Consider the following 56,830-nt stretch of genomic DNA (forward strand, 5'->3'; position numbering starts at 1 on the left):
TCCCGCGCCACTAACTGGCCGCCGTCGTTGTTGAACTGGCCGGGAGTTTTCGCGCTAAAACGGTCGGCGTTGACCGTGGCGCGAGCGGTACTTATCCCGTGTTGACTGGCATTCAATTGAATCTGACTGGCGGCGGTCTGGCTGTCGCTCAGATCAATTTGCTGACTGTGGACGGCCAGCGTATCGGTTGCCAGATTTTTCCCATTGGCTTGAACGTGTTGCGCGGTCAGGGTCAATGAGCCGGGCCGGGTGGTATTGCCCTTATCATCCAGTCCCGCAGCCCACACGCTGTCATGACTGCTGTGTATCGTGCTCGCGGTGACGGTGGTATCGCCGCGCGCTTCCACCCGGCCCTGATTATTTAGCGCTCCTTTGGCCTGTAAATTCACCGCCGATTGTGACAGCAATTTGCCCGCGTTAGTGACACCGGCAGACGAGGTGAGTTGCAGCGCGTCACGGCTATTGATGGTGCCGCGGTTTTCAATCCAGCCATCGGCGGTGATATGCACTTCCCCGGCTGAGGCCCCGATATTGCCGGCATTATGCACGCCCACCCCCGTTTCGGTGCCTATTAGCCTAATTTTATGGGCATACATGCCGCCCAGTGCCGCCACATCCAACGCAAACTCCGGGGGCTTCTCATTGTCTGCCGATTTTTTCTCAATCTGTTGATGCGCCACATCCACAATATTGCGCCCGGTGGTCACTTTCAGGTCTTGCGCATGTAATTTGGCGTTAATCGCCACCGAACGGGCGATAATATCGGTGTAACTTTGCCGGGTGCTGTCCATGCCGTGCCCGTCAATCCGCACTTCGCCCTGATTGACATCAAACCCTTTCAATCGGCCTCGCTCCATCAGGGCTTGTCCGGTGGTGAGCGTGGTGCGGTGCGCGTTAATAAAACCGCAACCGTTACAGGTGATCCCCGAAGGGTTGGCAATAATCACCTCGGCTTTATGCCCGGCCACTTCAATCCAGCCATTGAGATGACTGGGATCATGGCTGTTGACTTCATTAAGGATAACGCTGGCGTCCCCTTTGGCTAACCACGGATTACCGGCCACCATGCCGCCGAGTTGGGTCTGCGTGGCCTGATGGCTGTTATTGAGGATAACCCCTTGTTTATCCACATCAAACTGACGGTAGCTGTTGTGGGAAACGCCATCGGCGCCGGGTGTCTGAATATTAACCTGCGGTGTGCCGTTGGCGCTGTGAATGATGGTCGGCTGCTGACGCCCCGGCGCCTGTCCGTCGGCCACAATCGCCGCCTGTGCGGTGAGTGAAATCCCGCCAAGCACTAACAAGAGGCTGAATCGTAACGCCGTGAGCCGGCAACGACACGACAGCAGAGATGGCCGACGAGCGCGGCGTCCCGTTCGTCCGCGTCCGGCACACACTATCTCGGCCACTACCATCCACATCTGGCGGGCCTGATTAAAGATAATACGATATAACTGCTTGTTCATGATTTTTGCTCCACACAACACTACCCACTGGCAGTTTTGCTATTTGAATTAATACTGCCAGTACAGGTTGAATCCGGCCGTGACCGGGGAGGTTTGGAAACCGGCGGGTTTGGACAGCGGGACACCAACAAACAGGTCGTAGCTCACTCCTTTCAGGCTGCCTCGCCAGCCCAGGGCACTCCCCGCTAGGTGTTTTCCAAGCAGAATGTCACTGCCCCGTCCGCCCACTTCGCCATAGTCGATCCCCAGATACAGCGATTGCCCACGCAGCGGGGTTTGCCAGTCCAGTTCGTTACGGCTGTACCAGCCCCGATCAGCGGATAAGGTCAACTCGCCATCAAAGCCGCGCACCGTCCAGCGGCCGCCAATTGAAAAGCGATCCTGGGGCGTCAATGGGCTGGCGCTTATCTGCCGCAAATACTGGGTTTGATAAGAAAAGGGCTGATTAAACAGCGTTAACGGTCCGGCCAGCGTCGCCGAGAATTGGGTGATTTTGGGTAAAGCCGTCCCCTCATTGCGGTACTCTTCCGGCGCCGGTTGCGCGCCAAACCAGCGCATGCCCTGTTGGTAAGTCACCTTGGTATCGAGAGTAGCGTTGCCGATAGCGTGATGATGGGACAGCCCCAGCTTCCAGCCTGCGGTTTCCCGGCGCTGAACATCGATTTCAGTGTTGTCAATAAAATTGCGGGACGCCCGGCGATAAATTTCACTGTTGAGCAGGGTTTTTTGGTCGGCGTTGCGGTGTAAAACCCGACTGATCTGGATCGCCAGGTTTTGGCTTTTGCCCCGGTATTGAATCGCCTGATTCAGTCCGGCGATTGTCTGCATATAATCGTAATGACTGGCCGTCACGCTCGCCATCCAGTAGCCGAAGGGCAGCGAATAATAGAGCGTGTCGTTTTGGCTGCCTTTCCCGGCAGACGCGTGAATATCGCGCCCACCGGAGAGATAGAACAGGTCGCTTAACGCCAGCGGGTTATCCAGAAAAAAGGTGAGTCCGCCCTGATAACGGCCGGTGCTTTTGGACCCGGTATCATCCAGATACGTGGCGACTCGCCAGTGCCGTGACTGACGCCAGTCCAGCACAATATCACTCTCCCCCGGCTGCTCTGCCGGGACAATGTTCATATCCGCCTGAACGGTCGGGAAACGTTGCAAGTTTTCCAATCCCTGCTCAATGTCCCGTAAATCCAGTAATTTTCCTTCACGCGCGGGAAAGGGGGTTATCCGCTGGATATATTTTCCGCTGTCAGGGGTATAGCGGATATGCCGGATGTTGCCCGGTATCATCACCAGTTTTAGCGTTTGGGTACGCAGATCCTGACGAGGAACCAGAACCCGGCTAGTGACATAGCCGTGATTAATCAGCTGATCTTGCAATTGGGTCATCAGCCGGTTAATGCCCTGAGCGCCGAGGCAATGGTTTTCGCCCTGTTGGGCGACCCGTCTGAACGGCAACCAGTGCGGGAAATTTTCAGTGCCATCCAACACGACGCGGGTGATCGGAAAACACGGCGTTTCCCGCGGAAATGCGGAAGACACCGCCGGTTCGGGTACCGACAGATGAACCTCCGCAGGGGGTGGAGCCAATTGGGCTTCCAGGGCTTGCTGGCGGGCCTGTTGATGAATGAGTTGTTGTGCTGAGAGGTCTGCGGCCTGACTGCCTGAGGCCACGCTACAAAAAACCGCAAACACTAAAATACTGCTTTTCATTGACTTTCTATTCCACAATGCTGAAACGGTATTAACCATGAATTTGGCTTAGCGATCAACATTTAGGATTGATGATCAACTGGGCATCTAAAATAGGGGGTTGGTTAAGATAGCAGCAAAAACAAGGAGTTATATTGCAAAGCAAAAAACAGGCAATATGATTATTTTGTGACAATATTGTATAAAAAACAGATTAATATTAATCATTTAATAACCAATTCTAATAATTTCAAATTAATTTCATTTTTTGTGTTAATTATGTGATGAACATCACATTTATGATGTTTGATTTCAGGATGAAATCACTGACAAAGTGATACTTGTCGTAAATTGGTGATGAAATATTATCTTTTCTGATGAGGTTAGATGATGACTTTTAGCTCAGTTGGCAGAACTGGTGCTATGCTATTTTGGATTTCTCTATGCCAGTCAACTTTCAACCTGCATTTTGCTCACTTTTTGAAGAACATAAATGATTATTTTATACAGTATGAAAAGCTTTCTTGACGTTGAGATGGACCTTGATTAATTTAAGGAAGTATTTGGTTGTCGCGTAAGCGATCGTTAATGTTCCCGCAGTCTGAGAGGAACGCCTTCGGGTGACTGAATCTCAATGCCATCATAACCTGAGAGATGGCGTCTTCGGACGGTAAATCCGTTTATCCTTTGAAAACGGGTATCGCTAACAACAGTGATGAAGGTGCAATTTCACATATAATTTTCTGACTTGTCAGTATCATCAAAAACAATCTACGGGTTGATTTTGCTTTCTACGATTGGCTTGCTTGGGTGGTTTCGTTCAGCATTCCGGGTGACTGTTGCTAGATTCAACAGGTTATTGGATATTTTACGGATAAAGCATTGGGTCCAGAAGAAACGGGCAGCGTCACTTGTTGGCGTGATAACGAAAACCAAGTGACGCTGCCAGCGTACAACATCCCAAACCACGTAATACAAGCTTTCCCTGTATCTTCTACCTTCTGACCAATACGTAGTACCCCGGTCGGAGGGTTTGAAGATCGCAATCCACCTTAACGTCTTGAGTGAAAAATAATCATGTTGACGTTTTATATTCAGAAGAAGGAGAACAATCGACTCGGTATTGATGGCGACGTCAGTGAAAACTGGCGTTGGAGGTAGTCTGACAACGGTCAGGACGGTGTAAACCGCGAACAGCTCAGAGGGCTGGGGTGCCTCGTAAGAACTCAACAATTTCACCGCCCCGATGCACAGATATCAGTTGAGCCGCAGGAAGCGCAAACCAAACCGTGCCGTTGGGGTTGAGATATGACATTTAAAAACTGTTTAGTATTGCCTGCATCTGTCAGGTTGCAAGCGGTGGTGTCGTGTGTGTTAAAAAGGAAATCGTTTGAATGTCAAAGTTGAGTAAACAGTTAGTAACCTTGGCCCGTCAGGCTGGCGGCAGTTTTAAAACCGTTTCAGACAGAATGAAAATAGCCAAACGTCTGGCGGAAAGCATGGCGATATTAAATATTCAAATCCGTGATATTAAGAATATGAAAATTAATCATATTGAAAAATATATCGATAGCCGAAAGTCAGAGAATATTTCAAAGCGCACGTTACAAAATGAGATGGCGGTTGTTCGGGCGATATTCGCTATGGCGGGAAGATCTCAATTAGCTAACCCTCATCACGAGCGGTTAAGTAATCGTGCGCTCGGATTATCTGGCGCCAGCCGGGAGGGAACTAAAATGGCGATTTCGGATGAGCGTTATCACACGACGCTTGTTTTGGTTCGTGGGAAAGATGAAGGTGTGGCTGCTGCTATGCAACTTTCTCGTTATCTGGGGCTACGAACGGAAGAAGCTGTTCAGGCGGCAAAGTCATTAAGAACGTGGAAAAAAGCTTTATTGCGTGGGGATGAAAGATTGAGGGTGGTGTTTGGTACAAAAGGAGGACGTCCTCGTGACACGACAGTTGTTGATCGGGATAAAGTGCTCCAGGCAGTCAGGGCGGCAATAAAGTATACTAATAAAAATAAGGGGCGTTTGATTGATAAGCCGAATTTACATTCGGCTATTGATCGTTATCGGAATATAACCAGGGAAGCAGGGTTAACCGGAAAGTCTTCACCACACAGTTTGCGTTATGCTTATGCTGTTGAGGCAATAAATTATCATTTGTCGGAAGGATTAAGTCGAAAAGAAGCAGAAGCGATGGTTTCAATGGATTTGGGTCATGGGGATGGACGAGGACATTATGTTGCCCGTGTCTACAATAAACAGTGCAGTGATGATTAATTGGCTTTTGAATTTAGCTTGAATCGAAACAGCCCTGGGCTTAGTTATGCTAGCAAGAGGTTGAGCGGGGATGCACTATCCCGAAAACCTTTCGACCTTCAATTGCTGGATGGAGAACTATCAATCTCTGTGGCTGTTATGGCGATTAAGCCTTTACGCGCTGCTGGTCTGAGGCAGCGGGAAAATCTGGCAGTTGACGGAAAACAAACCGGAATGTCGTGTCGTGCTAATGCGGATGATTACAGCGAATGTGCTGTTTATCCTGCTGTGTGAATATGCCCTGTCAGGCAGCTTGCGTGACGACAAACGGGCAGGTCAGGCAATCCGCCGACATGTTTGGTCAGATGGTGATGTATTAAGATGATGTCAAAAGGGAAGTAGACAAACCGGGGTTTAAAATTTAAGGGATACGCAGTTATCCCTTAAGCATCATGGTTCGAATTTTATGTCAGTTTTATTTTTTTCCGCCTGTTTAGACTGTTTGTCATTGTCCCGATAATTAAAGATTAGATAAATATTATTAATAGTGCAGGTAAATAAATTATTTAATGTAAATGTATTATTGAATTCATTTATTTGTTTTCTTAACTTAGATTGGATTTATATCCATTTTCTGTGTTCCAATATTTCATATTGGAATTGCATTAACTCAATATTTATGATGTATATCACAAAAAAGCAAATGGCTTAATGTCATTTAATTTAAGGTGATTTACACTGAAAACGCTATATTTTTCATGTTTTATTTACATTAGCTTGGTAGTAGACGATTTATAGAAGCCTCAATGGTCGAATCCATCGAGGCTTCGCCATTTATGATAATGAAAATAAACAGAATTGAACCCGATTTACCTATTCCACTATTGAATTAATAGTGAAAACGGTTAGATTGTAAAACCTTTAATATATTCTAAAATGGTTCAGGGAAAGTGATGGCCGATACCGATAAAAATGATAAGAAAAAGAAAAGTCAAAAACAATCCAGTCATTTTATTCCTTACAAAACGACATATGATTTACGTTTAAATACAAGAGAACCTAATTTAATCAACATACTGATGCAGGTCCAGGGCTATGAATATGGCTTTTTTACGGTGTTAGGAGTCCGCCCTTTATCGCAACGGGGTAACCATAAAAACAGTGCTATCTATGTCGTGCGATGCCGATGTGGTAAATATGCTGTCAGGACACTCAAGGCGATCAAAAATCCGGCTAATGTTACTGACATGTGTGAGCATTGCCTTCACCTGTACAACCTGAGGCGCAGAAAAATCTTTCACACTGAAGGAAAAGATGTCGATTTGTCAGAATTAACTGGCATTAAATATAAAAATCCTTTAGAAATTAAAGAATAAAGGAATGATGTTGTGCTTCAGTATGAGATCCCTGGAGTGCGTGAAAGCAGCTGGTTAGATATCATAGCACTGACATTGACCCCGCCTGAGACACACTCTACCATCTGAATGTGATTACCAGTGATCTGATCACCTTTAAGGCTCACCCATTAGATGGCGAAATAAAACCCCTGTAGCCTGCAAGGGAGAGCATCGCAATGCAGTACATCTGCGCACTTTTGGAAGCAGATCTCGTCGGACAACAACCCACCGTCCGGCGATGAAAGTTACCCGGTGTTATTCATAACCGGCTTACCACGTAATACAGGTTTTCCCCGCATTTTCTACCTTCTGACCAATACGTGGTACCCCGGTTGTAGGGTTTGAAGATCGCTATTCATCTTAACGTTTTGAGTGAAAAATAACCATGTTGACGTTTTATATTCAGAAGAAGGAGAACAATCGACTCGGTATTGATGGCGACGTCAGTGAAAACTGGCGTTGGAGGTAGTCTGACAACGGTCAGGACGGTGAAAACCGCGAACAGCTCAGAGAGCTGGGGTGCCTCGTAAGAACTTAACAATTTCACCGCCCCGATGCATAGATATCAGTCGAGCCGCAGGAAGCGCAAACCAAACCGTGCCGTTGGGGTTGAGATATGACATTCAAAATGCCGTTCGGTATTGCCTGCATCCGTTAGGTTGCAAGCGGTTGTGTTGTGTGTGTTAAAAAGGAAATTTTCAAAGCGAACGTTACAAAATGAGATGGCGGCTGTTCGGGCAATATTTGCTATGGCGGGAAGATCTCAATTAGCTAACCCTTATCACGAACGGAAGAAGCTGTTCAGGCGGTAAAATCATTAAGAACGTGGGAAAAAGCCTTATTGCGTGGGGATGAAAGATTGAGGGTGGTGTTTGGTACAAAAGGGGGACGTCCCCGTGATACGACGGTTGTTGATCGGGATAAAGTGATCCCGGCAGTCAGGACGGCAATAAAGTATACCAATAAAAATGAGGGGCATTTGATTGATAAGCCAAATTTACATTCGGCCATTGATCGTTACCGGAATAGAGTCAGGGAAGCGGGGTTAACCGGAAAGTCTTCACCACACAGTTTGCGTTATGCTTATGCTGTTGAGGCAATAAATTATCATTTGTCGAAAGGATTAAGTCGAAAAGAAGCAGAAGCGATGGTTGCAATGGATTTGGGACATGGGGATGGACGAGGACATTATGTTGCCCGTGTCTACAATAAACAGTGCAGTGATGATTAATTGGCTTTTGAATTTAGCTTGAATCGAAACAGCCCTGGGCTTAATATCAATGTGTTAACTTGTTGTTTTCGGACAACGGCCAATGTCAGATGAGTCTGAGACTGACGCCTTTGGGTGACTCGTCATAAAACCATTGTAACCTGAGAGATGGTGCCTTTGGGCGGTACACCCGTTTATCCTTTGAAAACGGGTATCACTGATTACAGTGATGAAGGTGCATTTTTAGTAACACACGGTGGCAGGCTTGCCATTTGATGATCTCACCTCCGAGGGACAGGGTTAGTTCTCTGTTGTCTCTCTCATATCAACCACTTCCTGATGGGGAATGCCTTTCCCTGAGGGATGAGGTTATTCCTCATTTTTTACATTTGAGGAAATATTATGCAAACTTTATCGTGATTAACTGAAATATTGATGAAATCTGTCCGGTCTGAAGCACTGATTGGGCGCAAAGTTAAGTCGGGGAGATTGTCTCGGCTGGCGATACTTATCAGGCATCCTGACAGGGATTGACCTGACGGATTTATTTACTTTGTATGATGTTCGTGATGAACATCTTCCTTACATTTCCCGGGGCTTGTCCCCGTCAAGGGCAGGCTCCCGGTAACAGGAGTGGTTAATGCCTGCTTTTCATCCCCCCACTGATACGACAACCTTGTCAGCTTCAGAGATGTTAACGCCGAAACAACGCTCACTTATCCGCGATTTGATCCGTGATGAGTGTGATTATCGGGATCGTGACGCACTCCTTAAACTTTTGGGCATGATAACGCTGTTCAAAGTTGCGGGGATCCTGACGTTAGGTGTGCTGTTGCTGGTTTTCCAGTTGTTATGGGGATAAAGGAGACGAACGATGTTAATGATCTTTGCGACAGTACTTTGGGGCGTTATTCGTTGGATTTCTCTGTCGTTTTACCATGTGATGTCCTGGTTGTTACGCCGAAGACAGGTGAGACTACCGGTGACTCATATGACCCAGGCTCGGAGACAAACGGTGTATGCGGGTAAATGGCAACTTTCTGATGACGCGAAGTCATGCGGGAGACCGGTTGTGGTCAGAGATAGACACAGCTACAAACCGGGTGTGGAGTTGCTGTATTTCGGTGAGGAGAGTCCGGAGCCGTTTTATGGCGAGCGGTACCTTATCGACGAAACGGAAGCGGTGGATTCGGCACAACAGATGCTAACGCGTTTGTTGAGACAGCGTGGTTTGTCGCATGCTTATGATGAGGCCGCATAATGGTCAATGAGACGTTGACTGCCGTTACCCGGTGGGTGATGCCGGCTGTAGCGATTGAAGAGCCAGTCTGGTTGCGAATGGTGAGTTATCCGTCTGCGCCGGAATATGAAACAGAACGGTTTCATCAACTGATTTACCAGGCATTCAAAGCCTGGTCAGCAGCAAAGCCGGGAATGTGTGAGGTGACGTTTGGTTTTTTCTGTTTGCCGTATGACGGCGACATGAAGGCCCCCTTATGGCAAGCGCTGCGGCTTAAACATGAATCTGATCGGTTGCTGATTGCGTTGGACGCCTAATTTTATTGATTACCCTGACGGGGAAACCCGTGAGGGTTAACTCCGTCAGTCATTTCTTTACGAAAGGAGTTAACCCTATGAGTACAATGACGACTAAAGAACACATTCGGTCACCGTCCCAGTCCCTGTCCGTGCAGGCGCTGGCTGAGCCGGAAATATTCAAAAAAACCCGTAGCCGGTTTAATCAGTGGTTGCAGGCGCAATTCGACAATCACTATCACACCCTGAGAAATCACGGTTACCGTTGTTTTCTTGCTCGTCATCATCCGACAGAGCTTGAGCGTTACGATGAGGCATGTGAAGCCTTACGGCGTGAGGAATTTCACCGGTTCAGTGAGTTGCAGACGCTGGGGCTGTTCCTGTATCAACAGGTTCAGCTAAAGGAGAAGAAACTCAGGCAGCGTCGTCGTTGGCTGTTGACCGGGATAGCATTGACGTCGCTGGTGACGGGAGTATATTTGATTCTTCATGCTTATGAGGTTGATTTGTCAGCGGTTTATCACGGGCTGACTGCGTTACCGGCCAGAATAGCTAATTATTTCATGCGCTAATTATTTATCTCCAGGGGAGAGACGACTCCCTGTGGAATGGTCTCTTCCTTAATTTTAGACAGGAAAGATGATGACCATTTCTTACCTACCGGACGATATCTGCCGGTTAATAACCCGACGTCTTACAGACAGCCTGGAAAGTGGAGGGGTGCTCTGGCAGCAGCCTTGGCAAGCGGCCAGTGAGTACGGTTTGCCGCAGCATGCACTGACCGGACAACCGTTTAGCGGTATCAATGTGCTGTTGCTCTGGCAAACTATGTTGCAGCGGCAGCTGATATCTAATCGCTGGTTAACCGGTGATGATTTAAGAGCGTTAGGCGGATGTGTGGTCAAAGGTGAAAAACCGACAACCATCGTCCGTTACCGGCCTTCAATGTCGCTGATGCGTGTGATTAATCTGGAACAATGTGAAGGACTGCCGGCAGAACTCCAACCAGGTTGCCCTTTACCCCCCCGTCCGGCTCCCGGTTTTGCCGCTGTTCAGCAACTGGTGACGGCCAGTGGGATCCCGGTGGTTCATCGGTCAGGCATTGTGCCCGTTTACCGGTCGTTGCATGACCGTATTGAACTGCCTGGCTGTCAGGACTATGCCGAAAGTACACAATACTGGCATGATTTATTGCATCAACTGGTTCATGCCTCTGGCCATCCGTCCCGGTTAAACCGTTTTGGCCTGACAACCCGAAGTGAGTGGGATGAAAGTCGGGAACAATGGGTGACAGCACTAGGCGCCGCGTTTTTGGCTGCATTGACGGGTGTCCGGGGTAACCTGGTATATCCTGATAATACGATACTCTGGGAACATGCTTTGGGCTCAGATCCGTGGTGGTTATTTCAGGCTGCTAATGATGCCCGCCGTGCAATGGATTATTTGCAAGACCGGCGACAGCAGTTACCAAGCCAGGTGGAATTGTGGCAGCAGATGGCTACCGTATTGCTCAGTGAGCATTATGGTCTGCCGCTGAATGACACCATGCTGGAATATGATGAGGTGGTTCAGCGCCATATTGATGAGGGTATCACACCGCTGATGGCTATCAGTGCTTTAGCCCGAATATATCACTGGGAACGGCGTGACCAGCCAGAAGGCAGGTTGTTTCCGGAAGAATTGGGGCAGGCCAGTGAGGCATTAGCGTTATTCTCCAGCCAGCCATCGTGTCTGAACTATTCTCGGATCCCGGCGACAGAACCGGCTGATACTTGTGAACCGGACAGATCATCACAATCTGAACGGTTGCTGTTACCGCCGGTGGCGTCTGATCGTAGCTGTGAAGATGAAGATAATGATCCGTCTGACGATAATGTTGTGGAACTGCCGTTGGCGGCCACTTACCGGGAACCGAATCCACATAAACAGGCTTTTATCAGACTGTTTAACCAGATTGCGCCGCATGAAAATCGCTGGCAGGTGTTCTGTGATTTTGTGCATATGGCAGCCTGTTCACTGTACAACGCGTTGTTGCAAAATGATGAATTTGAAGCGGACTATATGCAGCGGATTAAACGTTATTCCCGTGAAGATGCATTCCGGCTGAGTCGTTTGCTGAGTGAAGTTATTATGGGGCTGGAGTATGAAGCCGGTGATTTTCTGGGCGCTGTTTTCATGGCGCTGGAATTAGGTAATGGCCAGGTTGGCCAGTATTTTACGCCGTTTCCGGTCAGTCATATGATGGCCAGAATGAAGCTCGCTGAGGGCTTGGCGAGGCTGGGATCCGGAGAGCATGAATATATCACGGTGTCTGATCCGGATTGTGGCGCCGGCGGGATGATTATTGCGATGTATCAGACCATGCTGGAAGCGGGGTTTAATCCTCAGCAACAGATGTTGGCGTTTTGTGTCGATATTGACCCGGTTGCCGCGATGATGACTTATATCCAACTGTCGTTGCTGGGTGTCCCGGCCGTGGTCACGGTGGGCAATTCACTCACTAATGTCATGTCTCAGAAAATGGTGACGCCAATGTACCATTTAGGATTCTGGCAATTTAAACGTCAGCGTCAGGAAGCTGAAGATGAAATAGCGATGCGCAAGGCCAGCTGACACACATCTTTCATTCAAGTCACCATTGGGTGGCATCACATTAACCCGATAGGGGATATCCCCTACAGGGGGAACCCCGTCAATTACGAGATTTCCCTTATGTCTTTATTACGTTTTTATATCCGGCATCAATTCGTAGAACGAATGGGGCTGGAGCTGGATGACGACGCTATTTTCTGTCTGTTTAATGAAAGCCAGGGAGACTACGTCAATACCCATATAAAGTTTACCAAAGAGTTACTTTTGCCTGTCATGACTCATCTTTTGGACAGCTTGTCTGAGGATCCGGCAAACCGGGCTAGATGCAGAAATAGTGAACGTATCCTGACGTTATGGATACGGGGGATGGATGCGATATCTCATGTTTATCAGGATCCGTTGCTGATGCCTTATACCCATCCGGAAAGCAGTGGTCGTGTGGATACCCTTATCCGGCCGGATACAGCCGTGTTACTGAATCTAACGGCAGAGGAATTTTTGCGTCTGACGGCGCAGGATAATCTACCGGAAGATGAACAAATTGGGCTGGAACAGTTCAGCAAAACACAAAAGTACTGGACACGTTTTATGGACTATTTGGATAAGCAGTTGACAGAAACGTGTCTGTATTGTTTTGAACGTCTGGGCCAATTTCTTCGTCACTTACAGGTTGAACCCCGTTTGATACGGCGTTTTTCCTTCTCTGTCGGTTACATTGATGTCTTCATGGGGCCACAGGATTTACACAATATTGACGCAGAGGAATTTGAGTCATGGTATCTCGAAGACTATATCGATGAGGTCTCTGATGGACTCATGACACCAGTCCAGTTCCAGGTTGATGTGGTATACAAAAATGGTTGTGTAATAGAGAGTTTTCGATCAGATGTAGACATTGAAAACGTTAATAACCCAACACTCAAGGATTATCGGGATGTGGTGGATGAGGCAATCACATGGGTAGATGAGCAGTTTGGGCTGAAAACCCGTTCAGTGAGCCTGTCTTCGCCAGTACAGAGGCTGGCGGCATAACTAAACTTTAACCCATTGGGGGACATGTTCCCTCAATGGGAACGTTTCTCCTCAGGAGAATGACGAAGGCTGGTATGAACGTGCCCGGGAGGAAGCGGGCGGCGATGATTTTGCGGAAAAGCTGGGTTTCTCCATATCTACACTCAACCGGTTACTGAATGACAAATGTGATCTGAAGGTGATGCTGACAGCCACACAAATTGTCACACAATTTTACCCCTGATTGCCGGGCTGCCGGCAGTTGTTTTCACCCTGACGGGCGTTATTTCCCCTCAGGGGATAATGCCCGTTTTTATTTCGGAGCATTATTGATGAAAAAGATTCATACCAAAACTTACCTAAAAATCGTTCGTAAGAATAAAACTGCCCGTCGCCACGGCAGGCGTTTCCGGCCTGATTTGTACCGGGTGATGACGGGCAGGATTATCGCGGCGTTTGGAAAGAGAAGGCGCTCTGATGTACAGGCCACAAAATTGTGGAGACCGGCTGTCCGGTTATAAATAACTTGAATGGGTCTGTCCGAAAGCCGGATAGCCTTTTTTCACATTTCTGAACTTATCACTTGCCTGTGGGGGCATTGCCTTCACAAGGTGTGCCCTTTTTCAGGTAAAAAAGAGGATGTTTTACTATGTCGAAGTGGTACGCCAATCGTTTGAATATCACTGGCCAACCTGACCAACTGGATGCCCTGCGACAATGGGGATTGGGAGACAAAATTCCCTATTACGGGCAGGCGATCCATCAAAGTATTAAGCTGTTTGTCGCGGGCTGTGCTGGTCTTCTGCAACCGACTGAAACAATAGATTACCCACTTTATCCAGCGCTGGTAGCGAGTGGAGTGGGTGAAATGTCACCGGAAAATTGGGCATTTGAGCAATGGCTGGCCTTGTTAAAAGAGAATGTTGCGCTTGATGAAGTCACCAGCCAACAGATTGACAGGCTATACCAACAAAGTGGTCTGGCCGAGCGAAAATGGGAGACGTTGCTCCCGGCAGCGCAGAAAACCATCATGGCTTTATTTAACCAAAAGTCCTGTGACTGGTTCGGTTTGGTTGATTGGAGCGGAGAACGTGACACGGAAATGCTGTGGTCTCATCTTGATGATCGGCTGACAGAGACGGTGCCTTGTGACTTGTTTCTGCTGATACCGACCCATCTTGCGAGTGAAATCAATGGATTTTGCGGCGGATTGTTAAGGGATCACGAGACAACTCATGAATTGTATTTCCGATTGTACGATATGGTACGGCCGCGAGGTTATGAAATAGCCTGGAAGCACAATGATGATGGCAGTTTAACCGGGAGTTTTGATGCAGCACCTTGGGAGCCGTGGTATGAAAAAATCATGGTTCCTTTATCCAGACAATATCACTGCCATATCACCCATTATTTTGAGGATGTCTGTGGCTTTTGTGGTTACGACAAATACCGGAATGGGCAGTGGGAAGAAGGTAAAGTTGATGAGCTGGAGTTTGGTGAGGAAGACGGTATCCGTAAGGTGATAGGTCCAGCCTACATTCTCGGTAATATTTCACATGACGGCTGTTAGTGCGCTGACAGTGTTATCCCGCAGGGAAATTCCCTGGGGTGAATTGACATAAAAAAGTTCAGGTTTGCCTGAGCGTCTGATAACGCGACTGCCGGCGGATATTACGCCGGCTATTTACCCACAAGGGGGAATATATCCCTTGGTGGGACATGTTCCCCGTTTTCCAGGAGCATGTTTTGTCTGTCTTGATTGATCATAAAAAAGCGTTTATTACCTTGTTTAATGAAACTGCCCGTTATTATTATCGTAACCGAGTATTCGATGATTTTGTACAATGTGCGGCAATTAGTCTGCATAATGCAGTCTGCCCGGACAGTAAGCTGGAGCAAGGATATCGGCAAATCATCAAACACTATAAGCCGGAAGATGTTAGCCGGTTTTCTCAACTGCTTGAACATGTCATGATGGGATTGGAATTTGAAGCCCATGATTTTCTTGGCGGTGTTTTTATGCAATTGAATCTGGGCAACAAACACCTGAAGCAATTCTTTACTCCCTGGCCCATCAGCTTGGTAATGGCGAAAATGCAGTTGAGTGACGTCGAGCAACGCTTAACGAAGCAGCCCTTTTTCACCTTATATGAGCCAGCTTGTGGTGCGGGTTGTATGGTTATTGCGGCAGCGGAAGTGTTGAAAATGTCAGGTTATAATCCTGCTCAGCATATGTGGGTATCCTGTGTGGATATTGATGTCGTGGCGGCTTCGATGGCCTATATCCAGCTTTCTCTATTGGGGATACCTGGGGAGGTGGTGATAGGTGATGCCCTGACGAATGAACGTCATCGGGTCATGTATACTCCGGTACATTGGCTGGGAAACTGGCCTTGTCGTCTCAGGAAAAATCGTCAGCAGTATGAGGTTTAAACGGTTTGAGACACTTGATTAAGCAAATTCCGGCTCTTGGGCCGGAGTTTTTATCCAACAGGACGGAAAGGCAAAATAAACCGACTGAGGTTATTGGGTTCATCCCTGACGTGTTTTAGTCTGAATCGATAGTGCTTCCCAGATGCACTGGACACATTCTATTTTCCTCTTTAATCCTTTCTTGCATGATCCCTCATTGAATAAAGTTCTTGCCTTTTGTACTTATCGTAGCGGATTCAACGAAATAACCGGATACATGCTTCGTTTACCTGTGACTGAATTGGACACGTTTGAATCATTGCGTGCTGTTTTTATCGATTAATTTTTATTCCCGGAAAAAGAGTTTTGCCTTGTCCCTGTCAGAGGATGTATTAGGGTTTTAGGAAAAATAGGGGAGATTAATCGTGTTGAAAAAAATTAAAATCCTGCTGGCAGGAGCATCCACAGGAAAAAAGCCACTTCCACAATCCGCCGCCATCCCACAAACGGTCAAAGCAGGCTACTTTTTGCCGTCTGAGTCCAGGCTATTGCTGGATACTTCCCGGCGACGACAGTATTTACAGTGTCTGTGGGACAATAGCGCATTATCCAAAACACGCTATCAGACGCTGTGGCTGGCCCCATTACATGAGTGTGTGGCATTGATGCAACAACTTCCGGCGGCACCGCAGGGACCTTATGCTCGTTTGGGAGGATTAATTGATGTGACGTTGCAATGTACTGCATTTGCCGTACGTCTGGCGAAAGGGCAGATGTTACCGCCGGGTGTGGCGCCTGAGACGCAGGCAGCACAAAGTGTGATATGGAACACGGTGGTGTTTTACGCTGCGTTATTTCATTTTTTGCCTGTTTTGGCAAACTTTGACGGTGAACTGGATGAAGGCCAACCCTGGTACCCTGGGCTGGCTGTGCCGCAGGGGGCGTATCGTTTCCGGTTCAAAACTCCCCCAGTGGCGATGAGGGTTGCCTGTCATTTTGGGGTGTTACTCGCCGGGCGATTGCTGCCGGCTAAGGCATTGACCTGGCTGGCGTCGGTACCTAATGCCTTGCCTTCGCTGTTTTGTATTCTATCCGGTGAGATGAAGGAAGATGACGCAATAAATCAGATAATGACAGAAGCTTTGAATAAAGCCGGTGCACCGACAATATCAGAAATATTATCTGTCACGGCTGCATCATTGCAAGTTATTGTTTCAGGAAATCCCGATGTTTCTGCTACGCCTTTATCAACCGCAATGGAAAGTGTTCTGTCCTCTCAGATACAGCAGGAAGATAACACGATGACTAAAATTGTTTCATCAGCCGTGAAGCCTGTTGATGAGCCTCTCTTTACTGCTATGACAGTCACGCCGGAGAAGGGGAGGCAACCGGATGGGAGCACGCAGCAGCTATTGTCATTAATGGGGATGAATGTTGCCACCACAGTCACAGAACAAGTTATGGTGAGTGAAGCGGAGATCGCACTGCCATACACGTCAATGCCTTCACAACACGCTGTTCAGACAACATGGCAGAATCATGAAAATGCTATTGAGACATCTTGTATTGGAGAGCAGTTCTGGGACTGGTTGTCCGTTGGCTTAATGCATGGGGGTATGAGTATTAATACGCCGAAAGCCCGGATACATTTGGTTGGCGGCTTTGTGTTTGTGAGTGCGCCGGCTATTTTCTTTCAGTTTCTTAGTGAGAAAAAACAGGCTGATGGCAAAGAGGTTAGCCAAAAATGGAAGCGGGTACAAACCGCATTTGAGCGGCTGGGACGACATCGAGTAAGTCGTGGAAAGTGTTTTTGTTGTTGTCATCTTTATGATTCTGCCGATCGGATTGGCTCCTATCAACGTGTTCATGGCTACTTAATCAAAAGTACTTTGCTTTACCGTGGTAGTCCTGTACCCGAGGATAGCCCTTTTCTAATGATTTCCTGAGAAAGTATCTTTAATAACAATGTGTTATAATAACCATGCGTTATTTTTCGCGCCCCGCAATGGGTTTTTAAATTGATGAAGTGAGGAAGTAGAGATGGACAGTATGACCTGGGATAACCTGCTGGATGAATATTTTTTTGCCAAAATCTTGCGACCGGCTACTGAGTCGAGTTATCGCAAGGTGGTGAATACATTCCAGGTGTTTGCAGGTGCCGACAATCGGCCTGCTCAGGTAACCCGACAGCAGGTCCTGGCGTGGCGCAGATATGTGTTGCATCAGCGCGGACTGAAAGGGGTGACCTGGAACAGTAAGATTGCGCATATGCGGTCAGTGTTTAATTTGGCGATAGAAGAAAAAATACTGCCCCAAACGGAAAACCCATTTATTGGTGTAGAGGTTAATGAGAACAAAAATAAAAAGAAAACATTGACCAAAAAACAACTGACAACCTTGTATCTCACGATGGGGCAATTTGAAGAGCGGGAACGACGGACAGGGGATAATCATCGTGCCCGCTGTGCATTATATCCGACCTGGTACTGGCTGACGGTATTGGATACGTTGCGTTATACCGGGATGCGGCAAAATCAGTTATTACATATCCGGCTCGGGGATATTGACCTGGATGAGCGCCGGATTATTCTTTGCTCTGAGGGGAGTAAGAACCATTATGAACACCAGGTGCCGGTGGTGAAATGGTTGTATCCGCGGCTGGAGATTTTGCTGGAACGTGCGCAAGCCGCTGGGGCAAAACCCAGTGATCCCCTGTTCTGTGTGAACTATTTTACCGCCAAAACAGACAGAGGAAGTGAAACTGATCAATTACAGACGATAAAGTCATTCTTTCGTCGTTTGTCAAAGGAGTGTGGATTTGATGTGGGTCCCCACCGTTTCCGGCATACTTTGGCAACTGAACTGATGAAAGCGCCTGATCGTAATTTGCAAATGGTGCGTGGATTACTGGGCCATCGCAGTATTGCCACAACGATGGAATATATTGATATCAATCTGGATATTGCCGGGCGCGCGCTGGAGCGTGAGTTGATGCTGTATATTGATGTTGAGCCAGAAAGAGGCGAAATGCTAATCGGATAAAACAGAATATTCTCGCTGTTGTCTGAATTTGCCTTTTTCTACATAAATAATTCCCTGTTGCAAGATGGGGAATTTTTTTGAACTGATGCAGTCTCCCAGAATTAACCTTCTTCTAACCAATCAGGAAATCTGAAGAACCGATTACAACATCGTGTTAATTAATTCGTTGATTTTGGTTTGGGCTGCTTGACAGTTGCAATAGAACTTGTAACTATTGCGTTCCAAAGCAAAAAGGACACCTAAAGTTTTAGGTATCCTAGCTTGGCAACCCTTATGTTCAATTCAATATTGAAGTACTGAAAAGCTAAACTAACTACAGTTATACATTCGGGTTCTTGTATTGGTTGCCCATTGAGTTTTTACTTTCATCTCCCAACAAGCGCACTTTGAATTGGTGCCCGGAGGCGGAATCGAACCACCGACACGAGGATTTTCAATCCTCTGCTCTACCGACTGAGCTATCCGGGCAACGGGGCGCATTAAACCGTATTTGGTAGAGCCCGTCAATAGATTTCTTTGGAAATAGTGATTTGTGCTCTGAAATTATTCGATTGACTAGAAATATAGGTAAAATAATAACGGAGAATAGAAAAATGGCTCTCCGTTATTTTCTTAATATTTTAATGTTTTAATGATGGTAGTTTTTCTGGGCAGTATTGACTTTCATCAGGTAGCGACGCGATTCTGCCGATGGATGTTTGGTTGTCAGGGTTTCATAAACGTCACCCGGTGCCATTTTATTGATAATTTGAGCCGCTTTTTTCTTATCGCTAGAAAATACTCGTAATACACTACCTGCACCACCGTTGTAAGCCGTTATTACTGCGTAACGGCGAGATGTTGCATTAGTGATGTCAACCAGATAACTGTTTTGTAATATTGATAAATATGCTGTACCAGCATCAATGTTATTTTCTGGATCAAATAGATAACTACGACTTGGTTGCCCTGATTTACCTTTTATCTTAAAGACATCACGGCCAGCAGTATGTTGTACAACTTGCATTAACCCAAGTGCATCAGAACGGCTGACCGCATAGGGGTTGAAGCTGGATTCTATTTGCATAATTGCTAAAATCAGGGATTCATCTATGCCATATTTAATAGAAGCTTGACGAATCAGTGGCAGATATTTATGAGCACGTTTGTCCAAATGGTTTGGTACCAGTTGTATAGTGACAGACCAAATAACATGTAAACCGGATTGGCGTTTTTGTAATTTGTTGGTAATCAGATAATCTGCAAAGTGTGTTGCTCGCCATTCCCAACGAATCGGTTGGCCGTTATTGTCCATGACTTGTCCGTAAAGAAAAGGTTCTTTACTGATCTGAATATCGTTAGTATCAGAGTAGAGATCAACGGAACCTGGATCATCACCCATTAATAAGGTCGTGATAATGGCCTTACGTAAATAACTTGTGGGGTCAATTGGAGAAATTGTCTCAATCGTGATCGTTCCAGCTTCAAAATTGATATGGCTGCGGGTCTGGTATTGATCGGTATATTTAACGTAATCTTTTGGGCCTGCGATTAATACTTCATGCAACCCCCAAATGTTCTCAATGTTATGAGCAAACTGGCCCATCAAAATGTCAAAACCATTGGTATCTTTTATATATTCTTCGCGGTATTCACTATTTTTGTTGCTGGTACAGGAAACAAGAATTGGGGCAATAACAAACAGTGCTAACAGTTTTTTCATCTTACATTGCCATCTGGTGTTGAATACAACATCAGAGCCAGTGGCCCTGATGAAAGCTAAATATTATTTTTCTGGTGGGGTATATCCATCAATTTGAATATCATGACCTTCGAACAGGAATTTAGTCATTTCCTGTTCAAGCAATTTACGATCTTCCGGGTTCATGGTGCTGAGTTTTTTCTCATTGATCAGCATGGTTTGTTTGCTCATCCATTGTCCCCACGCTTCTTTGGAAATTTCATTGAAAATGCGTTTGCCCAATTCGCCCGGATAAAGCTGAAAATCCAGCCCTTCGGCTTCGTGCTGTAAAAAAGTACAAAAAACAGTTCTACTCATAATCAATCCTCAAAATAGTGAGTATGGAATTCAACTCAGTTGTTGTAATAGATATTCAACTGGCGCTGCCAGCCCAACAGTCGCGGGTTGCTGTAAGTTATACCAAAGTCCTTTATTTTCATCCATACAGGTAGTAAAGGATAAAATATTTATTTTTATCGGCACAATATCTAGATGAAAATGGCTAAATGTGTGGCGGAATGCGGTAAGTTGTTCGTGTTTACTGTGAGAAATACCTGATTGTTCTAGCCAGCCATTTAATAAATCCATGCTCCCAAACTGAGGAAACGCAAACAAACCACCCCAGATCCCCGTTGGTGGGCGCTGTTCTAGCCAGACAGAATCATTATTCTGCATCAGCAGGAAATAAGCTGTTTTCTCAGGAATGCTCTGTTTAGGTTTTTTACCTGGATATTTTGTCCAGCTATGGTTAGCGTAAGCAATACATCCTTGATTTAATGGGCAGATTTCACATTTCGGCTTGCTGCGAGTGCAAACCATTGCGCCTAAATCCATCATCGCCTGATTAAAATATTCCACCTCTTGTACCGGCGTTACATTGGTGCTGATTTGCCAAAGGCTGCTTTCAACCTCTTTTTTACCAGGCCAACCTTCCACGGCATAACAGCGGGCCAATACCCGTTTAACGTTGCCATCAAGAATTGGGAAATGTTTACCTTGAGAAAGTGAAAGGATTGCACCTGCTGTTGAACGGCCAACGCCAGGTAGAGCAACAACATCTTCAAAAGTTGTCGGGAATTTACCTTGGTGCCGTTCCACAATCTGTTGTGCTGCTTTATGTAAATTACGAGCGCGAGCGTAGTAACCAAGGCCGGTCCATAAATGAAGGACTTCATCAAGTGGGGCTGCGGCAAGTGAAGTCACATCGGGAAAACGTGAAATAAAACGTTGAAAATAGGGAATGACCGTCGCAACCTGAGTTTGTTGCAACATCACTTCTGAAAGCCAGACGTGATAAGAGGTCTTTTCCAGTTGCCAGGGCAGGGTTTTACGACCGTAACGATGGTACCAATCTAGTACCACTGTGGAGAATTGCTTTGCTTCCATCATTGGGATAATTGTCTTTAGGGAAAATCAGTGTTTCGTGAATAGGATTGCAACATAGTGTAACCTCGCTGTAAACCGGAACTTTGTTTTCACAGCGCTACGCAATTTAGTATTAAAATTGTACTTATCACTATCGGACTTGCTAAAATCGCCCATCTTTGGATAATGCGCTCTCTTTAGGTGGTTTGCTGGTGAAGCAGCCATAAACGGCTGAATAAATGCCTTTAAAACTGACAGAAATACCATGATAAATAACGTAATTTCGCCGGAGTTTGATGAAAATGGTAGGGCGTTGCGCCGTATTAAGAGTTTTGTTCGTCGTCAGGGCCGGTTAACTAATCGTCAGCAACAAGCACTTGATGATCTCTGGCCAAAAATAGGTGTTGAGTATCAGGCAGAAAAACTGGAGCTGGGAGCACTTTTTGGGCGAGAAGCCCCTGTGGTGCTGGAAATTGGCTTTGGCATGGGGGCATCACTTGTCACAATGGCAAGTCAGAATCCAGAAAAAGACTTTCTTGGCATTGAAGTTCATGTACCTGGTGTCGGCGCTTGTCTGGCTTCCGCTGAGGATGAAAACATCGGTAACTTGCGGGTGATGTGCCATGATGCGGTTGAAGTGCTGGAAAACATGATCCCGGATAATAGTTTGGAAATGGTACAGCTTTTCTTTCCGGATCCATGGCATAAAGTACGTCATAATAAACGCAGGATTGTACAGCCACCATTTGTGGAACTGATAAAAAGCAAGTTGAAAGTGGGTGGCGTATTCCATATGGCGACTGACTGGCAGCCATATGCTGAGTATATGTTGGAAGTGATGAATGGCGTAGATAATTACCTTAATTTGTCTGAAAATGGTAATTATGTGCCGCGTCCATCTTCACGTCCGATAACGAAATTTGAATTGCGCGGTCAGCGGTTGGGGCATGGCGTATGGGACATAATGTTTAAGAGGATTAAGTAATGGCTAAAAACCGCAGTCGTCGTTTGCGTAAAAAGATGCATATTGATGAATTTAAAGAGTTGGGTTTTTCTGTTAAGTGGAATTTCCCGTCTAATACACCTATAGATGTTATCGATAGCACTGTGGATGCATTTATTGATGAGCTGATTGAATCCAATGGCTTAGCATTGGATGCCAGCGGTTATCTGCATTGGGACGGCCTAATCTGTTTACAAAAAATTGGTATGTGTACAGAAGAACACCGCCAATTGGTTGAAAAATGGTTGAAGGATCGCGGTATGGAAGATGTTATGACCTCTGAATTGTTTGATATTTGGTGGGATTGAGTAACATATCGCTGTAAAATAGCCTGAGTGAATAACAACAGGGGCACCTTTAATAGGTGCCCCTGTCAGGAGTAAAATCAGTGAGTACAACGTTCTCTAATACGTTATTGTCGGATATTTTGCGGCAAGTTCGTCCCCTGATTGGCCAAGGGAAAGTGGCAAATTATATTCCTGCACTAGCGGAAGTTCCTGCTGATAACCTAGCAATAGCTATCTGTACCATCGATGGGCAGATATTTCATGCCGGAGATGCTGAGAAGCGTTTTTCGATTCAATCTATTTCTAAAATATTAAGTCTGACTTTAGCCATGACGCGTTATCAGGAACAAGAGATCTGGCAACGGGTCGGGCAAGAGCCCTCTGGTCAGCCATTCAACTCATTAGTCCAGTTGGAACTGGAAAAAGGCAAGCCCCGTAACCCTTTTATTAACGCGGGGGCATTAATTGTATGTGACATGTTGCAGTCGCGATTGAGTGCACCTAAACAGCGTATGCTGGAAGTGGTGCGTAAACTTGCTGGTTGTCCTGATATTTGTTACGACAGCAAAGTTGCCCGTTCTGAAATGGAACATTCTCACCGCAATGCAGCGATTGCCTATCTGATGAAATCCTTCGGTAATTTCGATAACGATGTGCTCGCAGTACTGCAAACATATTTTCATTATTGTTCTTTGAAAATGAACTGTATTGAGCTTGCCAAATGTTTTATTTATTTGGCTAATCAGGGGAGTACGATAGGTTCTGAGCAGCGAATCCTTAGTCCACGTCAGGCCCGGCAGATTAATGCACTGATGATGACCTGTGGTATGTATGATGGTTCCGGTGAATTTGCATTCAGAATTGGTATGCCAGGAAAATCGGGCGTTGGCGGTGGGATCGTGTGTGTCGTGCCGGGAGAGCTTACTGTTGCTGTTTGGTCACCGGAATTAGATCGATCGGGGAACTCTTTAGCCGGTTGTGCTGCCCTAGAACTGTTAGCCGATCGTGTTGGTCGATCTATTTTTTAACTCTCAGGTGATTTTCTTAGGAGAAAACATGTTACGCAAAATTATTATTGCTGCATCTTTGCTATTTGTTACTCAGGCTCAGGCAGGTTATGAATGCCAGGTAAATCCACAGAATGACATTATTATTACTTCTCAATCAGTTCAGGTTGTGGGGGCAAGTGGCAATCTCCAGATTTCACCTGATGGCTCAGTAATTCGTGATGGTAAGAACTTAAGTTTAAATACAGAACAGCGTCAGAAAGCACAACGTTATCAGCGGGCTTTGCGGCAGGATTTGCCCTGGATTAAACAAGAAACCGGAAAACATCTGATAATGGCCCGTAAATCCTTGGATAAAGTGGTAGTAGATACTATCGGTAAGGATAGCAATGTTCGTAACCGGTTGTCTGATCTTGAATCAGGGCTTAATAAACAGATAAGCCGAATTATTGAAACCCGCTCAGAGGGTATAGCATTTCATCATCAGGCGATTAAGCAGGTTGAAAAAGAGAGCCGTAGCTTAATTGAACAGAGCCTTGGTGGAGTGTTACAAGACAGCATTAATGAGATTGGTAATAAACAATTCAGTTTGAATGGTGATAATAATCAGGCATTGCAATCTTTGTTTGGTAGCTTAGGTGGGTTGCAGAATAATTTGAAAGCTGAATGGAAAACTCAGGAAGAAGATTTCCAGCGTTTTGGCAAAGAGGTTTGTGGTAAGGTCAGCGGCCTTGAGCAACAAAGAATCGAATTACTGAATTCTATTAAATAGTTGCTAATAATCACAAATAAGAATCAATTTGAAATTGATTCTTATTTGGATTGACATATTTTTTTCGCTACCTAGAATGCAAATGCTTACTAAATATTCTTTCTTGGAGTGCGATATATGAAAAAGATAATTCCTGTCGTTCTGGTATCGTTATTTGCTGTTGCAAGCCATTCCGCATTTAGTCAGAAATCTGCTGTATTCACACCAAATGCAGTTACAGCTCAGGTTGATGATAAGGTCACAGTTAAGCACCTTTCCGGTGAAACTGAGGTCAAAAAGAATCCTCAGAAAGTTGTTTCATTTGATTTCGGTACTTATGATTCATTAGTTAAATTAGGTCTGTCAGATCGGGTTGTGGCATTACCTACTGGTAATACGCCTGAATATCTCCGTAATAGCCTGCCTAAAGGGTTAGAAAATGCGGGGGGGATGAAAGAGCCAAATCTGGAAAAACTGGCGCAAATTAAACCTGATTTAATCGTTATTACCGGCCGTCAAGGTTCTTTCTATGAAAATCTGTCAAAAATAGCACCGACAATTAATTTGGGAGCTGATAGCAAAAATTATCTGGTTTCAGTTGAAAGTAACATAACGTTATTAGGTGAATTATTTAGTAAACAGAGTGAAGTGAAAGATCAGATTGTTGAGTTGGAGAAAACCATTGCTAAAGCTCAGGATAAAGCTAAATCTTCTGATGCAAAAGTTTTAGTATTGTTACATAACGCAGATAAACTAATGATGAATAACCAGAGCGTAGTGTATGACGTGGTTAAAGCACGGAAAGCGGAATTACCTATTCCTGCTGGTAAGGGTAAAACCAAACGCGTTGTAGTGACTTCTGACATGATCGCTAAGGCTAATCCAGATGTGATTTTAATTATTGACCGCAGCGAAGCAATTGGTGCCGGTAAGCTAGATAAAGCGAAGTTTGAAGATGATAAAGTGAAATCTACTTCAGCGTATAAGAATGGCAAAATTACTTATCTGAAGTCTGATCTGTGGTATTTGTCTGGCGGTGGTTTGGAGAGCCTATCAGCACAAGTTAATGCGGTGGCTGATGCCCTTTAATCAGGTCATGTGCCATTTTGAATTTGAACAGTGATTGAAGTTCCACAATAGATTGTTTTAGGTTTGGTCTGACAGTTATCGGTTATTTTATGCTGGTGGCTGTCAGGTTTTTGGTTTAAGTGAAGTTACTATCGTACAGCAATGATTTGTCGTTTGGTTATTGTGTTCACATCCTGCCTGGTGGGTGTATTATTCTATAAATAGTGAGTTTATTATTCGTATTTCTAGCATTAATAATTAAAAAGATAGATAAATTTTTCTATTCGAAATAATGTCTTATTTATTCATAAAATAGAACTTTAATTTGTTATAATATATAGTGTGAAAACTAATATCGTTATTAAGAAATGATAAATATATTTCTGTGGCGGATTCGACTAATAAGTGCAATTTTTCAGAAAGGCAATCAGTCGCTACCGTCTAATGGGGAGCCCCTACTAAAGTTCAGTGAGGGGCAATGTATTGTAAATAAACTTGAAACCAATAGCGGTATACGAGTTTATGCACAAGATGATCTTTGTGACGCTGAATTTTCCGAAGGCAATTTTTGTGCTAGAGAAATAGTTCCAATAATGAATTTAGGAACAGTTTACCTTTCTGCGTAATTTGCCAGTGTGTTGCTGTTTCAGAGAGATAACCTGCGGCCAAGGCTTGTTCAATTTGAGTGCGAATTGAGACCTCAGATAACCCGGTGAAATCACTGAGATCTTGTTTTGGCATCATTTCTAGTAGACGGAATCGGTTCATAAAAAATTCAAATGGCCGATCTTCATTTTCTACCTGATTCTGTTTATCTAGATAGCGCCCTTGCATATATCCACGAGGATGTTTGGTTTTCACTGTACGCAGAATACGGCCATCTTCAAATGTGATTTTTCCATGAGCGCCACAGCCAATACCAAGGTAATCTCCAAAGCGCCAGTAGTTGAGATTATGCTGGCATTGATAGCCTGGTTTGGCGTAAGCAGAAGTTTCATATTGCTGATAACCTGCTGCTGTCAGCAATTGGTGACCTTGTGAAAAGATATCCCATAAAGCATCATCGTCGGGCAGAACGGGAGGGCGGGAGCCAAAGCTGGTATTAGGCTCAATAGTCAACTGATACCATGAAAGATGCGGTGGTGATAACGCAATTGCCTGACGTAAATCATCCAGCGCTTCATCAAGGCTTTGGTTCGGCAAACCATGCATCAAATCCAGATTAAAACTGCGTAGCCCCAGACTAGCAGCTAAACGTGCTGCCCGTTTGGCTTCATCCGGTCCGTGAATACGGCCAAGCCGTACCAGTTTATCCGGGCTGAAACTCTGTACGCCAATGGATATTCGGTTAATACCCGCTTGCTGATAACCACTAAAGCGATCGGCTTCCACAGTACCCGGATTGGCTTCCATAGTAATTTCAGCTTGCGGTGATACCGGTAGGCGATCGCGAACGCCATCCAGTAATTGTTGCATGGCCTGTGAACTAAGCAGGCTAGGGGTTCCACCACCAATAAAGATAGTGGTAACTTCCCGTTCATTGGCCATTGGCAGATCTGCGTTCAGATCTGCCAATAAATGGTCAACATATTCCTGGTGCGGAACATTACCTTTCAAGGCGTGAGAGTTGAAATCACAGTAAGGACACTTTTGTACACACCATGGAATATGGATATAAAGACTTAGTGGTGGGAGCTTAAGCATTACGTAGTGTATCCAACATCATCTTTAGTGCCTGACCACGGTGTGAAACGGCATTTTTCTGTTCACTAGTTAATTCAGCCGCAGTACAGCCTAATTCCGGTATGTAGAAGATGGGATCGTAACCAAACCCACCGTTACCGGCAGGTTTACGTGCGATAATTCCCGGCCAGCGACCATGAAATACCAGTGGTGTTGGATCTTCCGCGTGGCGCATATAAACCAGCACACAGTTAAACTGAGCTTGACGTTGATCATCAGGAATATCTTTCATCGCATCTAGCAGTTTTTCTAGATTTTGCTGATCGGTGCTGTTTTCACCTGCATAGCGGGCCGAATAGATACCTGGAGCACCGCCAAGGATGTCTACGGATAGACCAGAGTCATCTGCAATTGCCGGTAGGCCGGTAACTTGTGCGGCGTGGCGAGCTTTAAGAATGGCATTTTCAATAAATGTCAGCCCGGTTTCTTCGGCTGAATCTACGCCTAACTCAGTTTGAGCAACAATATCCAGACCAAAATCAGCCAGTAATTGTGCTAGTTCACGAACTTTTCCGGGGTTGCCGGTTGCCAGAACGACTTTTTGCATTATTTTGAACCCAATTTAATTCTTATTTACTGTATCAGCCATGAGAGAACATCAGCACGAAGATAGTTCAGTGCGTAGAGGATCAAAATGACAATCATTGCTGAAAAATCAAGGCCGCCCATTGTTGGAATAATACGACGGATAGGTGCCATCAATGGTTCTGTCAGTTGCATGAGAACATAGTCAATCGGATTGCGTCCCTGGCTTATCCAGCTTAGTAGAGCTCGTGCCAGCACCAACCAAAATACCAGTTTACCCGCTGCTGTCAGCAATTCGATTAACCCGATAGGGATAAAAAGTGTGAGGAAGGCAACTGCACCGGTACTGAACCAAAGTTGCGTGATTAATTTAAACAATACCAGAATGTAAGCAATAACAATGGAGGCAGTATCGAGCGAGCCAATAGCCGGTATAACTCGGCGTAATGGTCGAACGATCGGTTGAGTTGTTTTCACAATAAATTGGGCAAATGGGTTATAAAAATCACAACGAGCCCATTGCATCCATACACGAAGTAATAAAACAGCGATGTATAAATCCAGAACTGTGAACAGAATAAAGGTTAAAAATTGCATTTAGCAGCCTTGATAAAATTAAAATTGTTTTTCCATTTCCTGTGCCCGGCGAATAGCCGCCTGCATAGCGTTGGATACGGTTTCTGGCAATTTGCCTTCATAAAAAACATGTAATGCTTCCGCAGTAGTACCGCCTTTAGATGTTACCTGTTCACGCAGGGTTGCAAAAGGGAGATCTACATTTGATGCGGCCAGTGCCGCAGAACCTATTGCCGTTTGCAAAACAATTTCACGGGCTGTTTGGCTATCAAAACCTAAACGTTCTGCTTCCTGTTGCATTGATTCCATAAATAGGAAGAAATAAGCGGGCGCACTGCCTGCTAAAGCGATAATGTCATTGATGCCGTTTTCATCTTTTACCCAGTAGGTTTTACCGACACTGTTCATTAATGCTTGAGTGAAGTCACGGTCAGACTGGCTGATTTGTTCAGATGCGAATAATCCACTTAACCCTTGACCAACCAATGCCGGCGTGTTTGGCATGATACGGACAATATTGAGTTTGTCTTGTAATAAAGCATCAAAACGTGCAACGGAAATGCCTGAGGCGATAGATAGAACCAGCTTGTTACTGAAATCTACGTTTTCTTTCAGAGGATGACAAATATCTGCCATCACTTGCGGTTTTACCGCCAGAACAACAACGTTGGCTTCCTGTGCGTAGCGAATATTGTCACTACCGCTGTTAACGCCATACTCTTTTGCTAGTGCATCACGGCGAGTCGTACTTGGTGCGCAGACATTAATCAGTTCAGCAGGGTACCCTCCTTTTACTAATCCAGCTATGATGGCGTGAGCCATATTACCTGCACCAATAAAGGTAATTTTACGTTTCTCCATTGAATACCTCGTAGCATTGAAATGGTTAATTGTGATACTGGCGTGCACCGAAAATTGCTGTTCCAATTCGTACTAATGTGGAACCACAATTAATAGCGGCAACCATATCATCAGTCATCCCCATTGAAAGAGTATCTATTTGAGGATATTTCGTTTTCAGGTTAAGGAAGGCTTGTTCCATTCTCCTGAAAACCACTAATTGATGTTCATAGTTAGGTTCTAGTGCCGGGATTGCCATTAAACCACGGAGCCTTACATTCGGCAGTTTATTCACTTCGGCTGCCAGCATTGATAGTTCATCAAGTTGAATACCTGATTTGCTCTGTTCATCACTGATATTTATTTGAATAAGAATATTCAGCGGTTCCATTCCCTCCGGGCGTTGTTCGTTCAGGCGTTGTGCTATTTTTAAGCGGTCAATGGTGTGGCACCAGTTAAAATTTTCTGCCACCAAACGGCTTTTATTAGACTGTAACGGACCGATAAAGTGCCATATCAAATCATTACGATTTGCAAAATAAGCAATTTTTTCTACACCTTCCTGCACATAATTTTCACCAAACTGTCGTTGCCCGGCAGCGATTGCTTTTTCGATATCTTCCACAGGTTTGGTTTTACTGACTGCAAGCAAGGTAATTTCTTCTGGAACGCGTTCGCATTTCTGTGTGGCAATGGCTATGTGGGTCCTGACATCTTGTAAATTTTGTTCAATATTGTTCATGGTGACTCAGGAGATTAAAAAATGAATATGGGTAAGCTAGTGGCCCTTAGTGTAAAGCATAATGCTTCAGATCTGCATCTTTGTATTGGGCAAGTTCCTGTATTACGTATAAATGGAGTGCTTTGTCCGCAAACTCAACTGCCATCTGTAAATAATCTATTGCTGGAAGAGTGGAGTAGGCAGTTTTTATCAGACAATCAGCGACAACAGCTATTAACTAGTGGACATGTGGATTTTGCGTTGGAGACAGAAAATGGCCAACGATTGAGAGGCAACATCTTTCGTCAGCATTCCGGGTTGTCAGCCGTTTTGCGTTTAATTCACTCTCAGTGTTCAACTCTGGAACAGCTAAAAGCACCTGAAATTATCCGTGAGATGGCTTTGCGGGAAGAGAGTGGGTTGATCCTGATAACAGGTGCTACAGGCAGTGGGAAGTCGACAACGTTAACTGCCATTGTGGATATGCTGAACAGCCACAGTTGTCAGCACATCATTACGTTGGAAGATCCCGTGGAATTTATCCACCACAGCCGCAATTGTCTGATACAACAGCGACAAATTGGATTGGATTCGCCCAGTTATCAGGAAGCGTTAAAAGGGGCTCTCCGGCAAGATCCTGATGTATTGTTGTTGGGTGAGTTGCGGGATAAGGAGACAATATGCTTGGCGTTAACTGCGGCAGAGACTGGGCATTTGGTATTGTCGACTTTGCATACCAGAGGTGCTGTACAGGCAATTGACCGGCTGGTGGATATTTTCTCCGCTGAAGAAAAAGGGTGGGTACGTAGCCAGTTAGCAGGCAGCCTGAAAGCTGTGATAGCACAGCAATTAGTCTCTGCCCAGGGAGGGGGACGAGTTGCTGTATATGAAGTATTGGTAGTTAATCAGGCAGTGAGTCATCTGATACGAGAAGGAAAAAATCATCAAATAACAACGCTTATGCAGACGGGCGCTGCCAGTGGGATGCAAACCTATGAGCAAGGCTGGCAGCAGCGTGAATTACAGGGATTACTGGCAGAGCAGACAGAGAGGAAGATCAAAAAGAATGCTATCGGTTAATCGCGAATCGCGGTTATACGGCTGCTGTTAATTGATCACTGTTACTGTTACTTGATTGCTATTAATAGCGCTGTTCAAACCAGCTTTCCAGTATAATAACAGCGGAAGTAGCATCTACTTTTCCTTTATTTAAGGCTTTATAACCACCTCGGTCAAACAGATGAGCACGGGCCTCAACAGTTGTCAGGCGTTCATCTTGGAGTTGAACTTGTACGCCAAACCGGCCATGCAGCCGGTTTGCAAATTTACGTGCTTGCACTGTGACTAATTGCTCAGTGCCATCCATATTGAGGGGAAGACCAACGATAACCAGATCAGGCTGCCATTCTTTAAGTAATTTTTCGATTTGCCCCCAATTGGGGATACCATCTGTGGCTTTAAACGAGGTTAATGCTCTGGCAGTGCCCGTGATTTCTTGTCCAATGGCTGCGCCGATGCTGCGGGTGCCAAAATCGAAGGCCATTATTGTACGGTTATTCATCTATGCATGTCCCGCCTGTGGAGCAATATTATAGATATTGATTCCGAGTAAAGATGCAGCTTCATGCCAGCGGTCCGCAATGGGTGAGTTGAAAATAATGTGTGGATCAGCGTTTGTTGTTAGCCAGCTATTCTCCATTATCTCTTTTTCAAGTTGACCCTTTTCCCAACTGGCATACCCCAACGTGACCAATATCTGTTTTGGTTGACGTGGTGTACCCAAGGTTTCAAGGACATCTTTGGAGGTGGTGATCATTGTGTCATCGGAAATTTTGATACTTGAACTGAAACCTGGTTTTGGTGTGTGCAATATAAAACCATGATCTTCAGCAAGTGGGCCACCAGTCATGACAGGCTTGTTTAGATTGATACTTTCATCCCGATCTTCTGGTGATATTTTCAGCTTTTGTAAAACTTTCCGAACGGAGATTTGCTCGATAGGTTTATTTATCACCAATCCCATAGCCCCATTTTCATTGTGTTCACATATGTAAATAACTGAACGTTTGAAATAGGGATCAGATAATGAAGGCATGGCGATAAGAAAATGGTGCTGTAGATTCATTTTTTTTCTAGTAATTAACCTAGCTATGTAAGGATTATTTAGCCCAACAGTATGTGGGCTAAAAGTATAAATGACAAACCCTGACAGGCAAATTTGCAAAAAGAATTTTTTATTTCTCTAATCGTTCTTCAATCGCATTCATTAACATGCCAGTGATTGAAATATCAGGGAAAGCGGCTTCTATCTCGCGTGCACAGGTTGGACTGGTGACATTAATTTCAGTCAGTTTGTCTCCAATGATGTCCAGACCAACAAAGATTAACCCTTTTTCTTGCAAAGTTGGAGCAACAGCTCTGGCGATAGCCCAGTCACTTTCTGAAAGTGGACGAGCTTCACCACGGCCACCCGCAGCAAGGTTACCACGGGTTTCACCTTGGGCAGGGATACGAGCCAGGCAATAAGGAACGGGCTCACCATCGACAATTAATACCCGTTTATCGCCTTCTTTTATCGCTGGTAGGAAATTCTGCGCCATGCAGAAGCGATTGCCATGTTCCGTTAGGGTTTCAATAATAACGCCAACGTTTGGGTCATCTTTTTTTAGGCGGAATATTGATGCGCCGCCCATACCATCTAGTGGTTTAAAGATGACATCACCATGTTTCTGGTGGAATTCACGTAAGTGGGCGGCATTGCGAGTTACTAATGTATCTGGTGTTAAATCAGGGAACCAGGCTGTGAAGAGTTTTTCGTTACAATCGCGTAGGCTTTGTGGTTTATTGACAATGAGAGTGCCTTTCTTTTCCGCGCGTTCCAAAATATAAGTGGCGTAAATGTATTCGGTATCAAATGGTGGATCTTTACGCATCAGGATGACATCCAATGTTTCCAGTGCCAGATCTTGTTCTCTATCGAATTGATACCATTGCTGTGGATGGTTTTCTACCTGCAATAGGCGGGTACGTGCGCGGGCTTCCCCTTGGTGCAGATAGAGATCACTCATCTCCATATAATGGAGTTCCCAGCCGCGACGTTGTACTTCTAATAGCATGGCAAAACTGGTGTCTTTCTTGATGTTGATGGATGAAATAGGGTCCATCACTATGCCGAGTTTGATCATTCTTTCTCCTTAACCCAAATCGCCGAAACGCACTTGTAATGCAGTAATTGCGGTGAGCGCTGTCGTTTCTGTTCTCAGTACCCGTGGTCCTAATAGGATATCAGTAAATTGGTAATTAGCTGTCATGGCAATTTCATCTATCGATAATCCACCTTCCGGGCCGATCAGTAAACGCACTTTTTCTACAGGTAAAGGCAGGGTATTGATGCTTTGGCTGGCTCGTGGATGTAGATTTAATTTTAAACTGCCATCATTTTCCGCACACCAGTGCTCAAGTTGCATCACTGGGCGAATTTCAGGTATACGGTTACGACAGCACTGCTCACAGGCAGCAATAGCAATTTTCTGCCACTGTTGAAGTTTTTTAGCCAGCCGTTCTCCATCCAGCTTTACACCACAGCGTTCAGAAATTAAAGGCGTAATAATATTTACCCCTAATTCTACAGATTTTTGAATGGTGAATTCCATTTTCTCACCGCGGGATATGACTTGCCCCAGATGGAGATTAAGTGGTGATTCATTATCGGCAAGTTCGCTATTGTTGATATGTACTTTGACAGATTTTTTGCTAGCTTCGGTAATCTGAGCGTTGAAGATCTGATTGCTGCCATCAAACAATTGCAACTGTTGGCCATGACTCATTCTGAGTGCCCGCCCAACATGGTTAGCCGCCTCATCACTCAGATAAATTTCAGTATTCGATGAGAGTAATTCCGGGTGATATATGCGGGGTATACGCATGTTTTTCTTTCCTTCCTGCGGGGTATATACATAAAGCAGTAAATAATGGAGGGTATGATAAGGGAGGCTTAATCCAATTATCAAGCTATCTCGATACAGATTGTTATCTCTGGATAAATGTTGCGAGTCTGCTCGCATATTTATATTTAATTTGACTGTTTTATATTTATTTTGTTGTTTTAAAGTAGTGGTGTTTATTATTATCTTTTTATGCCAAAAACATAATGAATATTTATTTTGTTATTTAATTAATTTGGAGGTGTTTTATTAAGTGGACTTTAATATTAAGGTTATTGTTTTAGCTATTTTTGTTGGAATAGTGTCCGGAATAACTTTGAATAAAATGATATCGCTATTTATTAAAATTATTTATGGATATGAAAAAATATTTTTTGGTTATTTTCAGGTTGAGTTGGTGACTCTGTTTATAACTGCTATCTTTATGATTTATTTTCCATTGAATTTTCATTTATATGTTGTTTTGATATTTGTTTGGATGCTAATTATACTTTCTTTTATTGATATAAAAATTAAGCTATTGCCAGATATAATAAATTATTCACTTTTATGGTTAGGATTACTATTGAATTTGAATCAAACTTTTGTACCTATCGAACAAGCTGTGACAGGTGCGATTGCGGGTTATTTGATTTTATGGTCGCTCTATTGGTTATTCAGAATAATTTGTCATAAAGAAGGATTAGGATATGGTGATTTTAAGTTAATGGCGGCGGTGAGTGCCTGGTTGGGGATTGGTGCAATTCCTTTATTAATGTTTTTATCCTCATTGTTTGGTCTTATTGGGTACTTTTGGATGTGGAGAATACGAGAAGATTACCGAAAGTCTGTTGCTTTTGGTCCATATATAGCCATTTCTGCGGTCATAATGATCTATATGCACTTATTGGGAATAGATGGGGTATCGTGAATGGCGCCCGATAGCTGAAAATGTATGGGCGCCAGTAGTTAAAATTGTGATATTAAAACTGATGGTGAATCAGCGCATCTTGCCAACGTTTGGGTTGTCCCAAGTATTTATCAAGAGAAATAATAGATAGCTCGTTTCTGTTATTTTCTAAAATAAACGTAGGGAAGCCTGAGCCGCCAACTGCTGCCAATAGTTCACGGCTTTTCCTAATATGTTGGAGACTTTCTGATTCATTATTCAGTGTCAGCTCTTGCTGGAACAGCTCTGAATCAAGCTGTAATTCATTTGCCAAATTCAGTAATGTTTCAGTTTTGCTGATTTTTAATCCACGAACATAATGCGCTTTTTGTGCTGCCAGTAACATTTCGACACCTTTACCAGCCAGCTTTTCTGCTGCAAGAATGGCTGATATTGGTGGTAATGAATCCATAATCAGTGATTTATCATTTAACAGTGTGACATATTGCTCACTGAAAATTTGCCCGGTAAGGCTTGCGATCCGTTTATCCTGACTAAGGACATAATCACGCCATGTGCTGTCTATTTGGCGTCTATTATCACCTGTCAGCATTCCGCCGCCATGCAATTCAATTTTCACATTCGCGACCTCTTTTGCTGCTTGTATCAGAGAGGAAACGCCATAACACCAGCCACATAGTGGATCATAGATATAATGCAGAGTCATTCCGGGCATATTACTTATTCCTGAAAAAGAGTTAATTCACTTATTGGGGCCACTTCATTTCGCCTTTCAGCACCTTAGCACTTAATTCGAGACTGGATTTGTCTCCAAGTTTTGGATAGTGCTTTTCCATTGCGGCTATTAGCGCTTTTGAATCTTTCGCTTTTGCCAGCTCTTTCTCAAAAATAGTCAGGTACTTTTGCGTGAAATGAACGGATTCCAACGTCATTGGTGTGTTACCAATGAAATGTCCCGGAACCACAATTGTTGGTTTTAGCTCTTTTATACGATCTAATGTCTGCATCCAGTTTTTACGAGACTCTTTAGTCTGTGTATCCGCCATCCAGACATGAATGTTGCTTGAAACAGTGACACCGCCTACTACCGCTTTTAATTTTGGTATCCAAACAAAAGTACGGTCAGCCGCAGGGCCATCAAGACCTTCGACGATTAACTTCTCACCGTCAACTGTAAAAGTGTTACCTTCCAACGGTTGCGGCACGATAACTTTTTTTGGGGCCCGTTCTTTCAGAACACCTCCCCAATAAGCCAGTTTGCCATCTTTGGTCTTTTTGATTTCTTTAATGGTTTCTGGTGATGCAATGACTTTTGCGTTAGGGAACGCTTTGGTCAGTGTATCAAGGCCAAAATAGAAATCAGGATCAGACTGACTGATATAGATAGTTGTCAGTTTTTTGCCGGTATATTTAATTCTTCTGGCCAGTGCTTCAGCGTCATTTTTTTGGAACTGAGCATCGATCAGTACAACTTCTCTATCACCGATGATGAGTTCAGAAGAGACGGGAAATACGCTTCTTTCACCTGGATTGAAAACATCCAGTTTTAGGTTAGTGGCTTGTGCCAGAGAAATAGTACCCAAGGAAAGGATACCTGCCAGCGCAATATTTAGTGTTGTTTTGCGAGTCATGATTGAATTCCTGATGTTGTGTGTAGCAAGGTTCATAATAAGTTGCGTTTTTCGATGAAAAAACCGCATAATTGGCAATTATTTGTTGCATAAATCGAGCTAATTGATGGATAGAATCACTGCTGCGCAAGTGTTCACTATAATTGTAGAACAAGGTAGCATGATTGCTGCATCGGAACGGTTAGATATGTCGCGGGCAATGGTATCCCGCTATCTGGCTGAAATGGAAAAATGGGCGGGAGTACGTCTGTTACATCGTACAACGAGAAAGATCAGCTTGACATCAGCAGGAGAGATCGCCTATCAGCGCAGCCGTAAGTTATTGCAATTGTCGGAAGAGATGCCTGTTCATCAACCAGTAGAAGCGCAGGAGTTGAGTGGTCTTTTGCGGATAAGCAGTTCTCAATCTCTGGCAGTAAGCGCCTTGTCTGTGGCGATTCCTGAGTTTATGCAGATTTATCCTCAGATAGCTATTGATATGCAAATAAGCAATAAGGCAATAAATTTGGTCGAGGAGCGGATAGATTTAGCGTTACGCATCACGAATAATCTGGAACCGAATTTGATCGCTAGACCGTTATCGACATGTCATTCTGTGGTTTGTGCTGCCCCTTCCTACCTGATGGGAAAAATGCTTCCTCAAAAGCCTGCTGATTTAGCCCTGCATAACTGTATGACTTATAACTTTTTTGGCAAAAGTCTTTGGTTATTTGAACACCGAGGGGAAAAATATTCTGTTCCTGTTAGCGGTACTTTGAGTGCCAATGAATCGATGGTGTTAATGGAAGCAACATTGCAAGGTGCGGGAATCGCTATGCAACCTTATTATTCTGTTGCTTCGCATTTGGCGTCAGGAAAATTGATTCAGTTGTTGCCAGAATATCGACCTCAGGCTATGGGAATTTATGGTATTTATGCCAGCCGTCAAAATATGCCAGCAACGCTGAGGGTATTACTGGATTTTCTGGTTCAATGGTTTGCTTCCTCTCCGTACTGGCAAGCACTAATGTTGAAAAGCTGACTTTAGTTTCTGAGGAAACAGAGCAACTTGTGCTTTTAGGTGTTCAATAAAAGTATCGACTGGGGCAGAAGAAGGGCGGTGAATGGGCTTTATCAGGCTGACAGTAAAAGGAATGTTAATACTAAATGGGCGAGCGCATATTTCAGATTTGCCGTAACTGTCTAGATAATCGAGTACGGTCAGTGGGTTGACGATAGAAACACCAATGCCTTCTCGCACCATTGCACATACTGATGCAGCACTGTGAGTTTCCATAATCATGCGGCGGCGAATATGGTGTTCTGCGAATATTCCATCAATGAGCTGACGGTAGCTATCTGTTATCGAAAGGCTGATGAAATTTTGTTCGCTGAAATCGTCTGGAGTCAACAGCGGTTTATGACTGAGAGGATGAGCGGCGGGTAATACGCAAATTTCATTTAGTGTGATCAGTGTTTCTCTCTGTGTACCCGGTGGTGTCTGCAAATGTTCTGTCAGACCCAGATCATGGCGTTGAGCTGAGAGCCACTCTTCCAGTAGAGGTGATTCCTGTGGAATGATAGTTAAATTAGTATCAGGGTATTGACGGGTGAAGTGGTGGCAAACTTTCGGTAACAGTGATTGAGAAAATACCGGCAGGCAGGCAATGGAAAGTTGAGCATGTTGAAATTTACGTATGTTGTCAGCCGCATTCATGATTCTTTCAAGTCCATAATAAGAGCGCTGTACTTCTTCAAAAAGACGCAATCCTTGTGCTGTCGGATGTAGGCGGCCTTTTACTCGATCAAATAGTTTGAATTTTATTAGATGTTCGAATCGTGCTAATTCGCGACTGACTGTTGGTTGTGATGTTTGTAATAAAATAGCCGCTTCTGTCAGGTTTTTTGTCGTCATTACCGCATGGAAGATTTCAATATGGCGCCATGAACAAGAAGACATAAATTGTTCCTTCAAAGGATAATTCTATATCACAGATGAATAGACTATAGCGAAATAGATATTTTTATTCCTGTTTTTTACTGCCAATAATGGGTTATCTGCTGACTTTATGAGAGAAACCCTGATGAGTGCTTTTACCCGCAATAGTTGTTCTGATTTGATACCCGAAAATCTAAGCGGTCTGCCAGAAACTTATGGTGCTCCGTTATGGGTTTATGATAGCGAAACGATTATTCAAAGAATCAAGATGTTAAGTCAGTTTGATGTGGTCCGATTTGCGCAGAAGGCTTGCTCTAATACTCACATTTTGCGCCTGATGCGTGAATATGGTGTGAAAGTTGATGCAGTTTCACTGGGTGAAATTGAGCGTGCTTTATGGGCTGGCTTTAGTCCAGGCCGAGATACGGCAGACATCATTTTTACTGCTGATTTGATAGATGTGCCAACGCTTAGACAGGTAACTGAACTGGATATTCCGGTTAATGCGGGCTCTATTGATATGCTGGAGCAGATTGGTAAATGTAAAAAAGGACATCCGGTATGGTTGAGGATTAACCCTGGGTTTGGTCATGGTCATAGCCAGAAAACCAATACTGGTGGTGAAAACAGCAAACACGGTATTTGGTATCAGGATCTCTCATTGGCAATTGAGAAAATACGGCACTATGGATTGAAATTGCTTGGTTTACATATGCATATTGGCTCTGGTGTTGATTATCATCACCTTGCCAGTGTGTGTAATGCGATGGTTGAGCAGGTTATTCTCTGCGGTGAAGATATTCAGGCAATTTCAGCTGGTGGTGGTTTGTCGACTCCTTATCGGCAGGGAGATGAACAGATCGATATCGCTCATTATTTTGGGTTGTGGGATGGTGCTCGTAAAAGGATTGAGCAACATTTGGGCCATAAAGTTGAGCTGGAAATTGAACCGGGGAGATTTCTGGTTGCAGAATCTGGCATTCTGATGACAGAAGTTCGGGCTGTTAAACAGATGGGAAGCCGTCATTATGTGCTGGTGGATGCGGGATTCAATGATTTAATGCGCCCGGCAATGTATGGCAGTTATCACCATATCTCGGTGTTGCCTGCTGATGGGCGTCAGCTTGAACAGCATCTATTGCAGGAAACGTTGGTCGCAGGTCCGTTATGTGAATCGGGTGATGTTTTCACACAGGTTGAAGGTGGTGGGGTTGCACCAAGAATGTTGCCACCTGCTCAGGTTGGCGATTATCTGGTTTTCCATGATACCGGTGCTTATGGTGCGTCAATGTCTTCTAATTACAATAGCCGTCCGCTTATCTCCGAAGTGCTGTTTATTAATGGCAAACCTCAATTGATTCGCCGTCGTCAAACGATTGAAGAGTTGTTAGCATTGGAAGAAGTCTCCTTTGCTTCTACGTCTATGTCATAAAATACGGGGCGATATTTGTTAGGATATTGCCCCGTGATTATTAACTCTCTTTAGTCATCAGTTTCAAGCGGCTTCTGTTCTCTGCTTTTTAACGCGGGCAGGAACAGCCAGTACTTCTGGCTCAAACTCATCGACATTAATAGAACGTAGACGACTTGCTTCAGCACGTTTTAGAATTGCGGCCTCGTCTGGCGTGATCTTACGTTCTGCGAGTGCCCGTTCCGCCAGTTTATCCAGGCCAGTAAAGCCAAGACGTTTGCCAGCTTCGCGGCTTAGACGGGCGTGGATTGGTTCTGCGGCAATAATATCGTGCAGAGCTTCTTCCAATAATCCGTGAGGGTTATGTTTGCTTGGTGTCAGATACTGACCACGGCCAATACGATCACGGGTAGCTGAAGGCTGTTGTAAGAGCTGTGCCAGTTTGTGATCCAGACGGTCAGATGGTGCTGAATGTACACGGCCTAACGGGAAGACAATAACACGCATCAGACCAGCAACCAGACGGTTCGGGAAGTTACTCAGTAAATTATCTATCGCCTGCTCTGCCTGATACAAACTATCTTGAACGGCCCACTGAACTAGCGGTAAATCTTCTTTTTGACGACCTTCATCTTCATAGCGTTTCAAAGTCGCGGAAGCCAGATAGGTTTGACTCAGAACGTCGCCAAGACGGGCGGAGACACGTTCGCGACGTTTCAAGCTACCACCTAATACCCCCATTGCCACATCTGATAATAGCGCAAGGTTGGCACTCAGGCGGCTTAACTGTTGATAGTAACGGCGGGTTGCATCATTGACCGGTGTGCTGCTGGTACGGCCATTGGTTAAGCCAAGCCAGAAGCTGCGTAACATGTTACTAGCAACGTGACCAAGGTGGCTAAACAATGCTTTATCAAAGTCTTTAATACGGTTATTTTCAGCCGCGGCCATTTCATCAAGTACATAAGGATGGCAACGGATAGCTCCTTGACCGTAGATAATCATGTTACGGGTCAGAATATTGGCACCTTCAACGGTAATGGCGATAGGTGCACCTTGATAAGTGCGAGCAAGGAAGTTGGATGGACCAAGGCAAATACCTTTACCACCGGCAATATCCATTGCGTCAATAATTGAGCGTTGGCCTCGGTGAGTGCAGTGATATTTCACGATAGCGGATAACACAGAGGGTTTTTCACCTAGCATAATACCGGTTGTTGCCAGTGTTGAAGCGGCATCCATTAAATAGGCGTTACCGGCAATGCGTGCCAGCGGTTCTTCAATCCCTTCCATTTTACCAATTGGCATTTTGAATTGGCGGCGGATATAAGAGTATGCGCCAATCGCCATAGCAACACTTTTCAAACCGCCGGTTGCATTTGATGGCAGAGTGATACCACGGCCAACAGACAGACACTCAACCAGCATACGCCAGCCTTGTCCGGCCATTTTTGGCCCACCAATAATATAGTCAATTGGAACAAAGATATCTTTACCGCGAGTTGGGCCATTCTGGAATGGAATGTTCAGTGGGAAATGGCGATGACCAATTTCTACCCCCGGTACATTGGTCGGGATTAATGCACAGGTAATACCCAATTCTTCTGTATCACCCAATAAATGGTCAGGGTCAGACAGTTTGAAAGCCAGACCGAGTACGGTAGCGATAGGTGCAAGAGTGATATAACGTTTGTTCCAGGTCAGGCGCATACCCAGAATTTGTTCACCTTGCCATTCTCCCATACAGACTACGCCTGTATCTGGGATTGCTCCGGCATCAGAGCCAGCTTCCGGGCTGGTCAGTGCGAAACATGGGATCTCTTCACCACGGGCCAGTCCAGGTAGATAGTGGTTCTTTTGCTCTTCGGTGCCATAATGCTGTAACAATTCACCAGGGCCGAGAGAGTTAGGTACACCTACGGTGATTGCCAGAATGCCGGATGTACCCGCCAATTTTTGCAGGACTCGTGCCTGTGCATAGGCTGAGAATTCCAGACCGCCATACTCTTTTTTAATGATCATGGCAAAGAAGCGGTGTTCTTTCAGGTAACGCCATAACTCAGGCGGTAAATCAGCAAGTTCATGGCTTATCTGGAAATCATTGGTCATACGGCAAGCTTCTTCTACCGGGCCATCCAGAAATGCTTGTTCTTCAGCGGTTAACTGAGGCTTTGGATAATCATGTAATTTTTTCCAGTCGGGCTTACCGCGGAATAGTTCGCCTTCCCACCAGGTAGTACCTGCATCAAGAGCTTCTTTTTCCGTGCGAGATAGACTTGGCATCACTTTACGGAAAGCTTTTAAGGCCGGAGCAGTAAGTAAGGAGTGGCGAGTTGGCGCAAAATTCAGCGGGAACAGAATAATGGCCATGGGTAACAACATCCAGTAGCTCCATGCATCAATAGCGCCCATCAAGGCGGTATAGACAAGGAGCAGTAGGCTGCTAAGACTGAGATTGACTTTGTGATAGCAAAGTATCCCAATCAATACTAAGAATAGAACAATACTCAATGTGGTCATAATAAAAGCTCCTGGTTAATCTCAGGGTCAGGTAAGTCATCGGAGGTCGGACCTGTTGTGGTGTTCTTCTCTTTTTAGACCAGGAAATTGCTTTTAGCAATATCTTTACATCTTAATTACAATGTAGCTCACAAACTCATGGTGATCGGGTGCGGATTAATTTTCCAGAAACGTGATGTTGTCTTCTTTCAATTCTCTTGATCCGGTAAACTGCCATCTGACACAACATTATTAAAGATTACCTGACCGAAGTGAGGAGCCTATGTATCAAGACTTGATCCGTAGTGAATTGAATGAAGCCGCGGATACGCTGGCAAAGTTTTTAAGTGACGATGCAAATATTGAAGCAATTCAAAAAGCCGCAGTATTGCTGGCTGATTCATTTAAAGCGGGTGGCAAGGTACTGTCCTGCGGTAATGGTGGTTCGCATTGTGATGCGATGCATTTTGCTGAAGAATTGACAGGCCGTTACCGCGAGAATCGCCCTGGCTATCCGGCGATTGCGATTTCTGATGTCAGCCATCTTTCCTGCGTCAGTAATGATTTTGGTTATGAATTCGTTTTTTCCCGTTATGTGGAAGCGGTCGGGCAAGCAGGGGATGTCTTGCTGGGTATCTCCACTTCCGGTAATTCCGGCAATATTATCAAAGCAGTTGAAGCTGCCCGTTTAAAAGGCATGAAAGTGATTACGCTGACAGGCAAAGATGGCGGTAAAATGGCAGGAACGGCGGATGTGGAAATTCGTGTGCCGCATTTTGGTTATGCAGATCGTATTCAGGAAATTCATATCAAAGTTATTCATATCCTGATTCAACTTATTGAAAAAGAGATGGTTAGAGCTTGATTTTACAGGCTACAGAGGTGGGCAATGTGTGAGTTACTTGGCATGAGTGCAAATGTGCCAACAGATATCTGCTTTAGTTTACGTGGTCTGATTCAGCGTGGCGGTCATACTGGGCCCCATAAAGATGGTTGGGGGATCACTTTTTATGAGGGGCGGGGCTGTCGCACATTTAAAGATCATCAACCAGGTTACCATTCACCCGTTGCCCGTTTTGTACAAGAGTATCCGATTAAATCCAGAGTGGTGATTTCGCATATCCGGCAGGCTAATCGGGGTAATGTTGCGTTGGAAAATACCCATCCTTTTATCCGTGAGATGTGGGGGCGCAATTGGACCTATGCCCATAATGGGCAACTTAAGGGTTATCGGCGGCTTAAAACCGGTCAATATCGCCCAGTCGGGCAAACTGACAGTGAACATGCTTTTTGCTGGATTTTACATCAACTTTCACAAAAATATCCAAGGACGCCCTCTAACTGGCCTGCGGTTTTTCGTTTTATTGCCTCACTAGCGGATGAACTCAGGAAAAAGGGGGTATTCAATATGTTGCTGTCAGACGGGTGTTTTGTGATGGCATATTGTTCAACCAACCTTTATTGGATTACCCGTCGGGCGCCGTTTGGAAAAGCAAAACTTCTCGATCAGGATGTTGAAATTGATTTCCAGCAACACACTCAGCCAGATGATGTCGTTTCTGTCATTGTCACTCAGCCTTTAACCGGCAATGAGTCCTGGAACCAGATCGCGCCGGGTGATTATGCGCTATTTCATCTTGGTGAGCGCATATTGTGATTGATTCTGCAAAGATGGCGATTTATAAGGTGTTGCGTTAACCGTATATTGACCATTAATGACGCTAATCGCTGCCGGTCGGTTATTTTTGACAAAATATTCATAGGCCGGTTGTAATTGCAACCAAAACAGATAATGGGAGGATAAGCGGTGACGTAACATATTCTGCGGTGTCATTCTGAATGGGTAAATGCTGATATCAATTTCATACTGTCCGCGCAATAATGCACTCTCTGCATAATGGTAGATCTCATCCATATAACCGTTAGTCATCGCGTAACAACCGACAGATTTACACTCTCCGTGGATCATTAAATGGTTGCCGGAATAGCCTCTGGATTTATCGTATTCATTTGGAAAACCGAGATTAATAGATCGGTAATACCGACTATTTGGATTTAGCTGACGGGTTTTCACACGATAAAAACCTTCTGGGCTTTTCAAATCACCTTCTGTGGTTTTGGGGCCGAGGCCACCAGAGTAATTGCAAATGGGGTAGCTTTTAGCCAGTTGGTAGTTTCCATGATTATTTTTAGTGTACAGCTCCAGTATCCGCTCTTCTTTGAATATTTGGATAAAGAGGGGAGAACCGGGTGGCGCGGGGGAGATTTTATTAAGTTTAATTAAAGTATCCTGAGCGTGGACAGGTAGGGATGAACTAAAAGACAACAATGTTATTACAGCAAATGCAGCAGTTTTTTTCATGTGACTACCGTATAGAGATGTCGTGGGCTAACCTGGAATTTGGCTTAAGATTGCCATGAGTGATCGACTTTGTGAATAAAAAATAATAACGATGGCTTTATCCTGCAAAGTGATTGTGAGATCAAAAAATAATCAGCTGTCGGGAAAGGTGATACAATAGTTCGTTTTTTGCGATCGGTTAATCGTTGAGTGCCAAAATTATTCCTGTTTGCTTGAACTAAATCACTTGATTAGTCAGACAGTCTAAGAAGGGAGATGTTAAAATTGCCGCCCGGAGATTAAAAGAAAATCGTAACAATTATCGGAGAATTATAACCTGGGCACGATTCGTGACTTAAGGGGTTTTTTATAGAGTGGCTATATTACCACCAGGTAATCTGTAGCATATGATTTAATTGATAAACTTGTGCAAATCTTATGATTAAAATTAAAAAAGGACTCGACCTCCCGATTGCAGGAGCGCCTGCTCAAGTAATAGAAGACGGTCCGACGATTCGCCATGTAGCACTGTTGGGTGAAGAATATGTTGGAATGCGTCCTTCTATGTTGGTGAGGGAAGGTGAGCATGTTAAGAAGGGACAGATTCTTTTTGAAGATAAAAAGAATCTTGGTGTGGTTTTCACCAGCCCAGCTTGTGGGCGGGTTGTGGCGATTAATCGTGGTGAGCAACGTGTTTTGCAGTCAATTGTGATTGAGATAACGGGAGACGAACAGGTTGATTTTGACCGTTATGATCGCTCCCAATTTTCTCAATTATCCCGAGAACAAGTGGAAAAGAATCTAATTGATTCCGGGTTATGGACTGCACTACGTATCCGTCCTTACAGCCGAAGTCCTGTTCCCGGCTCCTCGCCAAAAGCAATTTTTGTAACCGCTATGGATACTCAGCCTCTGGCTGCGAATCCACAGGTTATTATTGCTACCGATAAAGAGGCTTTTGTTGATGGTCTGAATGTACTGACTAAACTGACCGAAGGTAAAGTCCATGTTTGCCATAGTGCAGGAAGCTTGCCGAATGTCGGTAATAATGCACAAATCACTTATAATCAGTTCGCTGGTCCACATCCTGCGGGGCTCGCTGGAACTCACATCCACTTTATTGAACCCGTCAGTGCGGCTAAAACCGTATGGCACCTGGGATATCAGGATGTGATTGCTATCGGTAAATTATTCACTACCGGTACACTTTATACTGATCGTGTCATTGCACTGGCTGGTCCACAGGTTGAGAAACCACGTCTTATACGTACTTGTTTGGGGGCTGATCTGTTTGAGTTAACTCAGGGTCAGCTTACAGAGGGTGAAAACCGTATTATTTCAGGTTCCGTATTATGTGGTACGCAGTCAGATGATGCTCATCACTATCTCGGCCGTTTCCACACCTTAGTTTCTGTTTTGCGTGAAGGTCGCGAAAAAGAGCTATTTGGTTGGATCATGCCGGGTATCGATAAATTTTCTATTACCCGCACCACCATTGGTCATTTCCTGAGAAATAAGCGCTTTGCTTTTTCAACCACAATGAATGGCGGTGAACGTTCTATGGTACCAATCGGTAACTATGAGCGTGTTATGCCTTTGGATATCATGGCAACACATTTGCTGCGGGATCTGTTGGCGGGTGATACCGATAGTGCTCAGGCACTGGGTTGTCTGGAGTTAGATGAGGAAGACTTGGCACTTTGTACCTATGTCTGCCCTGGCAAATATGAATATGGTCCGGTACTGCGTGAAGTGCTGACTAAGATTGAGCAGGAAGGATGATTTCATGGGCCTGAAAAACTATTTTGAAAAAATTGAGCACCACTTTGAGCCCGGAGGCAAATTAGAAAAATATTATCCGTTGTATGAAGCGGTAACGACGGTTTTCTATACACCAGGTACAGTCACTTCTGGCCTTGCCCATGTCCGTGATGCCATCGATCTAAAGCGTATGATGATCATGGTATGGCTGGCCGTATTCCCGGCAATGTTTTGGGGAATGTATAACGTTGGTCAGCAGGCGATCCCTGCGTTGTATCATTTATACAGTGGCACAGAATTACAGCAAATTCTGGCATCTGATTGGCACTATCGTGTTGCTCAGTTTTTCGGTGCATCACTGACTCCCGGCGCTAGCTGGTGTAGCGAAATGTTGCTTGGTGCAACTTACTTTTTACCTATTTACATCGTTGTATTTGTGGTTGGTGGCTTTTGGGAGGTTCTGTTTGCCATTATCCGTAAGCATGAAATTAACGAAGGATTTTTCGTTACTTCTATTTTGTTTGCGTTGATTGTTCCTCCTACTATTCCTCTGTGGCAGGCGGCGCTAGGTATTACATTCGGTGTTGTAATTGCGAAAGAGGTATTTGGTGGTACAGGTCGTAATTTCCTGAATCCGGCACTGGCTGGCCGTGCTTTTCTATTCTTTGCTTATCCTGCACAGATTTCAGGTGATTTGGTATGGACTGCGGCTGATGGTTTCTCTGGTGCGACCCCGTTATCTCAATGGGCGGCGGGTGGTAGTCAGGGATTAGTCAATACAGTTACCGGTCAGCCTGTTACCTGGATGGATGCTTTTATTGGCAATCTTCCGGGTTCTATTGGTGAAGTTTCTACGCTGATGATTTTCATTGGCGGTGCGATCATTCTGTTTACCCGCATTGCTTCATGGCGCATTGTCGCTGGCGTCATGTTGGGTATGGTGGCAACTTCCTACTTGTTTAATGCTATCGGTTCAGACACTAACCCGCTGTTTGCTATGCAGTGGTACTGGCACATGGTTCTGGGTGGTTTCGCTTTTGGTATGATTTTTATGGCAACAGATCCGGTATCCGCCTCATTTACCGATAAAGGTAAATGGTGGTACGGCATTCTGATTGGTGTGATGTGTGTTCTGATCAGGGTCGTTAACCCGGCATACCCGGAAGGCATGATGCTGGCGATTCTGTTCGCCAACCTGTTTGCGCCATTGTTTGATTATCTGGTAGTACAGGCCAATATTAAGCGGAGAAAAGCCCGTGGCTAATGATAAACCAAAAAATAATGACAGCATCGGCAGAACGTTTATCGTTGTTTTTGTGCTATGTCTCGTTTGTTCAATTGTTGTAGCAGGCTCTGCGGTAGGGCTGAAATCTCAGCAACAGGAACAAAAACTGCTGGATAAACAGCGTAACATTCTCGATGTCGCCGGGTTATTAACCCCCCAAATGAGTGTTGATGAGCTTAAAGAAACGTTCAAAAGCCGTATTAAAACTGAACTACTGAATCTGGATACGGCAACGCTTGAAAAGAGTCATGGCAAATTTAACCTGAATGATGCGTTGCGCAGTGATGATACCAGTATCGCATTACCTCCTGAGAAGGATCTGGCGAAAATCCGCCGTCGCGCCAATATGGCGGAGATCTATCTGGTGAAGAATGAGCAGGGTGAAACCAGTGAAATCGTTCTGCCGGTTTATGGTTCTGGTCTGTGGTCTGTCATGTATGCCTTTATCTCTGTTGATGTGGATGGCAAAACTGCCCGCGGGATTACCTATTATTCACACGGAGAAACCCCGGGGCTGGGTGGTGAGGTCGATAATCCACAATGGCGTAAAAAGTGGATAGGTAAAAAACTGTATAACGATGAAGGCCATCCGGCGATCAAAATTGTCCGTGGCGGTGCTGCTGCCGATAATCCTTATGGTGTTGATGGCCTATCCGGTGCGACTCTGACCTCTGCTGGTGTGCAGAATATGTTTAATTTCTGGTTAGGGGATAACGGTTTTGGTCCGTTCCTGAAAAAAGTACGCGAAGGAGCGTTGAAAGATGGCTGATAGTAAAGAAATAAAACGCGTCCTTCTCGGACCACTATTGGATAGCAACCCGATTGCATTGCAGGTTCTGGGGATCTGTTCCGCGCTGGCGGTAACAACCAAACTGGAAACTGCGTTGGTGATGACAATCGCTGTGACGTTGGTTACTGCTTTTTCCAGCTTTTTTATCTCGTTGATTCGTCATTACATCCCTGGCAGTGTGCGAATTATTGTCCAGATGGCGATTATTGCATCATTGGTTATCGTGGTAGATCAGATTTTACAGGCTTATGCTTATGAAATTTCCAAGCAGTTGTCTGTATTTGTTGGTCTTATCATTACTAACTGTATCGTGATGGGACGTGCGGAAGCTTATGCTATGAAGTCTCCACCTATTGAGAGCTTTATGGATGGTATCGGTAATGGCTTGGGGTATGGCGTTATTCTGGTACTGGTTGGTTTTCTGCGTGAGTTGTTTGGCTCCGGCAAATTGTTCGGTATTACCGTTATGGAATCCGTACAGAATGGTGGCTGGTATCAGCCTAATGGCTTGTTCTTGTTAGCACCTAGCGCGTTTTTCATTATTGGTATGCTGATTTGGGGTCTGAGGACTTTAAAACCGGCTCAGGCTGAGAAGGAGTAACTGACAACATGGAACATTTTATAAGCCTGTTTGTCCGTGCCGTCTTTATTGAGAATATGGCGTTGGCTTTCTTCCTCGGTATGTGCACTTTTTTGGCCGTATCGAAAAATGTCACGACAGCGTTTGGTTTAGGCATTGCAGTAACGGTAGTTCTCGGGATCTCTGTTCCTGCCAATAACCTCGTTTATAACTTTGTCTTGCGTGACGGTGCATTGGTTGAAGGGGTTGATCTCAGTTTCCTGAACTTTATTACGTTTATCGGCGTGATTGCTGCATTAGTGCAGATTCTTGAAATGATCCTTGATCGTTATTTCCCTTCACTCTATAACGCGCTCGGCATCTTTTTGCCACTGATTACGGTTAACTGTGCGATTTTTGGTGGTGTCTCTTTCATGGCGCAGCGTGACTATAACTTTTCTGAATCCATCGTATATGGCTTTGGTTCAGGTATAGGCTGGATGCTGGCAATTGTTTTGCTAGCTTCTATCCGTGAAAAAATGAAATATGCTGATGTTCCGGCAGGTCTGAAAGGATTGGGGATCACCTTTGTCACCACGGGTTTGATGGCATTGGGTTTTATGTCCTTCTCTGGTGTGCAGTTATAAAGGCGAGAAGCGTTCATGGATATAATAATTTTAGGCGTAGTGATGTTTACCCTGATTGTGTTGGTACTAACGGCCCTGATTTTGTTCGCAAAATCAAAGTTAGTTAACACCGGGAATATTAAAGTTGAAGTTAACGGTGATCCGGAAAAGAGCTTTACCGCTCCTGCCGGTGATAAGTTGCTGAATATGTTATCAAGCCAGGGCATTTTTGTCTCTTCTGCCTGTGGTGGTGGTGGCTCTTGTGGGCAGTGCCGTGTAAAGATTAAAGATGGTGGTGGCGATATTCTGCCAACAGAGCTTTCCCACATTAGTAAGCGTGAAGCGAAAGAGGGTTGCCGTCTGGCCTGTCAGGTTAATGTAAAACAGGACTTGAAAATCAAATTACCGGAAGAGATATTCGGTGTTAAGAAATGGGAGTGTGAAGTTATCTCCAACGATAACAAGGCCACTTTCATCAAAGAGCTGAAATTGAAGATCCCTGATGGGGAAGTTGTACCTTTCCGTGCTGGTGGCTATATTCAGATTGAGGCTCAACCACATACAGCTCGTTACGCAGATTATGATGTGCCGGAAGAATACCGTGAGGACTGGGATAAGTTTAATTTGTTCCGTTTTGTCTCTGAGGTGAAAGAACCGACGATTCGTGCTTACTCAATGGCAAACTACCCAGAAGAACACGGTATTATCATGCTTAACGTTCGTATTGCGACGCCGCCGCCAAGAAATTCGGAAGCGCCGCCGGGAATTATGTCTTCTTATATTTGGTCACTGAAATCAGGTGATAAAGTGACTATTTCTGGTCCATTCGGTGAATTTTTCGCAAAAGATACTGATGCGGAAATGATCTTCATCGGTGGTGGTGCGGGTATGGCACCCATGCGTTCTCATATTTTTGATCAGCTTAATCGATTGAATTCAAAACGTAAGATCAGCTTCTGGTATGGTGCTCGTTCTAAACGTGAAATGTTTTATACCGAGGATTTCGATCAGCTAGCGGCTGAAAATGAAAACTTTACCTGGAATGTGGCTCTATCTGATGCACTGCCTGAAGATAACTGGGATGGTTACACCGGCTTTATCCATAATGTTTTGTTTGAAAACTATTTGAAGGACCATCCGGCTCCTGAAGATTGCGAATTCTACATGTGTGGACCTCCGGTAATGAATGCCGCAGTGATCAAGATGTTAAAAGATCTTGGTGTTGAGGATGAAAACATCATGCTGGATGATTTCGGTGGCTGATAGGCCATAAACGGTTTGATTTAATGCTGGCGCCCACAATTTGTGGGCGCTGGTGGTTCAGAAAGGTAATGAATTGTGCGTAAAAAGATAAGTAGCTGGATAGCGTTAATGTTTACAGTGCTGTTGTTGGCAGCATGTGATGGTCAGGAGCAGCAAAATATTCATGGGCAAACGATGGGGACTTATTACTCCATTAAATTTGTCACTGGTTCGTCGGCCCTCTCGCCAGAAATTTTGCAAAAAGAGATTGATCGTCTGCTGGAAGAGGTTAACGACCAGATGTCAACTTATCGTCCTGATTCTGAATTGAGTCGTTTTAATCAAAGTCGTGAAATTAATAAGCCATTCCCGGTATCACCCGCGGCAGCCAACGTGGTTAAGGAAGCGATCTACATTAATAAATTGACGGATGGGGCGTTGGATGTGACGGTTGGCCCATTGGTTAATTTATGGGGGTTTGGTCCTGAGGGGCACGTGACGAAAGCACCTTCTGCAAGTGAACTGGAAAAACGCCGTGAATGGACTGGGATTGAAAAACTGGTAGTAGAAGGCAATAACCTGATTAAAATTGTTCCGGAGCTGTATGTCGATTTGTCATCTATTGCTAAAGGTTATGGAGTGGATGTTGTTGCTGAATATCTGGAATCACAGAATATCAAGGATTATATGGTTGATATTGGCGGTGAAGTCCGTACATCAGGCCATAATGGTAAAGATCTGCCGTGGCGGATTGCGATTGAAAAGCCATCTGACACCGGAATGGCACAAAGTGCTCAGGAAGTGATAATGCCTGGGAATATGTCGATAGCGACTTCTGGTGATTACCGTAATTACTTTGAACAAGATGGTGTACGCTATTCACATACGATTGACCCAAAAACGGGGAACCCTATTTCTCATAACTTGGTCTCTATTACGGTGATTGCCCCAGTTTGTATGAGTGCTGATGGGCTTTCTACTGGACTGAATGTTTTAGGGCCGGAAAAAGGGATGGAAGTGGCAGAAAATCTGAATATCCCGGTTTTTATGGTTATAAAAACGAAAAATGGTTTTGAAGAGCGTTACAGTAAAGCCTTTGAGCCATACCTACAGAAAAATCAATGAGAAGGGGAAGGAAGTGCTGAAAATATTTATTGCAGCCTTCGTCTTTTTCCTGCTGGCTTTTGCGGGAATGTCGTTAGGTTATATGGTTAAACGTAAGAGCATACAAGGAAGCTGTGGTGGTTTAAGCAGCATTGGTGTGGATAAAGTATGTGATTGTCCAGAACCCTGTGATGCCCGTAAGAGACGTATGGCGCGTGAGGCTGCGCGGCAGGTTCAATTAGAGAAACATCGGATTATCTGAGTTTAACAAATCTGCGGAATTCTCCTTCCTGAATACTAATTGAGAGTAAAGCGAATTTTTAGTATTAGGGGGGGAGATGGATAGCAAATAGTCCAAAGGGTTGTCAGGTTGCTGCCATTGATTTTAGTATCAGGCCACATTTCGTAAACCAGACCGATTAAAACAGTATAAAGCAAGTTTAATCTGGTATGTGCAGGTTCTTCTTTTATTTACCATAATTCCCTAGTTATGAAGAAATTAAAATAATAATATTAATCACATAACTTAATATCTTTTACATAGGTATTAGGCGACATCCAGGATATTCTTTCACATACTAAATAATTCTCACTTTTTAATTTATAATCCACATAAAAAGATATTGGAAAACTCGAAAAAAATGAGATGACAGTTATCATTCCAAAACAGTTAATAAAATTATCATGATATTTTGGACAACGGCTAGTTATATTAAAGAAAATAACAAAAATCATGCTATATGAAAGTAGAGGAAAAGAAAAAAACAGTAAAAAAACATGACCTGAGAATGTTATTTTATCTTCCATTTTAATTAAGGAAATTAAATTTCCCCCAGTTAAAAATAAACCAGATAGCGCTAAAATAAAAATAGCAAAAGCACCGATGATATGTATAATCTTTTTTTTATTTACCATGATTCCCCCAGTTATGAAGAAATTGATTGAAATTAGCTTCTGGCGTTCTTGGTTTTCTTTCTATTTCTTTTTTGATCAAATTAATCACAGTTTCACTAATTTTAAATTTTTTATCTAATGAATCAAGTATAGATACCGTTGCAACACCTATAGCAAGCATAATACCAGCCACAGCAATTACACTACCACCTGTTACAAAGAAAACTGAAAGGACAGTCCTACAACCCAAGAAGCAAAAGCCCCTACTGCCGCCTTAGCCAGATCTACTGCAATATTGCCTAAGAAATCAGCCAGTGTGTATTCATCCTTAAAGATGTATTCAACAGCTCGATAAGCTGAGGAAAATAATATGTTGAATTTAATTCCCTTAACTATGCCACTATTTATTCCCTGCTGCCCTATCCCCATAGATATCATCTTCATGTTAGAAGCGCTGTATCTTGAAGAGGTGATGATTTTTCTAAGCCCCGCATGACCTGAGATTTTAATATATCTTTGCCCATTTTTACCAACATACTCTGTGGCTTTAATTCCTATTCTTTTAAATTCTCCTACTACGTTTACAAAGTCAAAAGAGTCACGTATATTACCTGCATAGGGCGATATAGGATCGGAAATCGAAAACACTTTCTTTATAAATGGGCTTTTTGGTTGTGGAGAATCAATATCCTCTAAAACATTTTTCGCTTCCTCTAAGGATAGTAGCGCAATATGCGTTGTATTATCGTTTAATTGTTTCTCAAGGCCAATAGCATCAAAGGACTGGTGTTCAGATTTTAACTGATTAATCCCAACATGATCTCTTAGAAAATCCCCCATATAGCCTTCCCAAGAGGGCCTGTATCTTTTATTCCCGTTATCTTTCAAGTTGCCTCTTTGTTGGCTGCACTCGCTCACCCCGGTCACATAGTTAGCTATGCTCCCAGGGATTCACTCCCTTGCCGTCGCGATGCATCTTGAAATCCATAGGGTATATATGTCATCGTGAAGTCTCCTTTAATATTCTTAAAATCAAAAATCGTCACATCGGTATTTAACGGACGGAGTTTCCAATTTGAGTATAACATCATTGTGTAAAAAAAAGCCACATCGGTTGCATAATAGCAAAATGTTGGATAAGCGCAATGTGTCAGCCGTTATATTCCTGCATCATAATGGCTAAAATCATCTCTGATGGGATAACACCATAGACTCAAGCCCTTTAAAGGTTCGGATTTTTATAATGTTTAAAACTGAGTAACAGAATGGAGCCCCATACCCAAGTCTGATTTAACCTGACAAGATGGGGATTAATATAAGTGTGGAAATGAAAAAACAAATGCTTTAAATTCTGTTATCCCAACCATCTCCAATAAGTGAAACTATTAACTCTAACAGGTAAATAAAATCCTCATGTTTATGGATATGTTGAACCTAAAATTACCGCGATACACTTCGACTCTATCCTAATTCTGCTGTGACCCTTATTTAAAGCAAAAATTGTGACTTTGTGAAACTACATGATGATAATCAATATATGAGATAAAGTTACGCATTGATTGGAGGTTATTATGTTAATAACAGGTTTACGCCAACAGGGTGGGGCAGTAGGCATAAAATTGGATGTAAAATCGTCAGGCGACGGAATAAGTATCAAATCAGCGGGTAGCATTGCCAGAGGCAGGAAGTCTCTCTCTGAATTGTTGCAGGGCATTGATGAAACAGAAGTGCGAACTTTCAACGAAGCAACAGCCGACTATCTAAATTCTCATCCTGTTGGTAATGAGGTGATTTAATAATTCGTAGAAGGAATGTCCCAAGCAAGGGTGAAATCTGGCATGCTAACGGCGATCCCGTTAGCGGCAGAGAGTTTAAAAGGGTACATTACTATCTGATTATCTCTTTCGGCATAAGCTGAACCTAATGTCGTTGATGAGGTTTTAGCTAAAGTAATAAATATTTTAGATCCTCAATTAAATTGATCGTCAAATTTTGGGGGCCTTCCACAGGAGAACATAAAATCTATGGTCACCCCCGTTTTTGCAACCAGGCTCTTATTGAAAAAATAAGAGCTTAAAAATATTCTGTCAGGCGAAATTAGGAATTTCACATTTGAGATATTCTTTTATCTTTGATTTCAGATTTAGCGCCTTTAATTAAAGTAGGCAATATAGGTATATTTTGCTGACTTATTTGTTGCTTAATATGCTGCACCACATAGGCGGCATCCTGATTAATCCCCATAAAACGCCCAGAACCCCATGTATATAACCATGGCAAACCAATAAATGTAACATCCGGATCGATGGTAATACCACGGTCATGTTTTGGATAACCATTGGCTTGAAAAATATCTAAATCAAGCCATGAATAATCTGGTCTAAAACCAATACACCAAATCACGGAAGTGATATTTTCTTTTGCTAAATCAATGTGTGTGATTTCTTGTTCAGGCTGCCAAACAGGTTGATACACCGACGCAGGTTCATCGGTTGCAATACTGTTTTTCTCTAAGTACTCATCAATTGAGGCATTAATGCGATTATAAATGGCATCGGCACGGTCCAGGTTTTCTGATAAATTTGGACTAAACCAGAATTGACCTTCTTTAAAGTCATCAAAATGTCCGAACAGTTGCATACCTTCTAAGGCAAATTTACGCAGGTCAATATCACGCCCACCATCACGCCCTGTGACATAGTGGTTGGTGCTGTTACGTACTTCTTCACTATAACGATGATTGTTGACAGTAGTTTCGTAATAACCCATATCAAACAGCCATTTCACCACATCTTTACCGCGATAGAAGCGAGCGCAACGTGGTGCATTGCCCGTCGATAAATAGACTTTTTTGCCTGCCAGATGTAAATCTTCGGCAATCTGTGCACCGGACTGCCCTGATCCAACCACCAACACCGCTCCTTCAGGCAGTTGATCTGCATTTAAATACTCTTCCGAATGCATCACTTTCACATGCTTAGGCAAGGCATCGCTTAGTTTTGGATAAATCGGAGTGTGATACCCACCTGCGGCAACGACAAGCTGTTTGGCTGTAGTGGTACCGTGATTGGTTTTAATGACAAACTCATGTGCTGCCACTTTTTTCACATGTTCTACCTGAATATTTAAAATGGCAGGAGGATTAATTTTTTCAATAAATTCGTCAAGATACTCCACAATCTCAGGCTTAGTCATAAAGCCGTCAGGATCTTTTCCCTGATAGGGATGTTCAGGTAATAGACACTGCCAATTCGGTGTCACCAAGGTAAAATTATCCCAACGTTTACGGCGCCAGCTATGGGTCAACTCAGATTCTTTTTCCAATACTACATGGTCAATGCCTGCTTTTTGTAAATAGTGACTGATACATAAGCCAGCCTGACCACCACCAATAATCACCACATCATAATGTGGCTGTAACATTTGATTTTGGATATTTAACATGGAACATCCCTCTCATTGATTCGTCATTTCAATAACTTCAATTTGATCTTCCGGGCTTGGCCCAAAGAATTTGGCTTGGCGTTTGATCATTGCCAGAGTATCCATGGCCGAACTACAGACAAAGCCATAACGTGCCTGTACCCTTTCCGATGCGGCATTCAGGCCATTTTCAACCTGATGTAAGAACTGCGTACTTGGGTAACGTTGACCAATGGACAGATATTCATAAATCACCGTTGAGGGTGAGTAATATTGAATCAGCTC

60 protein-coding genes, 1 tRNA gene and 2 pseudogenes (1 of these 63 cut by a window edge) are annotated in these 56,830 nt (G+C 44.2%); 37 read left to right on the forward strand and 26 right to left on the reverse strand.

Annotated features, from left to right (window positions below; translation table 11 throughout):
* The 3 genes from KZ793_RS03080 to KZ793_RS03090 all read right to left on the reverse strand — a co-directional run.
* Positions 1–1,466, reverse strand: a 1,466-nt coding sequence (locus KZ793_RS03080; protein WP_225813419.1) for a two-partner secretion domain-containing protein, incomplete at its 3' end; no start/stop codon positions are given.
* Positions 1,467–1,514: 48 nt separating this feature from the next.
* Positions 1,515–3,179, reverse strand: a complete 1,665-nt coding sequence (locus tag KZ793_RS03085) for a ShlB/FhaC/HecB family hemolysin secretion/activation protein (protein ID WP_225813422.1) — start codon at positions 3,177–3,179, stop codon at positions 1,515–1,517.
* 750 nt (positions 3,180–3,929) lie between these two features.
* Positions 3,930–4,127 (reverse strand): hypothetical protein, encoded by a 198-nt coding sequence (locus KZ793_RS03090; protein WP_225813423.1) that lies wholly within the window; start codon positions 4,125–4,127, stop codon positions 3,930–3,932.
* A gap of 425 nt (positions 4,128–4,552) precedes the next feature.
* On the opposite strand from KZ793_RS03090, the gene KZ793_RS03095 reads away from it, so the two are divergent.
* From KZ793_RS03095 to KZ793_RS03175, 17 genes and pseudogenes are all read left to right on the forward strand, one after another.
* Positions 4,553–5,443 (forward strand): integrase domain-containing protein, encoded by an 891-nt coding sequence (locus KZ793_RS03095; protein ID WP_225813424.1) that lies wholly within the window; start codon positions 4,553–4,555, stop codon positions 5,441–5,443.
* Between the two features lie 193 nt (positions 5,444–5,636).
* Positions 5,637–5,807, forward strand: a complete 171-nt coding sequence (locus tag KZ793_RS03100; protein WP_225813425.1) for a hypothetical protein — start codon at positions 5,637–5,639, stop codon at positions 5,805–5,807.
* A 568-nt stretch (positions 5,808–6,375) separates the two neighbouring features.
* On the forward strand, positions 6,376–6,798 hold the full coding sequence (locus tag KZ793_RS03105; RefSeq protein ID WP_225813430.1) for a hypothetical protein: 423 nt from the start codon (positions 6,376–6,378) through the stop codon (positions 6,796–6,798).
* Between the two features lie 704 nt (positions 6,799–7,502).
* Positions 7,503–8,050: pseudogene (locus KZ793_RS03110) on the forward strand (integrase domain-containing protein); the annotation flags it as partial.
* Positions 8,051–8,669: 619 nt separating this feature from the next.
* On the forward strand, positions 8,670–8,891 hold the full coding sequence (locus KZ793_RS03115; protein WP_049582792.1) for a hypothetical protein: 222 nt from the start codon (positions 8,670–8,672) through the stop codon (positions 8,889–8,891).
* A 120-nt stretch (positions 8,892–9,011) separates the two neighbouring features.
* Complete coding sequence (locus KZ793_RS03120; protein ID WP_225813432.1) at positions 9,012–9,290, forward strand: hypothetical protein; 279 nt, start codon at positions 9,012–9,014, stop codon at positions 9,288–9,290.
* Positions 9,290–9,586: a hypothetical protein gene (locus KZ793_RS03125; protein WP_225813434.1), complete on the forward strand. Its 297-nt coding sequence runs from the start codon at positions 9,290–9,292 to the stop codon at positions 9,584–9,586. The genes KZ793_RS03120 and KZ793_RS03125 overlap by 1 nt, the downstream gene beginning before the upstream one ends.
* Positions 9,587–9,663: 77 nt before the next feature.
* Positions 9,664–10,137 (forward strand): hypothetical protein, encoded by a 474-nt coding sequence (locus KZ793_RS03130; RefSeq protein ID WP_139655729.1) that lies wholly within the window; start codon positions 9,664–9,666, stop codon positions 10,135–10,137.
* A 70-nt stretch (positions 10,138–10,207) separates the two neighbouring features.
* Positions 10,208–12,178 (forward strand): ArdC-like ssDNA-binding domain-containing protein, encoded by a 1,971-nt coding sequence (locus KZ793_RS03135; RefSeq protein WP_225813436.1) that lies wholly within the window; start codon positions 10,208–10,210, stop codon positions 12,176–12,178.
* Between the two features lie 99 nt (positions 12,179–12,277).
* A complete protein-coding gene (locus KZ793_RS03140; RefSeq protein WP_225813438.1) occupies positions 12,278–13,189 on the forward strand; it encodes a hypothetical protein in 912 nt (303 codons plus the stop codon).
* A 55-nt stretch (positions 13,190–13,244) separates the two neighbouring features.
* Positions 13,245–13,412, forward strand: a pseudogene (locus KZ793_RS03145) (DUF3085 domain-containing protein); the annotation flags it as partial.
* An 88-nt stretch (positions 13,413–13,500) separates the two neighbouring features.
* Entirely contained in the window at positions 13,501–13,689 is a 189-nt protein-coding gene (locus tag KZ793_RS03150; protein WP_081461607.1) for a hypothetical protein, read from the forward strand.
* 128 nt (positions 13,690–13,817) lie between these two features.
* Positions 13,818–14,738 carry a DUF1281 domain-containing protein gene (locus tag KZ793_RS03155; RefSeq protein ID WP_225813440.1) on the forward strand — a complete coding sequence of 307 codons (921 nt, stop codon included), beginning with the start codon at positions 13,818–13,820 and terminating at the stop codon, positions 14,736–14,738.
* Between the two features lie 149 nt (positions 14,739–14,887).
* Complete coding sequence (locus KZ793_RS03160; protein WP_397443569.1) at positions 14,888–15,601, forward strand: N-6 DNA methylase; 714 nt, start codon at positions 14,888–14,890, stop codon at positions 15,599–15,601.
* Between the two features lie 142 nt (positions 15,602–15,743).
* Positions 15,744–15,923 carry a hypothetical protein gene (locus KZ793_RS03165; RefSeq protein WP_225813444.1) on the forward strand — a complete coding sequence of 60 codons (180 nt, stop codon included), beginning with the start codon at positions 15,744–15,746 and terminating at the stop codon, positions 15,921–15,923.
* Positions 15,924–16,005: 82 nt separating this feature from the next.
* Positions 16,006–17,526 (forward strand): conjugal transfer nickase/helicase domain-containing protein, encoded by a 1,521-nt coding sequence (locus KZ793_RS03170; RefSeq protein ID WP_225813446.1) that lies wholly within the window; start codon positions 16,006–16,008, stop codon positions 17,524–17,526.
* Between the two features lie 94 nt (positions 17,527–17,620).
* A complete protein-coding gene (locus tag KZ793_RS03175) occupies positions 17,621–18,622 on the forward strand; it encodes a tyrosine-type recombinase/integrase (protein ID WP_225813448.1) in 1,002 nt (333 codons plus the stop codon).
* Positions 18,623–19,014: 392 nt separating this feature from the next.
* Here KZ793_RS03175 and KZ793_RS03180 read toward each other — a convergent pair.
* The 4 genes from KZ793_RS03180 to mutY all read right to left on the reverse strand — a co-directional run bounded on the left by KZ793_RS03180 (position 19,015) and on the right by mutY (position 21,731).
* Positions 19,015–19,090 (reverse strand) — tRNA-Phe (locus KZ793_RS03180).
* 160 nt (positions 19,091–19,250) lie between these two features.
* Entirely contained in the window at positions 19,251–20,324 is a 1,074-nt protein-coding gene (gene mltC / locus KZ793_RS03185) for a membrane-bound lytic murein transglycosylase MltC (RefSeq protein WP_225813450.1), read from the reverse strand.
* Positions 20,325–20,387: 63 nt separating this feature from the next.
* Positions 20,388–20,660: an oxidative damage protection protein gene (locus KZ793_RS03190; protein WP_225813452.1), complete on the reverse strand. Its 273-nt coding sequence runs from the start codon at positions 20,658–20,660 to the stop codon at positions 20,388–20,390.
* Positions 20,661–20,690: 30 nt separating this feature from the next.
* Entirely contained in the window at positions 20,691–21,731 is a 1,041-nt protein-coding gene (gene mutY / locus KZ793_RS03195; RefSeq protein WP_225813454.1) for an A/G-specific adenine glycosylase, read from the reverse strand.
* A 241-nt stretch (positions 21,732–21,972) separates the two neighbouring features.
* Between mutY and trmB the strand changes: the two genes are divergently transcribed.
* From trmB to KZ793_RS03220, 5 genes are all read left to right on the forward strand, one after another.
* Positions 21,973–22,692, forward strand: coding sequence for a tRNA (guanosine(46)-N7)-methyltransferase TrmB (gene trmB, locus KZ793_RS03200; protein WP_225813456.1), 720 nt, complete (start codon positions 21,973–21,975; stop codon positions 22,690–22,692).
* A complete protein-coding gene (locus tag KZ793_RS03205) occupies positions 22,692–23,018 on the forward strand; it encodes a YggL family protein (RefSeq protein WP_118988143.1) in 327 nt (108 codons plus the stop codon). Before trmB ends, KZ793_RS03205 begins: the two co-directional genes overlap by 1 nt.
* Before the next feature lie 80 nt (positions 23,019–23,098).
* Complete coding sequence (gene glsB / locus KZ793_RS03210; RefSeq protein WP_225813458.1) at positions 23,099–24,025, forward strand: glutaminase B; 927 nt, start codon at positions 23,099–23,101, stop codon at positions 24,023–24,025.
* 28 nt (positions 24,026–24,053) lie between these two features.
* Positions 24,054–24,776 (forward strand): YggN family protein, encoded by a 723-nt coding sequence (locus KZ793_RS03215; protein ID WP_225813460.1) that lies wholly within the window; start codon positions 24,054–24,056, stop codon positions 24,774–24,776.
* Positions 24,777–24,893: 117 nt separating this feature from the next.
* Positions 24,894–25,844: a siderophore ABC transporter substrate-binding protein gene (locus KZ793_RS03220; RefSeq protein ID WP_225813465.1), complete on the forward strand. Its 951-nt coding sequence runs from the start codon at positions 24,894–24,896 to the stop codon at positions 25,842–25,844.
* 552 nt (positions 25,845–26,396) lie between these two features.
* Here the strand turns inward: KZ793_RS03220 and hemW are convergent.
* Genes hemW through KZ793_RS03245 form a run of 5 tightly spaced genes read right to left on the reverse strand, consistent with a single transcriptional unit; the run spans position 26,397 to position 30,249 of the window.
* A complete protein-coding gene (gene hemW, locus KZ793_RS03225) occupies positions 26,397–27,527 on the reverse strand; it encodes a radical SAM family heme chaperone HemW (RefSeq protein WP_225813467.1) in 1,131 nt (376 codons plus the stop codon).
* Positions 27,520–28,113 (reverse strand): XTP/dITP diphosphatase, encoded by a 594-nt coding sequence (locus KZ793_RS03230; protein WP_225813470.1) that lies wholly within the window; start codon positions 28,111–28,113, stop codon positions 27,520–27,522. Before KZ793_RS03230 ends, hemW begins: the two co-directional genes overlap by 8 nt.
* 26 nt (positions 28,114–28,139) lie before the next feature.
* The gene (locus tag KZ793_RS03235) at positions 28,140–28,688 is read right to left on the reverse strand and encodes a YggT family protein (protein ID WP_225813472.1); all 549 of its coding nucleotides are present in this window, start codon (positions 28,686–28,688) and stop codon (positions 28,140–28,142) included.
* Between the two features lie 18 nt (positions 28,689–28,706).
* Positions 28,707–29,528 carry a pyrroline-5-carboxylate reductase gene (gene proC / locus KZ793_RS03240; RefSeq protein ID WP_225813474.1) on the reverse strand — a complete coding sequence of 274 codons (822 nt, stop codon included), beginning with the start codon at positions 29,526–29,528 and terminating at the stop codon, positions 28,707–28,709.
* 25 nt (positions 29,529–29,553) lie between these two features.
* Positions 29,554–30,249, reverse strand: coding sequence for a YggS family pyridoxal phosphate-dependent enzyme (locus KZ793_RS03245; protein WP_225813476.1), 696 nt, complete (start codon positions 30,247–30,249; stop codon positions 29,554–29,556).
* Positions 30,250–30,270: 21 nt separating this feature from the next.
* Here KZ793_RS03245 and KZ793_RS03250 point away from each other — a divergent pair, with 21 nt between their 5' ends.
* Entirely contained in the window at positions 30,271–31,308 is a 1,038-nt protein-coding gene (locus KZ793_RS03250; RefSeq protein ID WP_225813486.1) for a type IV pilus twitching motility protein PilT, read from the forward strand.
* A gap of 61 nt (positions 31,309–31,369) precedes the next feature.
* Here the strand turns inward: KZ793_RS03250 and ruvX are convergent, their stop codons facing one another.
* The 4 genes from ruvX to rsmE all read right to left on the reverse strand — a co-directional run bounded on the left by ruvX (position 31,370) and on the right by rsmE (position 34,154).
* Positions 31,370–31,789, reverse strand: a complete 420-nt coding sequence (gene ruvX / locus KZ793_RS03255) for a Holliday junction resolvase RuvX (RefSeq protein ID WP_225813488.1) — start codon at positions 31,787–31,789, stop codon at positions 31,370–31,372.
* Positions 31,790–32,353, reverse strand: coding sequence for a YqgE/AlgH family protein (locus KZ793_RS03260; RefSeq protein ID WP_225813489.1), 564 nt, complete (start codon positions 32,351–32,353; stop codon positions 31,790–31,792).
* A gap of 109 nt (positions 32,354–32,462) precedes the next feature.
* Positions 32,463–33,413: a glutathione synthase gene (gshB, locus tag KZ793_RS03265; protein WP_225813490.1), complete on the reverse strand. Its 951-nt coding sequence runs from the start codon at positions 33,411–33,413 to the stop codon at positions 32,463–32,465.
* A 9-nt stretch (positions 33,414–33,422) separates the two neighbouring features.
* Entirely contained in the window at positions 33,423–34,154 is a 732-nt protein-coding gene (rsmE, locus tag KZ793_RS03270; RefSeq protein WP_225813491.1) for a 16S rRNA (uracil(1498)-N(3))-methyltransferase, read from the reverse strand.
* Between the two features lie 271 nt (positions 34,155–34,425).
* Between rsmE and KZ793_RS03275 the strand changes: the two genes are divergently transcribed.
* Positions 34,426–35,082: a prepilin peptidase gene (locus tag KZ793_RS03275; RefSeq protein WP_225813492.1), complete on the forward strand. Its 657-nt coding sequence runs from the start codon at positions 34,426–34,428 to the stop codon at positions 35,080–35,082.
* 52 nt (positions 35,083–35,134) lie between these two features.
* Here KZ793_RS03275 and KZ793_RS03280 read toward each other — a convergent pair whose 3' ends face one another.
* Together KZ793_RS03280 and KZ793_RS03285 are read right to left on the reverse strand one after the other, a co-directional pair.
* Positions 35,135–35,776 (reverse strand): DsbA family protein, encoded by a 642-nt coding sequence (locus KZ793_RS03280; RefSeq protein ID WP_225813493.1) that lies wholly within the window; start codon positions 35,774–35,776, stop codon positions 35,135–35,137.
* 31 nt (positions 35,777–35,807) lie between these two features.
* Entirely contained in the window at positions 35,808–36,692 is an 885-nt protein-coding gene (locus tag KZ793_RS03285; protein WP_225813494.1) for an MBL fold metallo-hydrolase, read from the reverse strand.
* A gap of 106 nt (positions 36,693–36,798) precedes the next feature.
* Between KZ793_RS03285 and KZ793_RS03290 the strand changes: the two genes are divergently transcribed.
* Entirely contained in the window at positions 36,799–37,713 is a 915-nt protein-coding gene (locus KZ793_RS03290; RefSeq protein WP_225813495.1) for a LysR family transcriptional regulator, read from the forward strand.
* On the opposite strand, the gene KZ793_RS03295 is transcribed toward KZ793_RS03290, so the two are convergent.
* Positions 37,696–38,631: a LysR family transcriptional regulator gene (locus tag KZ793_RS03295; RefSeq protein WP_225813496.1), complete on the reverse strand. Its 936-nt coding sequence runs from the start codon at positions 38,629–38,631 to the stop codon at positions 37,696–37,698. The genes KZ793_RS03290 and KZ793_RS03295 overlap by 18 nt on opposite strands.
* Before the next feature lie 124 nt (positions 38,632–38,755).
* Here KZ793_RS03295 and lysA point away from each other — a divergent pair, with 124 nt between their 5' ends.
* Positions 38,756–40,042 (forward strand): diaminopimelate decarboxylase, encoded by a 1,287-nt coding sequence (gene lysA, locus KZ793_RS03300; RefSeq protein WP_225813498.1) that lies wholly within the window; start codon positions 38,756–38,758, stop codon positions 40,040–40,042.
* Positions 40,043–40,105: 63 nt separating this feature from the next.
* Here lysA and fadE read toward each other — a convergent pair whose 3' ends face one another.
* Positions 40,106–42,541, reverse strand: a complete 2,436-nt coding sequence (fadE, locus tag KZ793_RS03305; protein ID WP_225813500.1) for an acyl-CoA dehydrogenase FadE — start codon at positions 42,539–42,541, stop codon at positions 40,106–40,108.
* A gap of 262 nt (positions 42,542–42,803) precedes the next feature.
* Between fadE and lpcA the strand changes: the two genes are divergently transcribed.
* Positions 42,804–43,385, forward strand: a complete 582-nt coding sequence (gene lpcA, locus KZ793_RS03310; protein WP_225813502.1) for a D-sedoheptulose 7-phosphate isomerase — start codon at positions 42,804–42,806, stop codon at positions 43,383–43,385.
* Between the two features lie 24 nt (positions 43,386–43,409).
* Positions 43,410–44,177, forward strand: coding sequence for a class II glutamine amidotransferase (locus KZ793_RS03315; RefSeq protein ID WP_225813504.1), 768 nt, complete (start codon positions 43,410–43,412; stop codon positions 44,175–44,177).
* On the opposite strand, the gene KZ793_RS03320 is transcribed toward KZ793_RS03315, so the two are convergent.
* A complete protein-coding gene (locus KZ793_RS03320) occupies positions 44,148–44,882 on the reverse strand; it encodes a L,D-transpeptidase family protein (RefSeq protein ID WP_225813505.1) in 735 nt (244 codons plus the stop codon). The two genes, KZ793_RS03315 and KZ793_RS03320, sit on opposite strands and share 30 nt — an antisense overlap.
* A gap of 417 nt (positions 44,883–45,299) precedes the next feature.
* Between KZ793_RS03320 and KZ793_RS03325 the strand changes: the two genes are divergently transcribed.
* The 8 genes from KZ793_RS03325 to nqrM all read left to right on the forward strand — a co-directional run bounded on the left by KZ793_RS03325 (position 45,300) and on the right by nqrM (position 52,490).
* Positions 45,300–46,643 (forward strand): Na(+)-translocating NADH-quinone reductase subunit A, encoded by a 1,344-nt coding sequence (locus tag KZ793_RS03325; RefSeq protein WP_225813506.1) that lies wholly within the window; start codon positions 45,300–45,302, stop codon positions 46,641–46,643.
* 4 nt (positions 46,644–46,647) lie between these two features.
* On the forward strand, positions 46,648–47,886 hold the full coding sequence (locus KZ793_RS03330) for an NADH:ubiquinone reductase (Na(+)-transporting) subunit B (RefSeq protein WP_225813510.1): 1,239 nt from the start codon (positions 46,648–46,650) through the stop codon (positions 47,884–47,886).
* A complete protein-coding gene (locus KZ793_RS03335; protein ID WP_225813512.1) occupies positions 47,879–48,676 on the forward strand; it encodes a Na(+)-translocating NADH-quinone reductase subunit C in 798 nt (265 codons plus the stop codon). Before KZ793_RS03330 ends, KZ793_RS03335 begins: the two co-directional genes overlap by 8 nt.
* On the forward strand, positions 48,669–49,298 hold the full coding sequence (locus KZ793_RS03340) for an NADH:ubiquinone reductase (Na(+)-transporting) subunit D (RefSeq protein ID WP_225813514.1): 630 nt from the start codon (positions 48,669–48,671) through the stop codon (positions 49,296–49,298). The genes KZ793_RS03335 and KZ793_RS03340 overlap by 8 nt, the downstream gene beginning before the upstream one ends.
* Before the next feature lie 8 nt (positions 49,299–49,306).
* On the forward strand, positions 49,307–49,903 hold the full coding sequence (gene nqrE / locus KZ793_RS03345; RefSeq protein ID WP_021322987.1) for an NADH:ubiquinone reductase (Na(+)-transporting) subunit E: 597 nt from the start codon (positions 49,307–49,309) through the stop codon (positions 49,901–49,903).
* Positions 49,904–49,918: 15 nt separating this feature from the next.
* The gene (gene nqrF, locus KZ793_RS03350) at positions 49,919–51,145 is read left to right on the forward strand and encodes an NADH:ubiquinone reductase (Na(+)-transporting) subunit F (RefSeq protein ID WP_225813515.1); all 1,227 of its coding nucleotides are present in this window, start codon (positions 49,919–49,921) and stop codon (positions 51,143–51,145) included.
* 75 nt (positions 51,146–51,220) lie between these two features.
* Entirely contained in the window at positions 51,221–52,249 is a 1,029-nt protein-coding gene (locus KZ793_RS03355) for an FAD:protein FMN transferase (protein ID WP_225813516.1), read from the forward strand.
* Between the two features lie 13 nt (positions 52,250–52,262).
* Positions 52,263–52,490, forward strand: a complete 228-nt coding sequence (gene nqrM, locus KZ793_RS03360) for a (Na+)-NQR maturation NqrM (protein ID WP_225813517.1) — start codon at positions 52,263–52,265, stop codon at positions 52,488–52,490.
* Between the two features lie 251 nt (positions 52,491–52,741).
* On the opposite strand, the gene KZ793_RS03365 is transcribed toward nqrM, so the two are convergent.
* Genes KZ793_RS03365 through KZ793_RS03375 form a run of 3 tightly spaced genes read right to left on the reverse strand, consistent with a single transcriptional unit; the run spans position 52,742 to position 53,962 of the window.
* Positions 52,742–53,143: a DUF1240 domain-containing protein gene (locus tag KZ793_RS03365; protein ID WP_225813518.1), complete on the reverse strand. Its 402-nt coding sequence runs from the start codon at positions 53,141–53,143 to the stop codon at positions 52,742–52,744.
* Entirely contained in the window at positions 53,133–53,315 is a 183-nt protein-coding gene (locus KZ793_RS03370; protein WP_225813519.1) for a hypothetical protein, read from the reverse strand. Before KZ793_RS03370 ends, KZ793_RS03365 begins: the two co-directional genes overlap by 11 nt.
* 20 nt (positions 53,316–53,335) lie before the next feature.
* The gene (locus tag KZ793_RS03375) at positions 53,336–53,962 is read right to left on the reverse strand and encodes a hypothetical protein (RefSeq protein ID WP_225813520.1); all 627 of its coding nucleotides are present in this window, start codon (positions 53,960–53,962) and stop codon (positions 53,336–53,338) included.
* Between the two features lie 731 nt (positions 53,963–54,693).
* Here KZ793_RS03375 and KZ793_RS03380 point away from each other — a divergent pair.
* A complete protein-coding gene (locus tag KZ793_RS03380) occupies positions 54,694–54,918 on the forward strand; it encodes an antitoxin (RefSeq protein WP_225813521.1) in 225 nt (74 codons plus the stop codon).
* Between the two features lie 310 nt (positions 54,919–55,228).
* Here KZ793_RS03380 and KZ793_RS03385 read toward each other — a convergent pair whose 3' ends face one another.
* Both KZ793_RS03385 and KZ793_RS03390 read right to left on the reverse strand, forming a co-directional pair.
* Positions 55,229–56,566, reverse strand: a complete 1,338-nt coding sequence (locus tag KZ793_RS03385; protein WP_225813527.1) for an MSMEG_0569 family flavin-dependent oxidoreductase — start codon at positions 56,564–56,566, stop codon at positions 55,229–55,231.
* Between the two features lie 12 nt (positions 56,567–56,578).
* Positions 56,579–56,830, reverse strand: partial view of an MSMEG_0570 family nitrogen starvation response protein gene (locus tag KZ793_RS03390; RefSeq protein WP_036850058.1) — the 3' portion only. It continues 39 nt past the right edge of the window; only the last 252 of its 291 coding nucleotides appear in the window; the start codon falls outside the window, past its right edge — the gene reads right to left on this strand; its stop codon occupies positions 56,579–56,581.

Origin of the sequence: Photorhabdus antumapuensis, from assembly GCF_020387775.1 — a bacterium.
Lineage (GTDB): Bacteria > Pseudomonadota > Gammaproteobacteria > Enterobacterales > Enterobacteriaceae > Photorhabdus > Photorhabdus antumapuensis.

Bases quoted from the DNA above. Each gene is read 5' to 3' on its own strand.
- KZ793_RS03260 (WP_225813489.1), bottom strand. From the start codon at position 32,353: ATGAATCTACAGCACCATTTTCTTATCGCCATGCCTTCATTATCTGAT.
- KZ793_RS03230 (WP_225813470.1), bottom strand. From the start codon at position 28,113: ATGCAAAAAGTCGTTCTGGCAACCGGCAACCCCGGAAAAGTTCGTGAA.
- lpcA (WP_225813502.1), top strand. From the start codon at position 42,804: ATGTATCAAGACTTGATCCGTAGTGAATTGAATGAAGCCGCGGATACG.
- KZ793_RS03365 (WP_225813518.1), bottom strand. From the start codon at position 53,143: ATGGTAAATAAAAAAAAGATTATACATATCATCGGTGCTTTTGCTATT.
- KZ793_RS03245 (WP_225813476.1), bottom strand. From the start codon at position 30,249: ATGAACAATATTGAACAAAATTTACAAGATGTCAGGACCCACATAGCC.
- KZ793_RS03215 (WP_225813460.1), top strand. From the start codon at position 24,054: ATGTTACGCAAAATTATTATTGCTGCATCTTTGCTATTTGTTACTCAG.
- KZ793_RS03220 (WP_225813465.1), top strand. From the start codon at position 24,894: ATGAAAAAGATAATTCCTGTCGTTCTGGTATCGTTATTTGCTGTTGCA.
- KZ793_RS03285 (WP_225813494.1), bottom strand. From the start codon at position 36,692: ATGACTCGCAAAACAACACTAAATATTGCGCTGGCAGGTATCCTTTCC.
- KZ793_RS03235 (WP_225813472.1), bottom strand. From the start codon at position 28,688: ATGCAATTTTTAACCTTTATTCTGTTCACAGTTCTGGATTTATACATC.
- KZ793_RS03140 (WP_225813438.1), top strand. From the start codon at position 12,278: ATGTCTTTATTACGTTTTTATATCCGGCATCAATTCGTAGAACGAATG.
- KZ793_RS03385 (WP_225813527.1), bottom strand. From the start codon at position 56,566: ATGTTAAATATCCAAAATCAAATGTTACAGCCACATTATGATGTGGTG.
- KZ793_RS03175 (WP_225813448.1), top strand. From the start codon at position 17,621: ATGGACAGTATGACCTGGGATAACCTGCTGGATGAATATTTTTTTGCC.
- KZ793_RS03165 (WP_225813444.1), top strand. From the start codon at position 15,744: ATGCACTGGACACATTCTATTTTCCTCTTTAATCCTTTCTTGCATGAT.
- KZ793_RS03250 (WP_225813486.1), top strand. From the start codon at position 30,271: ATGAATATGGGTAAGCTAGTGGCCCTTAGTGTAAAGCATAATGCTTCA.
- mltC (WP_225813450.1), bottom strand. From the start codon at position 20,324: ATGAAAAAACTGTTAGCACTGTTTGTTATTGCCCCAATTCTTGTTTCC.
- KZ793_RS03190 (WP_225813452.1), bottom strand. From the start codon at position 20,660: ATGAGTAGAACTGTTTTTTGTACTTTTTTACAGCACGAAGCCGAAGGG.
- trmB (WP_225813456.1), top strand. From the start codon at position 21,973: ATGATAAATAACGTAATTTCGCCGGAGTTTGATGAAAATGGTAGGGCG.
- KZ793_RS03325 (WP_225813506.1), top strand. From the start codon at position 45,300: ATGATTAAAATTAAAAAAGGACTCGACCTCCCGATTGCAGGAGCGCCT.
- KZ793_RS03295 (WP_225813496.1), bottom strand. From the start codon at position 38,631: ATGTCTTCTTGTTCATGGCGCCATATTGAAATCTTCCATGCGGTAATG.
- KZ793_RS03095 (WP_225813424.1), top strand. From the start codon at position 4,553: ATGTCAAAGTTGAGTAAACAGTTAGTAACCTTGGCCCGTCAGGCTGGC.
- ruvX (WP_225813488.1), bottom strand. From the start codon at position 31,789: ATGAATAACCGTACAATAATGGCCTTCGATTTTGGCACCCGCAGCATC.
- KZ793_RS03160 (WP_397443569.1), top strand. From the start codon at position 14,888: ATGTTCCCCGTTTTCCAGGAGCATGTTTTGTCTGTCTTGATTGATCAT.
- nqrE (WP_021322987.1), top strand. From the start codon at position 49,307: ATGGAACATTTTATAAGCCTGTTTGTCCGTGCCGTCTTTATTGAGAAT.
- KZ793_RS03085 (WP_225813422.1), bottom strand. From the start codon at position 3,179: ATGAAAAGCAGTATTTTAGTGTTTGCGGTTTTTTGTAGCGTGGCCTCA.
- rsmE (WP_225813491.1), bottom strand. From the start codon at position 34,154: ATGCGTATACCCCGCATATATCACCCGGAATTACTCTCATCGAATACT.
- KZ793_RS03290 (WP_225813495.1), top strand. From the start codon at position 36,799: ATGGATAGAATCACTGCTGCGCAAGTGTTCACTATAATTGTAGAACAA.
- KZ793_RS03340 (WP_225813514.1), top strand. From the start codon at position 48,669: ATGGCTGATAGTAAAGAAATAAAACGCGTCCTTCTCGGACCACTATTG.
- mutY (WP_225813454.1), bottom strand. From the start codon at position 21,731: ATGATGGAAGCAAAGCAATTCTCCACAGTGGTACTAGATTGGTACCAT.
- KZ793_RS03205 (WP_118988143.1), top strand. From the start codon at position 22,692: ATGGCTAAAAACCGCAGTCGTCGTTTGCGTAAAAAGATGCATATTGAT.
- KZ793_RS03150 (WP_081461607.1), top strand. From the start codon at position 13,501: ATGAAAAAGATTCATACCAAAACTTACCTAAAAATCGTTCGTAAGAAT.
- KZ793_RS03105 (WP_225813430.1), top strand. From the start codon at position 6,376: ATGGCCGATACCGATAAAAATGATAAGAAAAAGAAAAGTCAAAAACAA.
- lysA (WP_225813498.1), top strand. From the start codon at position 38,756: ATGAGTGCTTTTACCCGCAATAGTTGTTCTGATTTGATACCCGAAAAT.
- KZ793_RS03375 (WP_225813520.1), bottom strand. From the start codon at position 53,962: ATGGGGGATTTTCTAAGAGATCATGTTGGGATTAATCAGTTAAAATCT.
- KZ793_RS03130 (WP_139655729.1), top strand. From the start codon at position 9,664: ATGAGTACAATGACGACTAAAGAACACATTCGGTCACCGTCCCAGTCC.
- KZ793_RS03330 (WP_225813510.1), top strand. From the start codon at position 46,648: ATGGGCCTGAAAAACTATTTTGAAAAAATTGAGCACCACTTTGAGCCC.
- proC (WP_225813474.1), bottom strand. From the start codon at position 29,528: ATGGAGAAACGTAAAATTACCTTTATTGGTGCAGGTAATATGGCTCAC.
- KZ793_RS03280 (WP_225813493.1), bottom strand. From the start codon at position 35,776: ATGCCCGGAATGACTCTGCATTATATCTATGATCCACTATGTGGCTGG.
- KZ793_RS03155 (WP_225813440.1), top strand. From the start codon at position 13,818: ATGTCGAAGTGGTACGCCAATCGTTTGAATATCACTGGCCAACCTGAC.
- gshB (WP_225813490.1), bottom strand. From the start codon at position 33,413: ATGATCAAACTCGGCATAGTGATGGACCCTATTTCATCCATCAACATC.
- hemW (WP_225813467.1), bottom strand. From the start codon at position 27,527: ATGCTTAAGCTCCCACCACTAAGTCTTTATATCCATATTCCATGGTGT.
- nqrF (WP_225813515.1), top strand. From the start codon at position 49,919: ATGGATATAATAATTTTAGGCGTAGTGATGTTTACCCTGATTGTGTTG.
- fadE (WP_225813500.1), bottom strand. From the start codon at position 42,541: ATGACCACATTGAGTATTGTTCTATTCTTAGTATTGATTGGGATACTT.
- KZ793_RS03115 (WP_049582792.1), top strand. From the start codon at position 8,670: ATGCCTGCTTTTCATCCCCCCACTGATACGACAACCTTGTCAGCTTCA.
- KZ793_RS03315 (WP_225813504.1), top strand. From the start codon at position 43,410: ATGTGTGAGTTACTTGGCATGAGTGCAAATGTGCCAACAGATATCTGC.
- KZ793_RS03135 (WP_225813436.1), top strand. From the start codon at position 10,208: ATGACCATTTCTTACCTACCGGACGATATCTGCCGGTTAATAACCCGA.
- KZ793_RS03125 (WP_225813434.1), top strand. From the start codon at position 9,290: ATGGTCAATGAGACGTTGACTGCCGTTACCCGGTGGGTGATGCCGGCT.
- KZ793_RS03320 (WP_225813505.1), bottom strand. From the start codon at position 44,882: ATGAAAAAAACTGCTGCATTTGCTGTAATAACATTGTTGTCTTTTAGT.
- KZ793_RS03380 (WP_225813521.1), top strand. From the start codon at position 54,694: ATGTTAATAACAGGTTTACGCCAACAGGGTGGGGCAGTAGGCATAAAA.